A 47,697-nucleotide genomic window follows, 5' to 3' on the forward strand; every position below is an offset into this window, starting at 1 on the left:
ATCAAAATCAGGACCAAGAGCTAGGTGAACTAAAACAAACCTATCAGGAACTGAACCGAGAGTTAGGAGAATCCAGAATGGCGGAACAGAACCAGAGCCAAGAGCTGGAAGAATTACAGCAATCATATGAAGCACTCAATCACCAGCTAGCAGATGCAATAATGAAGGAACAGAGCCAACGACAAGAACTCGAAGAATTAAAGCAGTCTTATCAAAATCAGGACCAAGAGCTAGGTGAACTAAAACAAACCTATCAGGAACTGAACCGAGAGTTAGGAGAATCCAGAATGGCGGAACAGAACCAGATCCAAGAGCTGGAAGAATTACAGCAATCATATGAAGCACTCAATCACCAGCTAGCAGATGCAACAATGAAGGAACAAAGCCAACGCCAAGAACTCGAAGAATTAAAGCAGTCTTATCAAAATCAGGACCAAGAGCTAGGCGAACTAAAACAATCCTATCGAGAAATGAACCAAGAGTTAGTCGAATCCAGATTAGTGGAACAGAATCAGATCCAAAAGTTTGAAGAAGTAAGATATTCCTGTGAAATACAGAAAAATGAGCTAGAAACAACAAAAATGGCTGTACAGATCCAGAAAGAAGTGCTCGATCTATTTAGACAATCTTATGAAGCGAAAAACCAAGAGCTTGCAGACTTCAAATTGGCTAAACGTGTAGAGCAACAAGAACTTGAAGAAGTAAAACAATCTTATCAAAATCTAAAGAAAGAACTCGAAGAAACTAAGTTGACGAAACAGGATCAGCACCAAGAGCTAGAAGGGTTAAGACAATCTTCCAAAAGGCAGAGCCAAGAAATAGAAGAGTTAAAACAATCTTCTCAAAGGAAAAATCAAGAATTGGAAGGAATAAGACAATCTTTTGACATACAGAACCGGGAGCTAGCAACATTCCAGTTGACTGAAGCCAATCAAAAACAAAAAATTACAGAATTACTTCAATCTTATGGAGAACTGAAGCAAAAAAATGAGGCATTAATCGAGGCAAATAAAATCGAAACAGAGAAAATGATACATTGTGATACTACAGAAAATCCAGTTCATACAACAATGAGAACGCCATTGGATTTAATGAGGACGTCTCAGCAGAAAAGTACTCAGCCAAATAATGTTCAGCAGCAGGTTCAACCGAGAAGAATGACTTTTCGGGAAATACAATCGAGTCCTATGCTTCAACAAGAGAGAAACCAATAAGTTTTTAAAATGAAATGAGTAAAACTCGCTATAACAAACCGTTATAGCGAGTTTACTTATTACTTCAAGTTTTCCGGATTTAACTTCTCAAGCTCTGGAATGACAAAGCGACCATCTTGACGGATTAATACGTCATCAAAGTAGATGCTTCCGCCGCCATAATCAGGGCGTTGAATGTTCACTAAATCCCAGTGAATGTTGGAATGATTGCCATTATAAGCATCATCATAGCATTGACCTGGTGTGAAATGGAAGCTGCCGTCAATTTTTTCATCAAATAGGATGTCCTGCATCGGATGAAGGATGAATGGATTCACACCAATCGCGAATTCTCCAACGAACCGAGCCCCTTCATCTGTATCGAAGATTTTGTTGATGCGCTCTGTATCATTCGCTGTTGCTTCAACAATTTTGCCATCTTTGAACGTCAATTTCACATTTTCGAACGTAAATCCTTGATAAGGTGATGGTGTATTGTAGGTAATCGTTCCATTTACTGAATCACGGACAGGAGCCGAATACACTTCACCGTCAGGAATATTTAATTCTCCAGCGCATTTAATCGCTTTGATGTCTTTGATAGAAAACGTTAAGTCTGTACCAGGTCCAGTTAAGCGGACCTTGTCCGTACGATCCATGAGCTCAACAAGACTATCCATGGCCTCGCTCATTTTTCCGTAGTCTAGGTTACACACATTAAAGTAAAAGTCCTCAAATGCCTCCGTACTCATTTTCGCCAATTGAGCCATTGAGTTTGTCGGGTAACGAAGCACAACCCATTTTGTTTTCGGAACGCGGATTTCTCTATGTACTTTTTTACCAACTGCATTACCATGAATTGCCATTTTTTCTGCAGGTACATCTGATTGCTCATTGATATTGTCACCTGCGCGCAGGCCGATATAGGCATCCATATTTTTCATAACATTCGCTTCAAATTCAGCGATCATATCAAATTGTTCTTCTTTTGCGCCCATCAGTAAGGCGCGATCTACTTGATGGTCTTTTAAAGAAACAAATGGGTATCCGCCTGCTGCATATGCTTCTTTAACCAGAGCATTGACGAGTTCACGTTGTAAACCGAAGTTTTCGATCAGGACTTTTTCCCCTTTTTGTAGCTTAACAGAGTAATTGATTAAATTTTTTGCTAGTTGTTCAATTCTAGGATCTTTCATTGTATGGCCTCCATAAAAATAAGATAAAGTGAAACTTCAATCTTCAATCTTTATCCCCCACTGATTGTTAGTCCCGTTCTAGAGTCGCTAATCTTTCCGCTACGCTTCGATAAAGCGACTCTACGAACTCGATTGGTTCAACTAAATCTTTGAAAACCACAAAGGTAAGTTTCACTTTAGCTCACCAATCGGGCTTTTACGGGCAGTTATCCTCCGCCTACGCTTCTTTGATTCCTCTAAGCCTTGAAGTGGGGGACCGTCCGTTAATGCGGGATAAAGAGATAGGAATTCACTCAAATTGTTAGGAAAACGTAGATTTGTTGCGTACCTCCATAACATTATTATTGTAACCGATTTTCTGTATTCTGTTGCATGTAATGGTTTGAGAGGAGAAATAATTTTCACTCGTGAAAAAATTTGTTATTCTAAGACTACGATGAGGAAGGAATATGTATCATAATTGTGGAAAATGTTTAGGGATGATGTTTATCTCAGAACGGAAAGGGTATTGATAAGAACAGACAAAATATGGTGTAAACATAAGTGAGACATTTTTCGGAGGTATTGATATGGAGATCATTTTATACTTGAGTGCTGCCGTTTTCGCAATTGCTTTTTTCATTTTAGTTGTTTTTTTAGCCAAAACGTTAAAATCTCTGCAATTTACACTTGATAGTGTGTCGAAAACACTAACTGGGCTAGAAAGCCAAATGCAAGGTGTGTCACTTGAGACGACGCAATTATTGCATAAAACAAATGCACTCGCAGAAGATTTACAAAAAAAATCAGAAAACTTAAATACCGTGGTAGATGCAGTGAAGGATGTGGGAAGTTCCATCCAAAGCTTTAATACATCTGTTCAAAAAGTTTCAAATAAGGTACAGCGTGAAATCGAGAATAATCAAGATAAGATTTCTCAGATTGTTCAGTGGACAAATGTTGCGATGGAAATCCGCGATAAGTGGAAATCTAAGAAAAAGCAGACTATGTCAGCTAACGAACCATTTTACAGTCAACAAGAGGATTTAGAATCAGACAAAGTAGTAAAAAAGCGTTTCTTACGTTCTAGATAATACGTAAGAAAAAGAAAACAATTAAATACAAAGTTGAGAGGAGAATGAACATGGCACAAAAAGAATTCCCGGTTAAGGATTATACGAAGGATTACGAAAGGGCAAATGAAGAGCGTAATTCTGGTAACTCTTCAGGATTTATCGTTGGGGCTGTGGTTGGAGGCGTTATTGGTGCTTGCTGTGCCTTATTCATGGCTCCTAAAACGGGGAAAGAATTGAGGAGCGACGTCACTGAACAAGCGAAATCAATAAGTCAGAAAACAGAAAAACTTCGTCGTGTTGCGATTGAAAAAGGCAACGGAATTGCCGAAACGGCTAAAGAAAAAAGCAGTTCTGTAACACAGCTTGTTAGTGATAAAGGTTCTGACTTATTGGATAAAGTATCAAGCTTAAAGCCTGGCGTTAAAACAGGAGAAGAATTAAGTAAAAAAGAAGGTATCGAAAGTTTAGCAGATGATAAAGGAAGTTTCGGCCATCGTTCAAAAATCAAAAGTGTTGAAGTGAAACATGTACCAGATGCAGAAAAGTCGACAGCTAAGGATCCTAAAAAGGGTAACAAAAGTGCGGCTCAACTACTTGATGAGACTGAAAAGGCATTTGAAGAAACAGAAACGAAGTATAAACAGTAAATTTGTCAAAACTGGCGTTGAAATGGTAGGCTAATTTCAGCGCCGGTTTTTTGTGATCATACCTAAAAAGGAGTTGCTGAGATGACATTAGTGAAAATTGAAACAGAAGAACAGTTTAATGAATTAGTTAAAGAGGATTCATTCCTTCTCTTTAAGCATAGTTTAACGTGCCCTGTTAGCGCGGAGGCCTTTACAGAGTATCAAAGGTATATTGATGAGCACAATGATGTTAAGACAGCTTATTTAGCTGTTCAGGAAGCACGTCCGCTTTCTGCTTATATTGCGGAAACCTTCGATGTGAAACACCAATCACCACAAGCGATTTATTTTAAAGCTGGCAAGCCTGCTTGGAATGAGTCACATTGGAGAATCACTGTGGATTCGCTGACAGAGGCAGTAAGGGATTAAAGTTAACAAGAAGATATTTTGTAATGAATGGCCAGACCCACATCTCTTATAAATCGTTTATATGACTTAATAAACGGTATATAAAGTGTAAGGTCTGACCTTTTTTTTCTTTATTTCGGTGATGGTGTCGGCCAAAGGATGTTTAGTTCATCTCCAGGAGCAAGCGTTTCGTTGAAGGTTGTTTCTTGATTGTTTTTTAGTAACAGAAATCCTCCAATTGTGTGTTCTGGCATGTCAATGTCAATATGCATGAATACATCCTGAAAAATAAACGGCTCCATTTTATGTTGAACGAGGGTAATCATATCCTCTTGGTTGATGACATCTTCATTCGTTAAGGGCTGTCCATTACGATAAAACTGAGCGAGCTTCTTAGTTAGCTGTAGTTTTTTTCCGTTGAATGCAACCGGGATCGAAAATGTGAGCTGAACTTTCATTGCATATGCCAAGTCAGTAGTAAGTGGCTGGGATGACTGGATCATTTCAATCACATCACCATCTTCGTATGAACTTGCAGGATTTGTTAGAATACCGTTTTTGACAATCTTGCCACCGAATAAAGGGAGGGGAACTTCCTTTTCATTCACATTAACCGTAAATGGCTGTAAACTTCTCAACAGATGTTCTTCATTGGTCTTAGTAAAAAGTTCTTCTAGTGTTCCTGGCATCGTACATGTTATTTTATCATTGTCATGAAGGGATTCCTCTCCTGTAACAATCTGATCATTACGGCGTAGTTCGGCATGAATGATGTGTGAAACGCCATGAATCGTGACCTGTTTACTTGGCAATCCATCTGAAAGGTCAATAATCGCCAATCTAGGTGACCGACCATCTTCCCCTTGCTGGACTGTGATTTCATCGCCATCTTGAACGATGTAATCTAATGATACGTCCTTGTGGTTTATTGTTAGGATCGGTTTTGTCCCATGCTCGCCTGGGATCGTAATTAATTGGCCGTTGAACTCAACCATCATGGCCATGCCAGGTCTTCCATACAATTTATTCAATTTTATCCCCGCAGTTAGCAGACAATCCCCTACTGTCATTTCTTTCATATCAAAGAGACGAATCGTTTGACCGTTCACGTTCACGCCCATATATTGAATCGGACTTTTATGAGCGGCTATAGCAATGCCGATTGGTGTAACGAGCTCAGGACCACGGTGTACATGATCGGCAATTGTGAGCTGTCCAATGGCTTCAATCCCTCGGATCGCGACACGATTTTTCGGAAGATTTAATTTGTCAGCCAGAATTTCAGGAAGCTTGGGGGTTAGACTGCCACCGCCAACTAGCATCACAGCCTTTGGTGACTTATTGTTATTTAAAGAAAAAATTTCCTCGCAAATAGTGTCTGCCAATTTTTCAATGGAAGGCATGATGCTTTCGATTACTTCAGTTCTTGGTATTTCCGTCTCAAACCCTAGAATATCGGTTACAGTGATTATATCCTGATCAATCAACTGCCTCTTAGCGGTTTCTGCTAACGGAAAATCGAGTAGAAATGAGTCACTGATGGCTTCAGTAATTTCATCGCCAGCAATCGGTACCATACCATAGGCAATTACGGTTCCTGAGTCTGTTAAGGCGATGTCAGAAGTCCCGGCTCCGATATCCACGAGCGCGACATTTAGTCTTCTCATCGACTGTGGGATCAGTACATTGATGGCAGCAATTGGCTCAAGCGTCAATGCTTGCATATGTAAATCTGCTCGTTTCAAAGCGGCAAGTAAACTTTCAACAACCACTTTTGGAAGGAAGGTTGCAATAATTTCCACAGAGGCTTGTTCACCACTTTGATCGATTAAGCTTGTGATTTCTTGACCATCAAGTCGATAATATAAAACAGAGTATCCGACACAATAATAATGATGGCTTGAATTGGAGTTGTTTTTTTCAGCCACAACGGCTTGCGCTATTTGAACGGCACTTAATTCAAGATGAAGAATATCATCGTGCTGGAGCATCGGTTTTCCTTTAATATCAATGCTGATTGCGGCACGCTCTGTTTTAAGTGCACGTCCGGCTGCAGCCACCGATACACTGGTAAGTTTGCCGTGTTTCTTTTCCAATGTGTCTTTAATGGCTTGAATGACCTTCGAGACAGCGATCACATCGTGGATTTGCCCGTCGAGCATAGCTCGTTCACGATGTTCCATTGAAACAATATCTGTTACTTCAAATGAATCAGCCGTTTTTTCTAAAATAATTCCTACAACGGAACGAGTACCAATATCAAGCGCGAATAGTTTTTCGTGCACAAAGAACACCTTCTTTAGACTGAAATATACTTTAATGCTTAAAAGCGTTTAATTAATAAAGAAAAAAATAGTGACAATTCAAAAATTTTCATTTATAATAAATGAAATTATATAAAAACAGTAACATATTTTTTCAATTCATAACAGATTCCGGACGTGAATGATAAAAACTTGCCAGCCTCTCATAAATCATGAAGCAGCTCTGTTTTTTTAATTGGTTAACCGGAAAGGAAAGGGTGGATTATTTTGAGTAATAATGATTTGGAACTTTTGCGTGAGAAATTAGATGATGTGAATTTGGAGTTATTACATCTTATTAACAAACGTGCTGAACTTGTACAAGAAATTGGCCAAGTGAAAGAAAAACAAGGGATTAACCGATATGATCCGGTTCGTGAACGAAAAATGTTGGATTCAATTGAGGATCATAACCAAGGGCCACTAGATCTTGCATCACTTAAACATATTTTCAAAGAAATCTTTAAAATGGGTCTAGGTTTACAAGAAGAGAATCAGAAGAAAGCGTTGCTTGTATCTCGCCAGAAAAAAGCGGAAAATACAGTGGTTGACTTGAAGGGCGAGCTAGTTGGAAATGGTATTCCAAGCTTTGTGTTTGGTCCTTGTGCCGTTGAATCGTACGAACAAGTTGCTCAGGTTGCTGAAGTAGTCAAAGCAAAAGGGCTTAAACTACTTCGCGGTGGTGCTTATAAACCTCGTACTTCTCCATATGATTTCCAAGGTCTTGGCCTTGAAGGATTAAAAATATTGAAGCAAGTTGGTGACAAGTACGACTTAGCTGTTATCAGTGAAATTGTCAGCGCCAATGATATTGAAACAGCGCTTGATTATGTTGATGTGATTCAAATCGGTGCACGAAATATGCAAAACTTTGATCTATTAAAAGCTGCTGGAAAGGTGAATAAACCGGTTCTTTTAAAACGCGGACTTGCTGCTACGATTGATGAGTTCATCCATGCAGCTGAATATATCATGGCACAAGGGAATGGCAACATCATTCTTTGTGAGCGTGGAATTCGTACGTATGAAAGAGCAACGAGAAATACATTAGATATTTCAGCTGTTCCAATTTTAAAACAAGAAACGCATTTACCTGTCATGGTTGATGTTACACATTCAACTGGTCGCCGTGATCTATTGCTTCCAACTGCAAAAGCAGCTATAGCAATTGGTGCAGATGGGGTAATGGCAGAAGTTCACCCTGATCCAGCAGTCGCACTATCTGACTCTGCGCAGCAAATGGACTTCAAACAGTTTGATGAGTTTTATAAAGAAATTCAAAAAATGTTGACTAGAGTAACTGTATAAATTGATTTACTAAAGAGAGGTTGTCCCATAATAAAAGAGTTAGACACCACATCTTCTATATATCGTTTACAAGATACAATAAACGGTATATAGAGTGTGAGGTCAGACGCTTTTGGGACAGCCTCTCTTTTTTCTCGTGTCTTGAAAAAAAGGCGAGGACATTCGAACGTATTGTCGTTTTTTTGTTGATTGACAATAAAGTCGTTCAAAACATAATCAAGTTGTTACATTTACAATAAAGCTATTTAAAAATGCCCATTATGTTCTTCCACAATCGGGCCATAGTGGAAAGGACGTAAGCGTAAAATAAATCCTCATCTGTTTTTTTGACAGTTAGGGATTGTTTTACGCTTACTTTTCAATGGAAGAATGCGACTTTACGTCGTTTGAGAAAACAACTTTATTTTCACTGAACACCAGAAAATACCTTGATTTTTACATTTGATTGGTTTGTACTCTATTATAAATGTGACAAAAGACTTAGTTTTTAATATAATTTGGTAGTATAAATTTTCTGAAAAATGATAGAGATAGGTATGTTATTAATAAATGGGGTCTCGCAAACATTTCGTATTTTTGTACGCTAAGAAAATGGACTGTTTTACGTAACTAAGCCCTTCTGAAAAATGGTTTTCAGTCGTTTTAAAGGAACTTTGATTTTGGAGTGAGTTTTGGTTCGTGGTTGGTTTTATTTTGCTGCCTAAAGGGAGGAATAAAATATATTATATGGAAATAATCTCAAGTACCTATCATCTCCCCCTTGTTCTTCTTTCTATTATTATCGCTATTATTGATTCATTTGCTGCACTAGATCTAGGAATTCGAATAAATAAGGCAAAAGGTTTTGCACGATTCATATGGTTATTTGGCGGAGCGTTTGCGATGGGGATGGGCATATGGTCCATGCATTTTATTGCCATGCTTGCATTCCATTTGTCGATCCCAGTCACGTACAATTTAACCTGGGTCATTGTTTCGATTATCCCTGCCATTATTTCATCTGGGGTAGCTTTACATATTGTTAGTAGACCTTCTCTAGGTACAGCATCAGTGATCCTTGGGTCCCTTTTTATAGCGACAGGAATTGTTTCCATGCATTACATAGGAATGGAAGCAATGGAGATGGGGGCGTCTATTGAATATAATCCCTTTTTATGGGTACTTTCCGTCATCATCGCTTTTTTTGCTTCATTAATAGCTCTATATCTATTGTTTGATGTAAGTCAGAACCCCAAAACACCAAGAATATGGTGGAGAAAAGCTGGCAGTGCCCTAATAATGGGGATCGCTATTTCGAGTATGCACTATACCGGAATGGCAGCTGCAAAGTTCAAACCTCATCATCATCAACTTAGCTTGTCAGGACCAACATTCGATAGTACCCTTTTAGCCTATTCTATTGGAATTGGCATGCTAATCATATTAGGATTGGTGTTCATTAGTACTTTTATTGAAAAACGATTTGAGTCTCAATCCATAGAGTCAGAAAGAAAGTTTCGCTCAGTCATAGAGTCTGCTAACGATGCCATTATTTTAGCCGATAGCAAGGGTGCTATTATTTCATGGAACAAGGGAGCCCAATTCATTTTTGGACATCAGGATAAAGAAGTCTTGGGTAAAAAACTACAGATCATTATACCCGAACGATTCAGAGAAGCTCATCAAAAGGGGATGGAACGTTACCTTTCTACAGGTGAACCCCGTGTCATTGGAAAAACGGTCGAATTACAAGGACTCAGGAAAGATGGAGATGAATTTCCGATAGAGCTCTCCCTTGCCACTTGGCAAGAGGAAGGAAATTTCTACTTCAGCAGCATTATTCGAGATATCACCGAACGAAAACAGGCTGAAGAAAAAATCAACCAAATGGTTTATCGTGACCATTTGACAGGACTGCCCAATCGTCATTTGTTAAATGATCGCCTCACTCAAGCACTTGATCAGGCAAATGAAAATAAGCATATTATTGGTATTATGTTTATCGATTTGGATCGTTTTAAGTTCGTTAATGACACATTAGGACATGCTGTAGGTGATCACTTATTGATTGAGGTTGCCAAGCGTATTCAAGCCTGCGTGGGTAAAATGGATACAGTTTGCCGTCAAGGTGGAGATGAGTTTATTGTTCTCCTTCCCAATACTACATCTGAAGACGTTACTAAAAGTGCTCAGAAAATAGTAGATTTATTCAGTCACACAATTGTGCTAAATGAAGATGAGATGTTTGTGACACCATCAATTGGGATTGCTCTATATCCGTCCGATGGTAGGGATATAGAGACTTTGATTAAAAATGCTGATACGGCCATGTACCGTGTAAAGGAGCAAGGGAAAAATAGCTTTCAGTTTTACACACCTGATATGAACGAAATGGTTTCAAAAAAAATGCAGGTAGAGATTGGATTACGGAAAGCGTTGAAACGTGATGAATTTATGATTCATTACCAACCTCAAGTTGATGTAAATTCCGGGGAATTGATTGGTCTGGAAGCTCTTATCCGCTGGCAGCATCCTGAGTGGGGAACGATCTCTCCTGCTGATTTTATCCCTTTAGCGGAGGAAACTGGATTAATCATACCAATAGGCGAGTGGGTACTTTATGAGGCGTGCCTTCAAAATAAATCTTGGCAGAATAAGGGGTTTCCACCTGTGAGAATAGCTGTTAATATTTCTTCCCGTCAATTCCAACAAAGTAATTTAGTTGGAATGGTCAGCAAAACGCTAAAGGAAACGGGACTTGATTCCAAGTATCTTGAGCTTGAGCTTACGGAAAGTATTATCCAAGATTCAAAGCATGCGATTTCCACAATGCATCAATTAAAAGAAATGGGGATTCATTTATCAATAGATGATTTTGGAACGGGTTACTCTTCTCTAAGCTATTTAAAAACTTTCCCCATCGATACTTTAAAGATTGATCAGACTTTCACCTCGAATATTTTTACTGATCTTAAGGATGCTTCCCTTGTTGATACTATTATTAATATGGCTCATAACCTAGATCTAAAAGTGATTGCCGAAGGTGTTGAGACGTTAGAACAACTTCATTTCCTTCAACAAAGACAATGTAACGAAGCCCAAGGATACTTTTTTAGCCGACCTATTTCTGCTGAAGAAATGTCAACTGTATTTAAAGAACAATTCTTATCTAAGATTCAATGATGTATTAAAAATCTGAAAGATCTAGCCCATGTTTACTTCTATAACTGTTGGATTCTTTAATTCAATAAGCGAATAATTTTGTTTTTCAGGAATAGCAGTTAATGTTTCATCATAATAAAGTTGTTTAAGAACGACATCAGTAATAGAGTATATTTGTTTCTACGCTGTTTGAACGGATCTTCTAATATTTATAACAGAATCAATCCTAGCAGAATGGATGGATAGCGTGATATGGAAGCAAGTGATCATTGCCTGGAACAGTAGGAGATTGCATAGCGAGCTACTGAACCCATTCCATTGCCCTGTTTAGGGTTTTGATAGAATTTCGAACATCAGTATTCTGGCGTAATCATTGTTAATGGCAAGATCCTTATATTTATTATAATGTTTTGGATATGATCTAATCTATTGAAAAGGGATTAGGAAAAATAGAGTGTCCAATTTTCTTAGAAAAACAGGGGGATTTGAATGATTGTACAACATGAAGAAGTAAATGACGGATTGGTATTTAAGGCAATAGATTCTAATTTAGCAATTATTCGTTTTGATTTTGATCGCCATGTTGTTTATGTCAACGACATTTTTGCTCGAACTATGGGCTACAAAAAAGAGGAAATGTATGGTTTGCATCACAGGAACTTTTGTTTTCAGGACTTTGTGAATAGTCCACAATATGAATCGTTTTGGCAAGAATTATTATCTGGTAAAAAGTTTCAAGATAAAATTGAGCGAATGGACGCAGAAGGAAACCGAGTGTGGCTGGAAGCAACATATATGCCTATATTAGGTGAAGATGACCGAACTGTTATAGGTATTTTGAAAGTGGCAACGAATATAACAGAAAGGCAAAATATGATTTCGCAATTGGCGGATAGTTTACAGAAAATGGCGGAAGAATTGAGTGATAGTGCTGAAATGGGTATTCAACGTAGCAAAGAACTTCTTATCGGCATCAACAAAATTGCTGAAGTGTCTGTAGAGAACACGAATACTTTAAATGAACTACAAAAGAAGGCAGATTCAATCAGAGGCATCGTAAAAACGATTCGTGATGTTGCGGCGCAGACTAATTTATTAGCGCTCAATGCAGCAATTGAGGCAGCGCATGCTGGTGAGTATGGTCGCGGGTTTGATGTAGTCGCTAAAGAAGTACGTAAGCTTTCCTCAAAAGTAGAACATTCTATAATAGAAGTGCGAGACAGTATTGAGGCGATCATCAAAGAAATCGAAAATATCACTAATGGTATATATCGTGTAGATAAAAATGTTGAAAAAAGCCAAATGAAAATTCAAGTAGCAATGAAGGATTTCACACAAATTTCATCATCAGCCGAAGCGTTGGATGTACAGGCAAAAGAATTCACAAAAATTATTTAATGCAGAACTTAAGATTTAAACGACTTTATTGTTATATTTTTATAAAAAAAATCAATTCATAAGGTTTGTATGCAAATAATAGATAGATACGTTGCAGTAATGCGCTACTTATCGTATGATTAAAGGAATCTTTACTAAACACATCTAGTTATTAACTATTTTCTAGGAATGAATAGAGAGTTTTGTCGAAAAGTATGTTATAATTTGTATGTTTTTCTAATAAGACGTTTATAGTGTACGGCATGAAATCTCATAATGTTTAAAAGATAGGGACAGTGCCTTTTTGACTTGGCATGTATACTTTTAATAAAGTGAAACTACCGCTAGTGGGGTGTAGTTCCACACTGGTTGTTAGTTGAACAGGATAAAGTAAGAAATTATAATTATTTCAATGAATTTAGGTATCTAGAATAAGTAAATGCAAAATGATAGTAGTGAAGGAGTGGTTTGGTGAATAATATTACAATTTATGATGTTGCGCGTGAAGCAAGTGTTTCTATGGCTACCGTATCTCGTGTTGTCAACGGCAACCCAAATGTTAAACCAGCAACAAGGAAGAAAGTATCGGAAGTCATTGATCGATTGGGGTATCGTCCAAACGCTGTTGCTAGAGGACTAGCAAGTAAAAAAACAACAACGGTTGGTGTGATTATACCCGATATTTCAAGCATTTTCTATGCGGAATTGGCACGTGGGATTGAGGATATTGCCACGATGTACAAGTATAATATCATCTTGAGTAACTCTGATGAAAATCAAGATAAAGAGTTACGTTTATTGAATACGATGCTTGGGAAACAAGTGGATGGAATTGTATTCATGGGATCTAACATTACGGAGACTCATATTTCAGAGTTCCAAAAGTCACCTGTTCCGATCGTGCTTGCGGGAACGGTTGAGGATACGAAGCAAATTCCATCTGTTAATATCGACTATGAGGCTGCAGCATTTGATGCAGTATCGACATTTACAGGGAAAGGGCATACTCAAATTGCTTTTGTTGGCGGTAACCTTGAAGATCCAATTACCAAAAAGAAGTTAGATGGCTATAAGCGTGGATTAGAAGCTGCTAATATTTCGTATAACGAAGAATGGATTGTCGAAGGGGATTATACCTATGATTCAGGAATCGAATCATTAGACAAACTACTTGAATCTCAATCTAAACCGACTGCGATTATTGCTGGTACAGATGAGATGGCACTTGGAATTGTTCATGGCGCGCAAGATAAAGGCTACAATGTCCCGGAAGATTTCCAAGTTATCAGTTTTGATAATACACGTCTGACTTTAATGGTGCGTCCGCATGTCACAACTGTTGTCCAGCCACTTTATGATATCGGGGCTGTTTCAATGAGATTGCTGACGAAATTGATGAACAAAGAAACAGTCGAAGGACAAGAGGCTGTTATTCTTCCTCATCGAATTGAAGAAAGACAATCAACAAAATAAGAAGATTTGGGGCTGTCTCAAAAGCTATTGTTAGACCTCGTAATCCACACAGCATACTGGTAAATATGCTGTGTGGATTACGAGGTTAGGGCTTTAATGAGACAGCCTCTTTTTTCTGTGGAAAAGGGGCGGGGCTTCGCAAAATCAGTTCCGCACTGCCACCTTCATAAGGCGATACTGTTTTTAGAACCTGAACCTTTTTGTTGGACTTTAGAGAAGACGCTCATAGGTATTTTGTGCTGTTTAGGCGTATGAATTCCTATGGTGAAGCCGATTTGTTTGCCCGAATGGGATATAATGCTTTTGAAACGGTTTGTGCATTTGTCTCTGTTATTTCCTCTCGTCTAGGTATCGGTTTATAGATACCTTCTGGATCCTCCCAAGTAGCTGGGAGTGTGACAGATGTCTCTGTTTGCCAACGTTTAATCCAATTTTGTGGTAATGGTCCTGAATTTTTACTATTATCGGTCATCTCCAACCAAATAAATGACCAAGCTCTCGGTACGACCCGCCAAATATCATAGCCGCCACCCCCCACAGCAATCCAGCGCCCCCCGCAATATTGATGGGCGAGTTCATGGGCAAGCTTAGGAATTTCTTTGAAAATCCGCATGGTGGCTGATAAATGTGTTAAAGGATCGTAATAATGTGAATCTGCACCATTTTGAGTAAGGATTACATCAGGCCTGAAATACTCAATAATTTCTTTAAAAGAAGTTCGGTAGGCATCAAGCCAAGAATCATCTTCTGTAAACGCATCAACAGGAATATTGAACGTGAAACAATAGCCATTCCCTTGTCCCCGTTCATGAATATTTCCAGTACCGGGAAATAAATAACGCCCTGTTTCATGAATCGATAGCGTACAGACATCTGGATCATCGTAGAAGGCCCATTGCACGCCATCACCATGATGGGCGTCAGTATCAATGTATAAAACGCGCGCATGATATTTTTGCTGCAAATATTTAATGGCTACAGAGCTGTCATTATAGATGCAAAACCCAGCAGCTTTTCCCCGAAAACCGTGATGTAGACCACCACTTAGATTTAAAGCGTGCTTGGCTTGTCCTGTCATGACATAATCACAAGCTTGCAGGGTGCCGCCGACCAATAACGCACTTGCTTCATGCATATGTTTGAAAATAGGCGTGTCCTCGGTGCCAAGGCCAAAATTCTCCGCTTTTTCCAAAGAGAGCTTTCCAAGGCCGGCAAGTTTGACTGCGTTTACATATTTGGGGTCATGAATCAATTGAAGCTCTTCGTCTGTCGCTATTCTTGGTTTAATGATATCTTCCTCAGCTATTGCTTCATGCGCTCGTAATAAATCAAGGGTGAGCTCTAGCCGTTTTTGGTTGAAAGGGTGATGATCATGGAATTTGTATGTTAATAGCTCATCTGAATAAATGAATATGGCATCTTTTTTCATGATTAGCTCCTTTTTGCAGTGGGCCGTAAAACCTGATTACTTTCCCGAAAATGGCTAATACTTCATACAGTACGCCAACATTGTTCAGATCTTTTCCTTCAAATCGAGAACGAGGTAGGCGTATGTGTGATAGCAACAAGTCAGGCCATAGTATGATGAGGATCTTAGTAAGATTGATGATATCCTGTTTCTTGATTTGTGCAATCATCCTTTCAATTCCTCCTAAATGTACGTAAACATTAATACATGAAACGATTCATAAATCTCAGCCGATCAAATTTCTGAACGGACTCAAGGGGAATGTGTTTGCCAATTCGCGCCATTAAGCAATTAGCTGGATGTGAGCTTATTTCAGGATCATCTGTTGCATAATAAACAAGCCCACCAGCGTTCATCATTTTTTCCATCACTTTTCGGTACTCCCACACATTCAAGCCTGTTCCTTTTAAATCCCAATGCCAATAATATTCCGTCGTTATAATGATATAATTTTCCATGCTTTCATCCATCATGGATGCTCGTATTAAATTTTTTCCGACAGAAGCTCCACGGAAATCGGGGATGACTTCAATGGCTCCAAGTTCAAGCAAATCCGGCATTTCAATCTCAGACCATCGCTCCAGCGGGTCTGGATATAAGTAGGTCACATAGCCGACGACTATGTTCTCACTTCGGGCAATGATAATCCGGCCTTCAGGAAGATCCGCAATTTCAATTAAAGCTTGATGTTGCTGTATTGCGGGACGAAATGCAACTAAGTCCTTGTGGAATTCATAAGATTGTAGTTCAGTTGCTGTTATCGGCCCTTCGATAATTAATGTCTGTTGCATTGTTGTAACTTCTATTCTGTGATACGTCTTGTTGTGTTCCACATTTTCACCACCTAAAAAACTGTTACTTTCATTATACATAAAACAATAGAATATTAAAAAAATTGTGAAAAAAGGTTAATTATATTATAATCAGTCTAGAAAGTATGCAAAGGGGGATGAATATTTATGAAATTGGAAGCGTTACCATCAGTAAAAGGGGATTATAATCTAAAAGATTATGAGAATACTTACAAGCATTTCGACTGGTCTGAAGTCGAGAAGGAATTTACTTGGTCTAAAACAGGAAAGGTAAATCTTGCATATGAAGCAATCGATCGCCACGCTGAGTCATTCCGGAAAAATAAAGTGGCCCTCTATTACAAAGATGATCAACGTGCCGAAAAGTATACATTTAAGGAAATGAAAGAATGGTCAAATAAAGCAGCGAACGTAATTAAGGAGTATGGGAATATCAGTAAAGGCGATCGTGTGTTTATTTTTATGCCACGTTCACCAGAGCTTTATTTTGCGGTGCTCGGCGCGATCAAAACAGGTGCAATTGTCGGCCCGCTCTTTGAAGCTTTTATGGAGGGCGCTGTTCGGGATCGTTTGACTGATAGTGGAGCTAAAGTGTTAATTACAACGCAGGCTTTACTATCACGCGTTCCTGTAGATGAGCTTCCCGATTTAAAACATATTTTTATTGTTGGCGAAAATATTGAAGAAACCGAAACGCAGTATGATTTTATGAAAAAAGTAGCAGAAGCAGATAAGAACTTCGCGATTGAATGGGTGGACCGAACGGATGGAGTGATTCTTCATTATACATCTGGTTCGACGGGGAACCCAAAAGGTGTCCTGCACGTACATAATGCCATGATACAGCACTATCAAACTGCTAAATGGGTACTGGATTTGCAAGAAGAGGATGTATATTGGTGCACCGCAGATCCTGGCTGGATAACAGGAACTTCTTATGGCATATTTGGGCCGTGGCTAACGGGAACGTCGAATGTGGTAGTAGGCGGTCGTTTTAAGCCAGAAGCCTGGTATAAAACGATTGAAGATTATGGGGTAACGGTTTGGTATAGTGCTCCAACTGCATTCCGCATGCTGATGGGTGCGGGAGATGCAGCTGTGAAGCAATACGATTTACGTTCATTGCGCCATGTTCTAAGTGTGGGTGAGCCGTTGAATCCTGAGGTTGTCCGGTGGGGGATGAAGGTCTTTAATAAGCGAATTCATGATACCTGGTGGATGACAGAAACAGGCGCACAATTAATTTGTAATTATCCGAGCATGCTCATTAAACCAGGTTCCATGGGTAAACCGATTCCTGGGGTTCAGGCTGCGATTGTCGATGATCAAGGAAATGTGCTACCTTCGCATCGAATGGGGAATCTAGCGATTAAGAAGGGCTGGCCGTCTATGATGCAGACGATTTGGAATAATAAGCAAAAATTTGAATCTTACTTTATGCCGGGAGATTGGTATGTGTCAGGAGATTCTGCGTATATGGATGAAGAAGGATATTTCTGGTTCCAAGGGCGTGTCGATGATGTGATCATGACGTCAGGAGAACGTGTAGGACCATTTGAAGTAGAGAGCAAGCTTGTGGAGCATCCAGCCGTTGCAGAAGCAGGTGTCATCGGTAAGCCAGATCCAGTACGCGGGGAAATTATTAAAGCGTTCATCGCGCTTCGAGATGGATATGAGCCTACACAAGAGTTAATCGAAGAAATTCGAACATTTGTCAAGCAAGGACTAGCAGCTCATGCGGCCCCAAGGGAAATTGAATTCCGTGAAAAATTACCAAAAACACGAAGCGGAAAAATTATGCGCCGTGTGCTTAAAGCATGGGAGCTTGATTTACCAACAGGAGATTTGTCTTCAATGGAAGATTAACAATATGTAAAATAAAAAGATCCTCTAAGGCATTTTGTGAGTGCTTAAGAGGATTTTTTTATCCTGTTTAACAGGCTGTAAAACCCCCACCTCAATTTTTGTGAGAGAATCAAGAAATAAATAGGTGGGGGATGAAAAAAACCCAACTGATGGAAGTTTCACTTTATCTGGTATAACTGACTGTAATACACTAAAGAAATCTACACCACGCTATATTGTCGCACCAATCGCTATCATTTTGAAGTGTATCCTCGCTTAACAAGGTATTAGTGACGGTAGAGTGGGACTAGTGAACAGTGGGGGAAAAACGACTGATGGAAGGTTCACATTATTTCAAAAAATTTATTTAAGCAAAGTACTAGTAATCTAATGTAAATCGTATTATAGTAATGAAAGATCAAAACCAACTTATCTTATACGAATAAGAAACTATAATGGTTCAGGAGGGATATACATGTTAGGATATGTACTATTGAATATTGCTATTATGCTAGTATTAGTAGCTGTTTTATTTTATATGCAAAAGAAGCATATGTCATTTACGGTAAGAGTGTTTACCGGATTAGGTTTGGGGGTTGTATTTGGATTCGTTCTACAACTTTTCTCAAGCCCAGATTCTGAAGTCATTGCTTCTTCGGTTGGCTGGTTCAGCATTATCGGTAGCGGGTATGTGAAATTCCTGCAAATGATTGTTATGCCACTTGTCTTTATTTCGATTATTTCAGCGTTTACAAAGTTAAAGCTTACTAATAATATTGGGAAAGTAAGTACATTAATTTTAGGCATTCTAATCGGTACAACGGCTATTGCGGCAGCAATCGGCATTGGATCTGCTACAGTATTCAATTTAGAAGCTGTACAAATTGAGCAAGGTCAAGCAGAGATGGATCGTGGTCTTCAACTGGAAGAGAAATTTGGCGCTTCACTCGAAGGGAAAACAATGCCACAGCAAATTCTTGAATTTTTCCCTGCTAATCCGTTCCTTGATTTAACGGGTGCTCGCTCGACTTCAACGATCGCGGTTGTTATCTTCGCTGCATTTCTAGGTTTTGCTTTTCTGGGAGTGAAAAGGAAGCAACCAGAGCATGCAGAAATGTTTGCGAAAATCGTGGATGTCTTTTATTCATTAATTATGCGTGTCGTTACTTTAATCCTACGATTAACACCATACGGCATCTTGGCGATTATGACAAACACGGTTGCTACAAGTGATCTTGATGCTATTTACAAGCTTGGTAAATTCGTCATTGCCTCTTATGTTGCGTTAATCATTATGTTCTTGATTCACTTGTTGATGCTATCTTTAAGTGGATTAAGTCCAGTAAAATACTTGAAAAAGGCATTTCCGGTACTAACGTTTGCCTTCACATCTAGATCAAGTGCAGGCGCATTGCCGTTAAATATTAAAACGCAGAAACAATTAGGGGTTTCTGATGGGATCGCAAACTTTGCTGGTTCGTTCGGATTATCGATTGGTCAAAACGGTTGTGCGGGAGTTTATCCGGCGATGCTAGCTGTAATGGTCGCACCTACTGTTGGGATTAATCCATTATCACCTTCGTTTATTGTGACGCTTATTCTTGTTGTTGCCATCAGTTCGTTTGGCGTCGCTGGTGTTGGTGGCGGAGCAACCTTTGCCGCATTGATTGTCTTATCGGCGATGGATCTTCCAGTTGCACTTGCTGGTGTGCTTATTTCAGTTGAACCGTTAATTGATATGGGACGTACAGCACTGAATGTAAGTGGAAGTATGACCGCTGGTGTGCTTACTAGTAAAGTAACTGGTGATTTGGATAACGATGTTTACTTTAATGAGTCTACATCGATTGAAGTAGAGGCGTAAAAAAGGTAGAAGAATGTCGACAGTGTTGTCGGCATTCTTTTTTCTTTTTGAACAATCTCTTGAAGCGTGAATTTACAACAAACCTGAAAAAAACGAGGTTGCCCCTTTTTACGGGACAGCCTCGTTTTTTGTTTATACTCCCTGATTTTCAGGATTGGCTGGTTGCTCTGTAGGTGTCTCTGGGGTAGTACCCCCAGGGATTGTTTCTACTGGTTTTTCTACTGGTTTTTCAACCGGTTTTTCAACCGGTTTTTCTTCTGGCTTCGCTTCTTGATTTGTTTGCTCTTTGCTAGTGTCTACTGTTTCACTTGGAATCTCCTGCTTTTTCACTTCTTGTTTAGTAACTGCGTTAGAAGGAGGTGATTCTTTACCAACGATATCAACTGCTGTCACATAATACGTTCCGTTTTGAATGCTGAATGCTAGGCTTTCGTTGGAACGAATACTGGCTACTCTTTGACCATTACTATAGATTCTGTATCCGACAACATCTCTTTCAGGATGAGAATTCCAATTAATACTGCTTCCGTTTAATGCAAGTGTTGGTGCAGCAGGCGTCTTACCGTTATCAGAAAGTGTTGAACCGGTGACAATCATATTCCCGGTAGTATTATATTTAGATAGTAAATCGTTTATATTTTTAATGTACTTTCCACCGATTTTATCGAGATACTCAGGATTCAGCATGTAGCCGCCACTTGTAAATTCGCTTGGTGTCTGAGAATGTGCCAAGTAGCGACCACCACCAGCATAGACATATTGCCCATTAATAAAGCTATGATCTACTTTTGTTGGGACATATTTTACATTGAATAGATCCGTTTCGACCAATCCGGCATTTGAACAAGCATCAGATGGAAGTAAACCTGATATTGAACAGAAGGAACGAGTCACAACACCTGCTGGTTTTTCAAATTTACCTTTAGGTCCAATGAGATCAGGATTTACACTGTAAGCTGAGTTGACTAAACTTGCCCATAGCTTAATATTTCGTTGGCTATACGTAAGTCCTTTATATTTATTATCAATTCTCTTTGGTGTATCATAACCAATCCATGTTCCAAATGTTACGTTCGGGTTTGTAGCAACGAACCAAGCATCTTCTGTATTGTTCGTCGTTCCTGTTTTTCCAGCCCAGTCAGATGAGAAAGATAACCTTCCATTTAAGTACCGTGCTGTTCCATTTGATATGACATCTCGCATAATATCTAGTGTAAGATAAGCGGTTTGCGGTGAAAAGACTTCTACCGGAGCCGCTTCGTGTTGATAAATGACTGTGCCATCTTTCGCTTCGATTTTGTCGATCATGTAGGCGTCGATGAATTGTCCGTCATTAGCAAATGTTGTAAATGCATTCACATTTTCTTCAACCGTTACCCCATTTGTAGGTGTTCCTAACGCTAAGGAAGGGATTGAATAGTCGATATCAATTAACGAGGTAAAGCCCATTTTATCAAGATAGGTTGCCGGGCGTTGATTTAAGATGCCCATATAATAGCTTACTGCAGGAATATTGTAGGAGTTAACGAGTGCCTGCCGGGCGTTTGTTAATCCAGTATACCCTTCTCCGGCATTTTTCGGTTGCCAGCCACCAATTGAAATAGGTACATTAATTCCGACAGATCCAGGTGAGATATATCCTAGTTCAAATGCAGGTGCATATACTAGAAGCGGCTTCATCGTCGATCCATTTGGTCTTTTGGCTGATGTTGCATGGTTGGTCTGCTCTCGATCAAAATTGCGACCGCCGACGAAAGAAAGAATCTTTCCTGTTTTGTTTTCAATGAGAATGGCTCCTGTTTCGACTGGTTCCTGAACAGTAACTTTTTCACCCGATTCAGGGTCGGTCACTTCTTGGGGCTTATCTCTGCCATAATATTCATAGTTTCTAACGACTTTTTGCATCTTATCATACATATCTTTGTTGATGGTTGAATGGACTTTGTAATTATTCTGTTTCAGTTCTCTTCTTGCTAGTGTTGTATATTGTTCTTTTAAATCATTATCTTTTTCTAAATCCGCTTTTTCATATCCGGATTGCTCTGCAAGAATATTCGAAAGAACCTCGATTGCTCGTTCTTCAAGTTCTACGACCAGCCAAGGGTATACTTTGGAAGGTGCTGTTTTCGGTCCGATAAAGTCTTTCGTAATATCATAATTCAGGGCATCGTTGTATTCTTGTTCCGTAAGATAATTTCCATCACGCATTCTTTTAAGTACAGTTTTCAATCTAACTAATCCTGGCTCAATACCTTCTGGACTTTTCAACTCAGCTTTTTGCGTATAAGGCGTATAACGAAAAGGACTTTGAGCTAGACCGGCGATAAATGCTGCCTGTGGAATGGAAAGGTCTTTTGCGTCGATTCCAAATATACCTTTAGCTGCCGATTGGACACCCGCGATATTCTGGCCGGAGGAATTCCTGCCAAAGGTTGATACGTTTAGGTATGCTTGCAGAATTTCATCTTTTTCTAAGAAATTTTCCACTCGAAGTGCGAGTAAGATTTCTTTCGCTTTCCTATCAAAGGATACTTCATTCGTTAATATTTGGTTTTTGATCAATTGCTGTGTTAATGTACTTCCACCGGATTGAACGGGTGCATTTGTCATTTCTTGAAAAATGGCGCGCATAACGGCTTTAGGTACGACACCTTCATGCTCATTAAAGTATTCATCCTCTGTTGCAATGATGGCGTTTAGCAAGTGCGGTGACATTTCATCAATGGTTATTTCTTCGCGCTCAAGATCGGACTTTAACTTCCCGAGAAAAATGTTATCAGCAAAATATAAGTCTGATGCTTCTTCATAATTATAAATATCTTTTTTGAGTTCATCTTTTGTGCGAATCGGCTCATCTTTGACTAAAGCGGCAAAATAACCTGCACCTACACCGCCAGCAAAGGAAAATCCTAAAACAAGGACTATAATAAACAAAAGCAGGATATTCCAAGCTACATGATATGTAACTCTGGAGTATTTTTGCGTTGTTTTACTACGGAAGAAATTGGTGAATTTCAACCAAAATGATATAGGCTCATTTTCATTATTTTTCATCTATCATACCCCCTGAAATCAGATACATTATAGCATATATCCGTATTTAGAAGGGGGATTTTCAAGTATTTCTATAGGTTGTTGAACTTGACATAGCATTTAATATATGATAAAAAATCATTAACTAGAATTTTATTAGGAAAGCAATGAGAGGACTAAAGTAGTCAAACTATCCCTGTTTTAGAGAGCCGGTGGAAGGTGTGAATCGGTACACATAGTTTTGATGAATTACTTCCTTGAGCATTTGCTGTGAACGTTAAGTAGCAGTAAACGGTAGACCGCCGTTAACGGTTTTAAGACGGAGGATGAAGTATGTCCTCAAGTTGGGTGGTACCGCGAATATATTCGTCCCTTCATTTATGAAGGGGCGTTTTTTATTTGTCATATTTTAAAAAAACAGGAGGAAATCACATGGAATTGCTTAAAGATTTAGAATGGCGAGGGATTATTTATCAGCAAACAGATGAAGTGGGAATGAAAGAACTTTTAGAAAAAGAAAAAATTGCGTTATATTGTGGCGTGGATCCGACAGCAGATAGTATGCATATTGGTCATTTATTGCCATTCTTAACATTACGACGTTTTCAACAGCATGGCCATCGTCCGCTTGTTTTAGTGGGTGGAGCAACGGGGTTAATTGGTGATCCGAGTGGAAAAAAAGAAGAGCGTTCCCTGCAAACATTGGAGACGGTTCTGTATAATGCCGATTGCCTAAAGGGTCAATTAACGAAGATTTTCGATTTTGATGGTGATAATGGCGCAATCATGTTAAATAATTATGATTGGATTGGCAAGATTGATATGGTTACTTTCCTGCGTGATTACGGGAAGTATATTGGCATTAATTACATGCTAGCGAAGGATACGATTGCTTCACGATTGGAAACGGGAATTTCATTTACAGAATTCACCTACACGATTTTACAGGGAATCGATTTCAATCATTTATACGACAATCATAATTGTAAACTGCAAATTGGTGGAAGTGATCAGTGGGGCAATATTACAACGGGTCTGGAAATGATTCGTAAATCTCACGACGAAGCTGTTAAAGCATTCGGGATGACCATTCCACTTGTGACAAAAGCGGATGGCACAAAGTTCGGGAAAACAGAAGGTGGAGCAATCTGGCTTGACCCGGAGAAAACGACGCCTTATGAGTTTTACCAGTTCTGGATTAATGCGGCAGATGCGGATGTAGTGAAATACATGAAATTCTTCACATTCTTATCACATGAAGAGATTGAAGCGTTAGCTCAATCCGTAGAAAGCGAACCACATTTGCGTAAAGCACAAAAAACGTTGGCAGAGGAAATGACACGTCTGATCCACGGCCAAGATGCTTTGGACCAAGCGATAAAGATTTCCGCAGCTTTATTCAGTGGAGACGTGAAAAACTTAAGTGCTTCAGAGATTCAAGTTGGATTCAAAGACGTGCCAAGTTTCAGCCGAAACAATACGGATGACATTAACGTAGTTGAACTAATTGTTGAAGCAAATATTTCACCATCTAAACGTCAAGCAAGAGAAGACATCCAAAATGGTGCGATCTCTATTAATGGAGAAAAAGTGACAGACTTAGCATATATCGTAACAGAAGCGGATAAGATTGAAGGGCAATTCATGCTTGTTCGTCGCGGTAAAAAGAAATATACGCTAATTAAATAATAGATAAAGGGTCAGGCCTCACACTCTATACACCGTTATTCTGGTTTAATAGTAGATGTAGGGTTCTGACCTTTTTGTTAGGAGGCACAGTCATATTAGATCGATCGAGTAGGATTCCGGTTTGGCTTAAAAATTAGAAAATTGGCTTGAAAAGTGCACATGTTGGATTAAAAATTAGAAAAGCGTCTCGTAAAGTCCACATTTTAGTCCGCCAATTTCAGGTTCCAGCTCGGAATAAAACTTTCTAAGACAGATGTTTCAATGCCTCACGCTTGCTCAGCGGTTTTAATTGGTTTTGAGCGACAAATAATTGAACACTAGAAGCGTTCGTTTTGGCGTATTCCCGTAATACCCAGCCGATCGCTTTTTGTACAAAAAATTCATTGCTGTGTGCTTGGCGTAGAATGTAGTTATGCAGCCGTTTTTCATTCATATTCTCTTTATAGTAGAGTTGATAAAGAATCGCAGATCTTTGTAACCAAATATAATCATCGTCAATCCATTGATCAGGGTATGAGGAAACAAGTTCGGGGTATTGTAAAAACATATAGCCAAAGATATGAGGGGATAGGACATCGATCGTATCCCACCAAGATTTACTTTTGAGTAAACTGACTAGCCACGGCATGTCAGCGGGAGTAAGGTCTTTTTTAGTTTTTTCCAAGATATCAAGGGCTGCTTTTTGGTATTCTCGTTCTGGTTTTTCCCATAACATAAGAATAACCGTTTCAAGGTTCTCTTTTGACGGTAATCCGTATTCTTGCAAAAATTGCTTAGTTAATTTTCTTCGAATGGGCGTTCGAATCCCTAAAAAATCAAATTGATTTCTCATATATTTTTTAGACCGCATTGCATATTCTGTCTCGGCGTGTTCAGAATATAATTTTTCTAATTTTTGAATATAAAAATCCATAAGCTCCTCCATGATATGTCAGATTAGACTAATGACGTTTCTACTAAAACAGGAATGATGTATAAAAAAACCCCCATCCAAGGATGAGGGCCGAAAACAAAATCGATTAACGAGAGTAGAACTCAACGATAAGTGCTTCGTTAATTTCAGCAGGAACTTCAGAACGTTCTGGTAAACGAGTGAAAGTACCTTCTAATTTGTCAGCATCAAAAGTCAAGAAATCAGGAACGAAGTTATTTACTTCGATTGATTCTTTGATTGTGCTTAGGTTACGTGATTTTTCACGAACAGAGATTGTTTGTCCAGGTAACACTTTGAATGATGGAATATCAACGCGTTTTCCATTAACAAGGATGTGACCATGGTTTACAAGTTGGCGTGATCCACGACGAGTACGAGCTAAACCAAGACGATAAACAACGTTATCAAGGCGAGATTCAAGAAGAATCATGAAGTTTTCACCGTGTACACCTTGTAGTTTACCTGCACGGTCGAATAATGAGCGGAATTGACGCTCAGTAACTCCGTACATGTGGCGAAGTTTTTGTTTTTCTTGTAATTGCAATCCGTATTCGGAAAGTTTTTTGCGTTGGTTTGGACCATGTTGTCCAGGAGCGTAAGGACGCTTCTCTAATTCTTTACCAGTACCTGTAAGGGAAATTCCAAGACGACGGGATAATTTCCAGCTTGGGCCAGTATAACGAGCCATAGTATGACTCCTCCTTCAAATGTTTTTATTTGGGTAAAATAAAAACCGTTGCGATTCACGATTATGGTCATTTTGTTTTCATGTATCTTCGCCCTAGCAGCTGAGGGTTACGGGGTACACCTCTATAAAAGAGGAACAAAATGAGACCGTAAAAGCACTCACATAGGCTGCACTATTTTACACAAGTAATAGTATATAATTTAAAAGAAATATAGTCAAGTGTATTTCCGTGTAGTTAGTGATGTACAAAATAAATCATCATGGTAAAATTACTTTAAAATAAGAATGTTTTAGCGTGAACAATTTACCCCGCATTAATGGGTAGTAAACCCCCACTGATTGAAGTTTCACTTTATAGGCATAATGAATCAGGTCTAAAAACATGCGCTTTACGTTTAGTTAATAGAAATTTCTAAAAAATTATAAAGATATTTTATACATACAAGTATATAATGAATAATATAGAAAAAAACGGAAAACTAGTAGTTCTATTTTACTGTTTGTTAGTGAGGTTTTAAAGCTTCAGCATTACTTGTATAGGGATGAGATAAAGATGAGAAGTATGACTCAGTTACTATATGAATTAAAATCGTTATTAATTAATCAAATGGATGATTCAAAGGGAAGAATGGAAGACACTTCTTTTCTTGAAAAATTTGTGCTTGAGATATGCGACGCTTTTTACGCTGAAGAAGTTACCTACTTTAAGCTAGACTATAGTCTCAAGTATTTACATATTGAGGCTTCTACCGAGCGTGATCAGGAGCGAAAGTATATCCCAATAGGAAGCATTGAAGTATTTAATAACTGTGAACCGTATTCTTATAAAGATTTTCAAATAGAAGCATTAAAGGGTTTCCATCTGTATTTACCACTAAAACGCGAAAATGGATTAGTGGGACTGCTTGCATTAAAAGAAAGGGTTCCTGGTTCTTTTGAAAAGATCACTTCCGAAGAAGGCGAGGCGTTTTTAAGAGAAGTGATGAAAATCTTAAATACGGCGATACATATTTCAGAGATTACGAGTGAAAGAAGGCGTTATAAACAGCTGTTTCGCGTGACTGAAAAATTTCATTCATCCATGAGTATGGATGCGGTACTCGGCGAAATTATCTCAACACTACAAGAAATGTATCCGTCTTTCACCTATTTTCTTCTGCTTTCCCATGATAATGCAAACCACGAAAACCTTCCGATAAAGGATCTCGGCTATGATGGTGAGAATGTGGCAGTTATGCAAGCGTATGTTACAGGAACTGTTCAAATCGAAGACGAGCTGGCTGCACGAAAAACAAATCTATATGCACCGCTGAAAGGAAAACAAGGCGTGTATGGAATTCTTCAGGTCATTGCTCCAAATGCTCGTATGTTTCCAGAGGAGGACGTCGAATTTATTTCTTTATTAGCCAATACCGCTGGTGGCGCTCTTGAGAATGCGCAGCTGTACCAGCAATCTCGCCGTTTAATATCTGATTTGCAGCTTATTAATGAAACATCCCATAGATTGAATTTAAATCTGCGTCTAAGTGAAACGATGGAGTTTATGAAAAATCAAATTACCAATTCCTTCCATGCGGATGAAGTGGGGTTTGTGTATATTCTACCCGATGGAACGGCTAATTTCTTGACGGGCAGCACAGAATTTTTTCATTCTGATCAAATGGGATTATACGTCGATTTCTTGAAGGAAAAGATTTGTTCCACTACGGAATCCCTGTTCATTAGCGATTTACAGCTGAAAATCCCTAACAAAGATGTGAAGTATCATTCGATGATGGCTGTTCCGATGATGGAAAATGATCAAGTACACGGATTCGCACTTGTTTTACATAAAGATCCCTATTATTTTTCTTTTGAAACATTCAAACTGCTGCAATCATTGATTCACCATACGAGCCTTGCCTTGGCTAATTCGATGCTGCGCGAAGAACTGGAGAAAATGGTCATTACCGATCATTTAACAGGTTTGTATTCACGGAGTTATTTAGATGAGAAAATGTTGGAGTCGATGGAAAAAGATCAAAGAGGAACATTTATTTTGGTGGATATCGATGATTTTAAAAAAGTGAATGATACCCACGGTCACCAAATAGGTGATGATATTCTCATTCAGGTTTCCGTAATCATCCAATCGAGCATACGAGAAACGGATATTGGGGCAAGATGGGGTGGCGAGGAGTTGGCAATCTATCTGCCAAATGTCTCCATACACGTCGGACAAGGGATTGCACAGCGAATTCAGGAGAAGGTAAGCGAACAAACGGACCCGAAAGTGACCATATCATGTGGGGTCTCCTATTGGACGAATGGACACAACGATCACGTCAAAGCCCTGTTTAAGCGTGCGGATGATGCTTTGTATGTTGCTAAGAATACAGGAAAAAATAAAGTGCTCGTTCAAGACTAGTCCTTATAATAATACCCGCTTTTGGATGTCCAAAAGGGTCTGGTCTCACACTTTTTACAGTGTGAGGCTAGACCCTTTTGTTTTGAGATAATCTCAGATATTTTTCAATAGTCTTGCAATTTTCAAATTACAAATACTTCACTAATGTATGCGTGAATTTCTCTAGCAATTCTTCGTCTATAGCATCGAAGCGATTCGTAATCGGACTATCTATATCAAGGACGCCGATTAATTCGTCTCCTTTTATGAGTGGGATGACAATTTCTGAACGGGAAGCGGCATCACATGCAATATGCCCTGGGAATTGATGAACATCTTCTACACGATACGTTTTACGTTCAGCAGCAGCAGACCCACAAACACCTCTACCAAATGGTATGCGAATACAGGCTGGTAAACCTTGGAAAGGTCCGAGTACTAATCCATCATTTTCCGCTAAATAGAAACCGACCCAATTTACTTCATCTAAAAGCTGGTTAAGAAGAGCGCAAGCGTTACTAAGGTTCGCGATTCGATTGGGCTCCCCTTCAACAAGTGCGATTAGTTGTTTCTCGGCAAGCAAGTAATTCTCTTGCTTACTCCCTGTATATTGTTCGACATTAAACATAAACATTCCCCCTGCTTCATGATAAAAATACAACCTTCAACATTATTGCAAGATACCCTGTGGAAGTTGTCGAGAAGTTCTAACAGGATATTGCAAGTATTTCGAGAATAACTTATTTTAAGACTTGAAATTAGAGGAGGACTTCAAAATGAACCGCCAAACTCAAACGAAGGAAGCAATTCTTGAATCCGCTCTATATTTATTTCACTTGAAAGGCTATCATGCGACCTCCATACGGGACATTGCACATAAAGCCAAGGTTAATTCCGCTAATATTGCTTATTATTTCAAAAACAAACAAGGATTGCTAGAATATTGTTTTACTACATATTTAGAAGACTATATTCAGCTGTTAGAGAAAAAACTTGTCCAGCTTGACCGAATTGGCACCCAAAACGGCTTACTGGCCCTTCTTACAGATGTCTTTGAATTTCAACGTAAAAACTTCTTAGCTGCGAGCTTTATTTATGGAGAATCAGCACTAGACTCTAATCTTAATCGAGAAGTTTTATCAACTTATTACATGAAAGAAAACTCTTATTTTCAATTCGTTTTAGAAAAAGGCGTACAAGAAGGCGTGTTCCGTAAAATTCCGCCAGCTATTTTTACGTTGCAAATAAAAGGACTCCTTTCAGCCCCAATTATACATGCCCACTATGCAAGAGAGGTCCTGCATGTATATACGCAGGAAAAATATTATACCGATAAATATCGTGATGAAGTCTGCTTGTTTTTAGTACAAAGCCTGTTTGTCAAACGCGAAATGCCAGTAGAATTACTAGTTTAACGTTTCTATTTAGAAAAAGCTTCTGCCAAGCAAGAGTTGAACCCTTGACCTAGATCTTTGGCTTGATGGGCATCAGACCCGAAACGTAAAGGAATGCCTAGCTGCAGGGCATATTTTACAAATCGCTCTGGCGGATAAGGCTCTAGACAAAGCGGTTTAATAGCACCAGCACCGTTATAATCCAGTTCATACCCTTGCCTACTTATTTTGTCTAGAATGGAATATAATTTCTGATCATAATTTTCTTTCGGTGAAAAACGCTGCTGAAACTTATGAACAAGTGTAATATGTCCAATACGCTTGGGCTTGAAGTTCCCTAAATCAGCAGCAATACTTTTCTCTAATGTATCGTAATAAGATGAATAAACGGCATCTACAGACCCTACTCTTTTGGCGATACTATTAAACATTTCGTCACTAAAGTCGATGCAATGCCACTCATTTTCATCACGAATAAAATGAACCGATAGGATACTATCATCTAAATATTTACCAACTTTATTAAGGAATTTCTTAGTTTCTGCCTCAAATCCTTCGATATAATCTACTTCTAGCCCTGTCTTAATCCTGATTTTTTCCTTGTATCTCTCTTTTAATAAACCGAGTTCTCGAAAATAGTCTAGTAAATGACCACGTTCCATCCCACTATCACGGTCTGGTGTAGGATCAATGAACCCTTCTGGCAAAGGAGCATGCTCTGTGAATGTCAAATCCTCGATTCCTAGCGTTATAGCTCGTTCGATATAATCTTCAAAAGAGTCGCTTGAACCGTGAGGACAGTACGGACTGTGAACATGACTGTCAATTTTCATCAAAATCCCCCCATAAATTCAATTTCAAGCACAATTCTGTAAAAAAAATATATTTATTAGTCAAAAATTATTGCTAACATGGTATCATAAAAGCATTGAATTGAACATGTAAACATTTATATAGATTGTTGCTGACTTGTGAGGTTTAGAATTGGGGGGCATATGATGGAGTACATACTAGGCATAATTATACTAGTTATTACGTTAATAATATGGGGATATTTTTTGAAAAAGAAGCATTTTAAAGAAATTGACCAGCTTGAGGCTTGGAAAATGGAAATTATGAACCGCCCAATATTGGATGAGCTTTCTAAAGTAAAGCAATTAAATATGACTGGTGAAACAGAAGAAATGTTTGAACGATGGCGTAATGAATGGGACGCCATTATCACAGTCTACATGCCGGATGTTGAAGAATTATTGTTCGATGCAGATGATTATGTCGACAAATATCGTCTCGGTAAATCCAAAGAAGTTCAGCAAATGATCTCGACTAAGCTTACGAACATTGAAACGGCGATCGAAAAGATTCTTCGTGAGCTAAATGAATTGGTCGGTAGTGAAGAGAAAAACAGGATTGAGATTGAAGAGATTAAAGAAGGCTACCGTACTATTAAGAAAAACTTGCTGGTTCATCGCCATACATTTGCCAAAGCGGCAGATCCACTTGAGAGTACGCTCGATGAAATAGTGGTGGTTCTTAAGCAATATGAAGAAGCGACAGAAAATGGAAATTATTTAAATGCGCGAGAACTTGTTTTATCGATAAAAAATCAACTTGTTACCATTCAAACAAAAATGGAAATCATTCCTCAATTGCTATTAGATGGTCATTCTTCACTTCCAACATCCCTTTTGGAGTTGAAAGATGGCTTCACGGAGATGAGGGAACAGGGATATTCTTTAGAGCATATTGAATTTGAGACAGAGATTTTGAGGCTTGAAACCGAGCTTGAACATTATAATAATCAACTTGATCTTGCGGAAACTGAGACTGCTGAAAAAGGAATCAATGAAATTTATGATAGTGTGAACCTTCTGTATGATTTACTTGAAAAAGAAGTGCTTTCCAAACAGTATCTAATAAAAAATGAGGATCTTTTGAAGGATAACCTTGAAGCATTTGCATATGAGAATGATAAATTAAAAGCTGAGACAGTCGTTGTACGGCATAGCTATCATGTAACGGAAAGTGAACTAAGTGCTCAGAAGAAATTAGAAAAGCAAATTGATAAATTGGTAAAAAGGTTCCAATTACTTTCCTTGGAAATTGCAGATAATACGATGATCAGTTCTGTTTTAAGTGAAGAAATGCAGGGAATTGAAGCGATTCTAAACGAGCTGAAGGTGGAGCATGAAGCCTTTGCTGAGAAACTTCATGCATTGAGAAAAGATGAATTGCAAGCACGTGGGGTATTACAAGACCTGAGAAAGAAAATGGGAGATACTAGCAGGACGATCTCGCAAAGTAATATTCCAGGTCTGCCTGAAAAGTATCGGAATTTGTTAGCGGAAGCAAAAGAAAGCATTGAAGATGTTCAGAGTAAACTAGAGGAAAAGCCTCTGGATATGGGCTCTGTACACATTTTTCTTGAAAAAGCGATTGCTTCTGTCACAAGTTTATACGAAAACACAGAAGTGCTGATAGAGGAAATGCTTTTTGCAGAGAAAGTGATCCAATACGGAAACCGATATCGCAGTAGATACCCTGCTGTTGCTGAGGCTTTAAGAACTGCTGAACACTACTTTATGGAATATGAATATGAGCGGGCATTAGAAGTTGCAGCATCAGCCATTGAAAAAGTCGAACCAGGATACTTAGATAAAATCGAGGCGGATATGGAAGAAGTACTTTCATAATACGAAAAAATGAATGAAGAGGATGTCCTAAAGGGGTCTGACTCAGCACTCACCATACAGTTGATCGTGTTACTGACACTTCATTTAAACTGTATGTAGTAGCTACAGTCTGACCCTTCACTTATGGGACAGCCTCTTTTTGCGTAATCCAAAAGTAAAAGAGGCTGTTCAAAAAGTCCGGTGAAAAAGCTTGCGAATTGCACCAAAGCTCATGAAAGACCTTCTGTTAAAATCACGCATGTCATGACGAGCAACACAGAAGTCAGCACATCCTGTGCAAGTCCGGTTACTGTATACGCGAAAGGTTGAGACATTCGCTCCTCGAACTTCTCGGCTCTTTTTATCCTCCTTTTTGAACTCGTACTAAAAGACTGATTTTGGCAAAATGAATCTTTTTCAATAATCGTGATTTATGGTAAAATGATGTGTTGTTAATAATCAAATGAAAGAACAAGAAGCTACACGATGCTTTTATATAAATGAAATCTTGAACAAAATTTAGTGCCAAAAGAAAGTAGCCTATAGCCCTTCTGAGTCTTACGATAGGTCAGGATGGTGTTCCCACATGATGTGGCTCTCTCCTCTTTCAAGGTGCTCGCGCTTTTGTTCTTTGGAGGGAAACATATGATTTATTTTGATAATAGCGCTACGACAAAGCCATATCCGGAAGTCCTCGATTCCTTTATAAAGGTGTCTACAGAATACTTCGGCAACCCTTCTTCCTTACATGGTCTAGGTGCTAAAGCTGAAAGCCTGTTAACGCAAGCAAGGAGGCAGGTGGCTGACCTTCTTCACGTGAAAAGCGTGGAGATTTATTTTACCTCTGGGGGAACGGAAGGAAATAACTTAGCAGTTAAAGGGATAGCACATGCTTATTCTAAAAGAGGTAAGCATATTATCACGACTGTTATGGAGCATGCTTCCATTAAAGAAACGTGTCAATTACTTGAAGAAGAAGGGTTTGATATCACCTATTTACAAGTCGATTCAAATGGGTTTGTTTCTGTGGAAGACTTGAAAAATGCTTTACGAACGGATACGATTTTAGTGTCCGTCATGTCCGTTAACAATGAGGTCGGTTCAATCCAGCCGATCGTAGAAATGGGTCACTTATTAAAAGAATATCCACAAGTGCTCTTTCATGTCGATCATGTGCAAGGTATTGGGAAGGTTCCATTAGATATAGCTACTGCTGGGATTGATTTATGTACGATTTCTGGTCATAAATTTCATGGCTTAAAAGGTACAGGTGTATTATACGTTAGAGATGGCATTAGGGTTTCACCGCTCTTCACTGGCGGCAATCAGGAGGCGAAGCTAAGGAGTGGCACGGAAAACGTTGCTGGGTTCGTAGCCTTAGCTAGAGCATTACGACTCACTTTACAAAAAAGCGCGCAGGATTATGGGAAGCTAATAGAAATTAGAGATATGTTATTGAATGGATTGAACGAAATAACGGGTGTGAAAATAAACAGTCCATTACATGGTGCACCCCATATCATCAATTTTTCCATTCCGGGCATTAAATCGGAAGTATTTATCCATGCGCTTGAAGAGAAAGAAATATATGTTTCAACGACAAGTGCTTGTTCGTCTAAGAAAAAGTCAATCAGTGATACGGTATTGGCCATGTTTCATGATCAGAAAAGAGCGGATAGTGTTATTAGAATTAGCACTTCATATGAAAACGAACTTTATGAAGTGGAGTTCGTACTTCAGGAAATTAAGAACACACTTTTAAAACTACAAAAGGTAATGAGGTAAAATAAATGAAATTTGATCATATTATCATTCGTTATGGTGAGATTTCAACAAAGAAACGTAATCGAAAAAGCTTTGTTGATAAACTCAAAAATCATATTCGTTGGGCATTAAGAGATTTTAAAGCGGCCAAACTGACCGCAAGTCGGGAACGGATGTACATTATATTAAATGGCGAAGATCATCAGAAGATCATTGACCAAATAAAAGGGGTATATGGCATTCAGTCATTAAGCCCAGCTTTAAAAATAGGCCGTGATATCGAAGAAATTAAAACGGCTGCTTTATATTATATCGACCAGTTATCGGGAGAAATTGAAACGTTTAAAGTTTCGACAAAGCGTTCGGATAAAGATTTTCCATATGATACGAATGAAATGAACCATCTTCTTGGTGGACATTTGTTACGGAATAAAGATGGAATTTTAAAGGTGGATGTGAAAAATCCAGATTTAGATTTACGTGTAGAAGTACGCAAGGAAGCAGTCTATTTATCAGGCGAGAATATTCATGGTGCAGGTGGTCTTCCATTTGGCTCAAGCGGAAAGGCGATGCTCATGCTTTCAGGCGGAATAGATAGCCCGGTTGCAGGCTTCCTTTCCATGAAGCGTGGTCTTGAAATTGAATGTATTCATTTCTATAGCCCGCCATTCACGAGTGAACGTTCCAAACAGAAGGTCATGGACTTAGCTGAAAAACTCGCATTAGTAAACGGAAGCATGAAAGTTCATATTGTTCCGTTTACAGAAATTCAAATGCTGATCCAAAAACAAATACCAGAGAACTATACAATGACGAGCACACGTCGTTTAATGCTGCGCATAGCTGATGCGATCAGAGAAAAAGAAGAAGCGCTGGCAATTATAACCGGGGAAAGTCTTGGTCAGGTAGCAAGTCAGACGATGAATAGCATGTTTGCGATCAATGAAGTAATCTCAACGCCTGTATTGCGTCCACTTATCGCCATGGACAAATTAGAAATTATTGAGCTTGCGAAGCAATATGATACATTTGAGATATCGAATCAACCATACGAAGATTGCTGTACGGTATTTACACCGGCAAGTCCTAAGACAAAGCCAAAGCTCGAAAAGGTTCAGTATTATGAAAGCTTTGTTGACTTTGATAAGCTGATTGCAGATGCTGTGGAACAGACTGAAATCCAAAAAATTCGCTTTGGTGAAAAAGCTACTGGAGAAGGGCAATTAGAAGACTTGTTCTAGACTGGAAACTCTGACTATAATTACCAAGAAATCAACGAATGAAGCCATGTGTTTTTACACATTCTATACTTACAAGGAGGTGAAAAACACATGGCAAACAACAACTCAAATCAACTTGTCGTACCTGGTGTACAACAAGCTCTAGATCAAATGAAATTTGAAATCGCATCTGAATTCGGTGTGCAGCTTGGCGGTGAAACAACTTCACGTGCTAACGGTTCAGTTGGCGGTGAAATCACAAAACGTCTAGTTCAAATGGCTGAACAACAATTAGGCGGGTACCAAAAATAATTTCATAACAATGGCTGCAGAAAGCGGGCGATTTCGCCCGCTTTCTTTCATTTGTTTTCATTCCATCTTATTTTCTGATAAGATAAGAAAAATATTTATTATTTTACATACTTATAAAACTGTATAATGTATCTTGAGGTTTTGTATAAAGATAAAAGGGACAAAACTTTGTTAACTTGAACAGGATTACCAATGATAATGAGAATTAAACTAAATTTTGTGCGAAAATCTATAAAATTGTGCCGCAACATAAGGAAGTTGGTTTCCATGTTTTAAATAGTTAATGTTGTTTCTTGTAAAAAGGAAGGAGAAATACAATGAGAAGAGAAGATTTGATTGCTCCAGAGAAGTATAATCTTGTTAGTGAAATGGAAAGATTCGCAAAAGACAAGAACCGTTTAGCCTTAAAATGGGAATCTGAGGATGGAGTAAAGAAAGAAGTTACATACGATGCTTTAATGAAACGAGTTAACAAAATCGGTCATGTTTTAAAAGATGCAGGGTTGGAAAAAGGAGATATTGCTCTCATCATCATTCCAAGGCTAATTGAGGCATATGAAGTATATCTAGCAGCACTTAAGATTGGGATCGTGGTTATCCCATGTTCAGAAATGTTAAGGCCAAAGGATATTGAATACCGAGTAAGGCATGCTGAGGTGAAGGGAGTCATTTGCTATCATCAATTTTGCGATCAGGTAAATGCAGTTAAAGACACAGAGCAGCTTGTGAAATTATCGGTTGGTCAGGAAGTCCCAGGATGGCTCTATTTGGAGGAGAAAATACAATCATCCAGTGATACGCTTGCACTAGCTGATACGAAAAGTTCAGACATGGCTTTTCTTTCCTATACATCTGGTACGACCAGCAATCCTAAAGGTGTAGTACATACTCATGGCTGGGCATATGCACATTTAAAAACAGCAGCCGCAAACTGGCTAGGTGTTCGTGAAGGTGATACAGTGTGGGCGACTGCGGCCCCTGGTTGGCAAAAGTGGATTTGGAGTCCTTTTCTTGCTGTACTAGGATCTGGTGCTACTGGCCTTGTGTATCATGGCAAATTTGAAGCAAAGAAATACTTGCAACTACTTGAGGATTACAAAGTGAATGCTCTATGTTGTACGCCAACGGAATATCGATTAATGGCAAAAGTGGATAATTTGGCAGACTATAGTCTTACTGAACTACACAGTGCGGTATCGGCAGGCGAGCCATTGAATCGGGAAGTAATTGATATATTCGAAAAGTACTTCAATATTCAAGTACGAGATGGATACGGCCAGACAGAAAATACGCTGTTAGTCGGGATTTCCATAGGAATGGAACTGAAGCCTGGCTCAATGGGGAAACCGACACCTGGTAATCGAGTGGAAATCATTGATGAAGATGGAGTACCTTGTCAAGTAGGTCAAGTCGGAGATATTGCTGTACATATCGAAACCCCAGCTTTGTTCAAAAGTTATTATCGCGACCCTGAACGTACCGCTATGCAATTTCGTGGCGAGTATTATGTAACGGGGGATAAAGCAAGAAAAGATGAAGACGGCTATTTTTGGTTTGAGGGGCGCGGGGATGATATGATTATCAGCTCTGGCTATACGATTGGACCGTTTGAAGTTGAAGATGCACTCATTAAGCATGCTTATGTGAAAGAATGTGCTGTAGTAGCAAGTCCGGATGAAGTAAGAGGACATGTCGTCAAGGCATATATCGTGCTTCAGGAACATGTCGATGAAAATGAACCACAGTTGGTGAAAACACTTCAAGAGCATGTGAAAAAAGTGACAGCACCTTATAAATATCCGCGGAAAATTGAATTTATTAAAGAACTGCCAAAAACGACTTCGGGGAAAATCCGCCGAGTAGATTTGCGCAATTTGGATGAGAATCATACGGGTTAAATAAAGAGAGGTTGTTTCACAAACGAATTAGCCCCTACATCTACTATCATGGTTTATACGTGTACAGGACATATCGGATAAACGGTGTATAGGGTGTGAGGACCAGTTCTTTTGTTTAGACAACCTCTTTTATTAAATGTTTGCTGATTATCTTTTTAAAGAAAATAACTTTAACAATGGATGCTTTTTCTTATCCACAATCTTTAACTCATTCATGACAAGATGATCTTCGTGTTCGGCTATCCATTTCTTAAGCGCTTCTTTATCCTGACAATGGGTTAAGTATGTCTGACCGCCTTTACCAACGGCGTTAATTACATATCTGTTAGAAATATTCCCCATATTTACTCTCCTACATATTCATAATGAAATTCCAAATCACAACAAGGTCTTGTGATCATATACAGTATACAATCTATTAATCTAAATAAATGCATTTCTTTTAGTTAATTAATTACAAATTTCGACAATGTAAAGATTACTAGCATTGTAGTCTGAATTACTCCATCTTAAAGGCTCTTCTCTAAGTCTTTATCCATAATAAAAACCTCGATTCTCTCCCCAGTTTTTGTACTAATATCACTATGAGAGGAAAGAACTTTACAGCCAGTATAATGTTCGACAATTTTTTCATAATCTTCGCTGTACATTTCACGAAGCAGCTCCCGCATTTGTTTGACAAGTTTTTTCCCAGAATTTCGATTGACAAGATGCTTTTCTTCTACCGTTAGAACACCTTTGAATCGGGTAATCAACATGTCATTAATGATATATGTTTTGGCTTCCTGTGGACCTCTACCGATCAACTCACGCTGGAATTTGATAAATGCGGCACTAATTTCAGCCTCTAGTTTCTTTTTGGAATTTGACATAATGCCTCCAATTACCTTTCTGAGATTTATTGGGTTATCATAATGTCCAAAGTAAGGTCTTGTCAATGCAAAAATAAAATCTTTATAAAACTTTAAAATCAGGTGAAATACGTAGAATTACTACGTGAAATAGAGTTATTGTGTGAATATTCGATTAATTTTCTTGTATTTGGATGAATTTGAACATATTTAGTACTTTTAATGAGTTTACAATGATTACGCAGCGGGCGTAGAATAATTCTCATAAATAACAAATTTGATATCGGCCCAATCTTAATTAATTGAGAACGGAGGACCCACTAATTTGGGATTAATTCTGCTTTTGCAGAAAGGATGAGATACTCTTTCGCCATCCTACCCGAAAGCTTTCTTCGCAGGCTTAGTGAAGGAGTTCATAAGACTACCTAATTTAAGGGGGCTTTTTTGTTATGAGTGAAGCAAGAAAGCAGCCTAATGAACAATCTGTAGGTCTTTTTAATATATGTAAATATGAAAAAGTTTCTTGGATGATAGAACGCAAAGAGAGTGGATAACTTGCTGGGCGTTAAGTAGACCAATGAGTACTTTTTCTCCAATCAACATGTTGTTTTGGCAAGCATTCAATACCATTGTGTGAATCGTTTGGTTTACCGCTGGAATCTTGAATGATAGTGCATGACTGCATTATGGAGAAAAGTACCATTGGTCTTTTTGGTGTTTAATCTGCTTTTCCCTTTTTGATAAAGTGAAACTTCATTCAGTGGGCGATTTGACTCTCCGTTAATGCGGGATAAATAATTTTATGACGCTGCAGAATGGAATGATGCTCGATTCAATATTTTAATAAGTGGGAGATCATTATGACAAAAATAACAGATTTTCTAAACCCGCCAAAAATTCTTGTATTGGGCTTTGCGGCTGTAATTTTAATAGGTGCATTCTTACTCACACTTCCCTTCTCAACAGAAGATGGAGTCGGTCTCTCGTTCTTGAATGCTTTATTTACCGCAACATCTGCTACATGTGTGACAGGGCTTGTCGTTGTAGATACAGGAAGCACATTTAGCAGTTTTGGCGAGATTGTCATATTACTGCTCATTCAAATCGGCGGATTAGGGTTTATGATAGTTGCAACTTTTTTCTTTTTTCTCTTAGGCAAAAGAATATCACTGAAAGAAAGATTATTACTTCGAGAAGCGTTAAACCAATTATCGATGGAGGGCATTGTCAGGTTAGTAAAAAGAGTGTTGATTTTTACAGGAGCGATCGAGCTTGTCGGTGCTATTATTTTATCGATCCGTTTTTCTTTTGATATGCCGATTGGTCGAGCGATTTACTTTGGCATTTTTCATTCAATCTCCAATTTTAATAATGCAGGTTTTGATTTACTGGGAGGATTTCGGAGTTTGACCCCGTACGCAGAAGATCCAACGGTCGTGCTAACCGTTTGTGCGCTTATCACATTAGGGGGAATTGGTTTTATCGTAATGAATGAACTTTATGAATATCATGATACAAAACGCTTATCTGTGCATACGAAATTGGTATTACTGACTAGTCTAATTTTAACTGTAGGTGGGGCCATCATAATCTTCATTTTTGAATATGGCAATGATAAAACATTAGAGCCTTTATCCTATCTTGGAAAAGGATTAGCAGCCTTGTTTCAATCGGTGACAGCGAGAACAGATGGAGCTAATACATTGAATATTTCAGACTTAACACAACCAACATTATTTCTGACGATTATCCTGATGTTTATTGGCGCTTCTCCGGGTTCAACAGGTGGCGGAATTAAAACGACTACCTTTGCTACTTTACTTGGAACCGTCTTTTCACAAATTAAAGGAAAAGAAGATGTCGTCTTCTTTCATAAACGCATTGTTTTTGACACGATATTTAAAGCGCTTACTGTAACGGTAAGTGGATTATTCCTTGTTATTACCATGACCATGCTACTGAGTATCACGGAAAAAGGCCATGATTTTATGATGTATCTATTTGAAACGACTTCAGCGTTCGGCACAGTAGGTCTATCGATGGGATTAACCCCAGAACTATCACCTATTGGTCGTGTACTCATTATATTGACGATGTTCGCAGGAAGATTAGGTCCTTTAACGATTGCTTTTGCCATTGCTATGAGGCGTAAACCGGATGCATTTCGTCATCCAAAGGGGAAAATAATGATCGGTTAATGAAAAATAGGGAGTGTAAATAAGATATGGTCAAACGACAATATGCGGTTATTGGTTTGGGGAGATTTGGCATGAGTGTAGCTCGAAAATTACATGAGGCTGGGCAGGATGTCTTGGGAATTGATTGTAATGAGGAACGAGTCGAAGATGCTGAATTAGCCGTTACTCATGCAGTCGTGGCAGATACTACAGAGGAAAAGGCGCTTATTTCAATCGGGATTCGTAATTTTGATTGTGTAATTGTCGCAATTGGGAATGACATGCAGTCGAGTATTTTAACCGTTATGCTTTTAAAAGAATTTGGAGTGAAAAAAGTCATAGCGAAAGCTCTAGGCAAGCACCATGGCCGGGTTTTAGAGAAAATAGGGGCTGATTGGATCATTTATCCTGAAAGAGACATGGGGGAACGAGTTGCCAATCAGCTCCTATCACCGAATATGTTGAACTACATTGAACTGTCAAAAGAATTCAATATCGAGGAAATCATCATTCCACTTAGAATGGCGGAAAAAAGTTTACGAGATCTTGATATTCGTGCCAAATACAATGTAAGTGTCATTGCCATTGTTAGAGAAGGAGAAATAATCGTATCTCCACCCTCAGATCAGATTATTCATACAGGAGATTTATTAGTGGTAATTGGGAACAGAGAGGACTTAGCTAAATTTTCAAATATAGAATCATCATTGTAGCTAAAATGCGACTATGAACAACAGCTACTTCTAAGCGGATGCACAAGACTGACCAGACTTGGATTATTAGAATATGCTATTTTGATAAAGTCTCGTGGGGGTGCCTCGAAAAGAAGCGTCAGACCTTTTGAGGCCTACTCTATGCCCCTAATACGTTTTCTTGTGGAATACTCTGGGTTTGGTGATACACTTTAGGAAGAAAGCAATGTGGTTAAATAGAGCAAGTGTGTGGGGGGCAAACAATGGGGACGCTTTGGTATAACGGAAGCATTTATACGATGCAAACAGAATATGATCAAGTAGAGGCGATTTTTACTGAAAATGGCTCAATCATTGAGGTTGGCGAGGCTTCAGCACTTCGAGACACATATCGAGACACCATTACGAATGAAGTCGATTTGCAAGGTCAAATGCTTATTCCAGGACTTGTGGATAGCCATCTGCACTTGATTGGACATGGTGAAAAGCTAATGAGGCTGGATCTTTCGATGATGAAGAGCAGAGATGAAATCCTACAGGCCTTACTTAACAAATGTGCACAAACACCTGCTGGAGAATGGATTATTGCAGAAGGTTGGAATGAAAATGAATGGCCAGATTCTACACTTATATTGCGAGATGACTTGGATCAACTATCCAATGAACATCCGCTCGTTTTAAAAAGGGCTTGCCGTCATGCTGTCGTTGTGAATTCCTCGGCTTTGACAGGTAGTGGCATCGAGGAAAATATCGAGCAGCCGTTTGGTGGAGTGATTGGGCGGTATAAGGATGCCCGTTTAAACGGTATGTTTAAAGAAGCCCCTGCTTTGGAACTGATCATGAATCATGTACCGGGAATTACGGAGGAATATGTGAGGCGTGCGTTGTCTGCTTCGATTCGTGCTTGCCATAGACTTGGTTTAACTGGGGGGCATTCGGAAGATTTACATTATTACAATGGATTTTTGCCAACTTATCAAGCATTTGTTTCAGTTATTGAGGAAGCGAAATTGCCATTCCGTGTCAACCTGCTCGTTCATAATGAAGTGGTTGATGACATGAAAGAGGCTGGGTATGGATACCGCAGTAAACAAGGGTTGATTGAATTAGATGCGATGAAACTATTTGCAGACGGATCACTTGGCGGCAATACGGCATTATTAAGCCATCCGTATCGTGACCGTCCGGATACGCAAGGTGTGGCGATTTATACAGAAAAGGAACTGCATGATCTTGTTCAAAAAGCAAGGAATTATGAGATGCCAATCGCTGTACATGCAATTGGTGATCTTGCATTCGAAATGGTACTGGATGCCATTTGCGCTTACCCACCGAAGCCTGGCTGGAGAGATCGGCTTATTCATGCACAAATTATGAGAAGAGATTTATTAGATCGTGCCAAAGATTTACCGGTGATTTTCGATATTCAACCTGGCTTTGTCCCTTCTGATTTTCCATGGGTTATTGATAAAATAGGAAAAGAGCATATGGAATATAACTATGCATGGAAAACATTCATTGAAGAAGGCATTCATTGTGCAGGCGGTTCAGATGCGCCGATTGAACCGGTCGATCCGTTGCTAGGTATTCATGCTGCTGTGACAAGAAGAAAGCCGTTTGGTCCAGACCAAACGATTTATAATGAAAAGGAATGTCTATCGCTATTTGAGGCGCTCTCCTTATATACGACTGGGAGTGCTTATGCGATTGGGCAAGAAGAATCGCGTGGCAAGATTGCTCCGGGATATGTGGCTGATTTCACAGTTTTTGAAAAAGATTTGTACACCGTCCAGCCCGATGAATGGCTTGAAATACAAGCAGGCATGACAGTTGTCAACGAACAGATTGTCTATGCGAAAAAATAATCATAGAAGAAGTAGAAACTTGCATGTATAATAAATATATTTCGTAATCTGAAATAGTATAGTAGAAAGAAGGCATGCAGGTCATGAAATTGGAAAGTCAAAGAGAAGGTGCCTTTTTTGCGGCATTATCTTATTTAATATGGGGCATCATTCCGATGTATTGGAAGATGATACAAGATGTGTCTGCTGGAGAAATCCTTGCTCATCGGATTATTTGGTCGTTTGCTTTTATGGTCGTTCTTTTATTGGTTTCGAGAAAATGGAAGAACTTTGTCAGTTTTCTAAAAGAGATTGTTCAGAATCGAAAAATCCTGTTCTCGCTTTTTCTTGCTTCGATTTTGGTCAGCATTAACTGGGGAACGTTCATCTGGGCTGTGAATGCAGGGAGGATTATGGAAACTAGCCTTGGTTATTATATCAATCCACTAGTTAGTGTGCTGCTTGGGGTCATTGTCTTAAAAGAAAAACTAAGTAAGCAACAGGTCTTTGCCTTTTCGCTTGCAGGTGCAGGTGTACTTATTCTTGGTATTTACTTTGGCTCAATCCCATGGATTTCACTCATTTTGGCTGTAACATTTGGACTGTATGGTCTAGCAAAAAAAATGATAAAGGCCGACTCAGCTATGGGGCTCACATTAGAAACCTTAATGGTTACTCCATTTGCGTTAGGATATATCATTTATATTCTGTCTACATCAGGTTCAGCGTTCTTTACAACATCTCATACAGCTTTACTATTAATGGGAGGGGGCGTTGTCACAGCGCTACCACTATTGTTTTTTGCAAAAGGAGCACAAAAAGTTCCGCTATCTATGCTCGGGATTTTGCAATACATTGGTCCAACCTTATCATTGATACTTAGCGTATTTGTCTACCATGAGTCATTTACGAAAGTCCACTTACTTGCATTCATCTTTATCTGGAGCGCACTAGTCATCTATACTCTCTCGATTACAAAAAATAGAGTCATAGGTAGCAATAACGTGAAAAAACAAGTAAGACGTGGTGCTTGATCTTTATCCCGCATTAACGGGCAGTAAGACCCCCACCTCAAGCTTATGAAGTACAAAGAAGGTAGGTGGGGGACAAACTGCCCGTAAAAGCCCGATTGGTTCAACTAACCATCAGTGGGGGATAAAAGAACCCCCCACTGATGGAAGTTTCACTTTATTAAAACCAGAGGATGTCCCAAAAGCAAAGGGTCAGACCCCGCAACAACTAAATACAGTATAGGATAAGTGAATGAACCACTACATACTGATTTAGAGTGCGAGGTCAGACCCTTTTGGGACATCCTCTTTATTTAATTATCCCGCATTAACGGGCAGTAAAACGGGACTAACAATCAGTAGGGGATGAAGAAAACCCCTACTGATTGAAGGTTCACTTTATAAAAATGTTCTTTTTACTTTTTCCCAAAATGAGTTGTCTTTTAGTTTGATCGTTTTAATCGATTTTCCGCTTAGATTTACTTGAATTTTCTCAATATCGCGGATGCTTAGTGCTTCATTGTCGAGACCAATCGTTGGGTAATCGTTTTCATTTTGTGGCATTCTGACGGATAATGTTCGTTCAGGTCCAAGAATAAAAGAGGATCCGAGCGTTCGATAAGTATTGTTGTTGATCGAAGCAAGCTCGCTCACTTGAAAGCATGGTAAAGTTGGGTCCACAACCGCGCCTTTCACTGATTTGTTGTAGGCAGTACTTCCAGTTGGCGTAGCAATCACGATTCCATCGCCTCGGAACGTTTCAAAATGGATTGAATCAATAAAGAGATCCAGCACGAATGTTTTTATAATCGCAGAACGGATGCTTAGTTCATTGAGCGCAAAGAAAGAGGGCTGATTATCCAATTTAATTTCAATCGTTGGATAGCGCCGTACTTCAATTTGATCTGTTTCTGTTGATTCAATCATTTTGTTGGTATCTTCTAAATGAAAATCACAATACATATTTAAGTTCCCGGTTGTAGAAATCCCCGCATATAAGCAATCTTCTCGGAAACCCGTTTTTCTGACTGCTTGAAGAAATGTCCCATCATCCCCAATACTAACGATAATGTTCGCGTGTTTAAAATCAGGTACGATATTATACCCATTGCGTTGTGCTAAATCCCGTAATGGCTGTACTTTAGCAAGAGTATCTTCAGATTGTGCATGAAAGAAATACAAATTACGACGATTATCCATAGTAAAAACCTCCAACAGTATTGAAATTATTTTCCAAAAAAGTAGATTGTTTGTTACAATATTAGGGTGTTTCCTTAGTTTATCATGAGATGAAACATTTTGAAAATTCAAACGCATAAACTAGTAGTGCGTGTCCAAAAAGGAGGATAAAAGATCCGAGAAGTTCTGCGAGCGCATCTCGAGAGAACCGGACTTTTTGAACAACCTCTATTAAGTAAAGAGTAGAGAGAGGATGAAGATAATGAATGGAAAGCGTTGGGCTGCTTTGGGAATTGCAGTAGTGTTATTTGGTTTCTCAATCGGTTTCAATTTCTTGACCACAGCCATGTTCGTTGATGTTGATAAGCTGTTTAATGATTTTCTTGGATCAGATGGTGAATTTATGACAGAAGTGATTGAACAAGGTACAGGCTTTGACGAAATTGCTGTACTTGATATCGAAGGAGTTATTCAAGATACAGGAAATTCCGGCTCATTGTTAGGTACAACCGGTTACAATCACAGAGCCTTTATGGACAAATTGGATATGGTGAATGAAACCCCAGCAATAAAAGGAATGATTTTGCGTGTCAATTCACCAGGCGGCGGTGTTGTTGAAAGTGCCGAGATCCGTGACAAAATTTTAGAGATCCAAAAAAGTGGAGTGAAAGTTTACGTTTCAATGGGATCTATGGCCGCATCTGGCGGATATTATGTGTCAGCGCCAGCGGATAAGATTTTTGCAAGTCCTGAAACATTAACGGGTTCATTAGGCGTTATTATGCAAAGTGTGAACTACGGAAAATTGGCAGAGAAATATGGCGTTGATTTCGTAACGATTAAAAGTGGACCATACAAAGATATTATGAGCCCAACACGAGAGATGACAAATGAGGAAAGAAATATCCTACAAACATTAATTGATAATTCATATAATCAATTTGTGAAAATTATTTCTGAAGGCCGGAGTATATCAGATGCCCAAGTCCGAAAATTAGCGGACGGCCGAATCTATGATGGTCGCCAGGCACTGGATGCAAAGTTAATTGATGGTCTCGGCACATTAGATGATACAATTTCAGCGATGCAAAAAGATTTGAAATTGAAAAATGCCTCGGTGATTAGGTACACAGATCAAGCAGGCTTTGGAACTCTTTTCAATATGGGCGCAAGAAAGCTAATGGGGAATGACCTTGAGAAAGAGGGTCTGGTTGAATTGCTTTCGAGAACGAATTCTCCGCGATTGATGTACCTATATTCACAATGAGGAGGCGAGAAGAATGAATGAGGATAAACAGACAAATAATGATGTAAATCTTGATAAAGAGTACGAATCAAATTCTCGCCAACTTGATTTAGATGAAACGTTACGGGAGAAAGAGTTGATTTTGACAAATCAAGTAGCAGGTTTCGATCAGGAAGGCCGCCCTTTAGTGGCCTATGCTGGATTTTGGATGAGGTTTTGGGCCTATTTAGCCGATTTATTAGTCATTGGTAGTTTAAATCGAATTCTGATTAGCCCTCTTTCCATGGCCATTACTGGGAATGTTTTTGACAGCTCCTTCTTTTCTATTCAAGCAATTGGAACAACAATCGTTTTCTATTTGTATTTCGTGCTGATGACTCGATTCTTTGGAAAAACATTAGGGAAAATGATATTCGGCTTGAGAGTTGTTAGTCTAAAAGAAGAAAGGATCTCTTGGGGGACATTGTTTTTTAGAGAATTCATTGGCCGATTCATTGCCAAGTTTCTTTTTGCAGGCTATATCATTGTCGGATTCCTCCCTAAAAAGCAAGGACTTCATGACATCTTTGCCGACACAACAGTCATATTAGATCGAAAGTAACGAGAAAAGCGGAAGGCGCCCGTTAATCGGCGACAAGC

At 39.0% G+C, this 47,697-nt stretch carries 37 protein-coding genes, 1 riboswitch and 1 other annotated feature; of the genes, 24 read left to right on the top strand and 13 right to left on the bottom strand.

Annotated features, from left to right (window positions below; genetic code table 11):
• Window positions 1–1,214: coiled-coil domain-containing protein (locus tag ACIQZI_RS02455; protein ID WP_403068954.1), on the top strand; the 1,214-nt coding region annotated here is incomplete at its 5' end.
• 59 nt (window positions 1,215–1,273) lie between these two features.
• Here ACIQZI_RS02455 and ACIQZI_RS02460 read toward each other — a convergent pair.
• Window positions 1,274–2,389: an aminopeptidase gene (locus ACIQZI_RS02460; protein ID WP_403068957.1), complete on the bottom strand. Its 1,116-nt coding sequence runs from the start codon at window positions 2,387–2,389 to the stop codon at window positions 1,274–1,276.
• 569 nt (window positions 2,390–2,958) lie between these two features.
• On the opposite strand from ACIQZI_RS02460, the gene ACIQZI_RS02465 reads away from it, so the two are divergent.
• The 3 genes from ACIQZI_RS02465 to ytxJ all read left to right on the top strand — a co-directional run bounded on the left by ACIQZI_RS02465 (window position 2,959) and on the right by ytxJ (window position 4,499).
• On the top strand, window positions 2,959–3,462 hold the full coding sequence (locus ACIQZI_RS02465) for a DUF948 domain-containing protein (RefSeq protein ID WP_403068960.1): 504 nt from the start codon (window positions 2,959–2,961) through the stop codon (window positions 3,460–3,462).
• Window positions 3,463–3,512: 50 nt separating this feature from the next.
• On the top strand, window positions 3,513–4,091 hold the full coding sequence (locus ACIQZI_RS02470; RefSeq protein WP_403068965.1) for a YtxH domain-containing protein: 579 nt from the start codon (window positions 3,513–3,515) through the stop codon (window positions 4,089–4,091).
• An 81-nt stretch (window positions 4,092–4,172) separates the two neighbouring features.
• Complete coding sequence (gene ytxJ / locus ACIQZI_RS02475; RefSeq protein WP_403068968.1) at window positions 4,173–4,499, top strand: bacillithiol system redox-active protein YtxJ; 327 nt, start codon at window positions 4,173–4,175, stop codon at window positions 4,497–4,499.
• 110 nt (window positions 4,500–4,609) lie between these two features.
• Here ytxJ and ACIQZI_RS02480 read toward each other — a convergent pair whose 3' ends face one another.
• Window positions 4,610–6,763 (bottom strand): cell division protein FtsA, encoded by a 2,154-nt coding sequence (locus ACIQZI_RS02480; RefSeq protein ID WP_403068971.1) that lies wholly within the window; start codon window positions 6,761–6,763, stop codon window positions 4,610–4,612.
• A gap of 246 nt (window positions 6,764–7,009) precedes the next feature.
• Between ACIQZI_RS02480 and ACIQZI_RS02485 the strand changes: the two genes are divergently transcribed.
• The 4 genes from ACIQZI_RS02485 (at window position 7,010) to ccpA (ending at window position 14,080) form a co-directional block, all read left to right on the top strand.
• Window positions 7,010–8,089 (top strand): bifunctional 3-deoxy-7-phosphoheptulonate synthase/chorismate mutase, encoded by a 1,080-nt coding sequence (locus ACIQZI_RS02485; protein WP_062176684.1) that lies wholly within the window; start codon window positions 7,010–7,012, stop codon window positions 8,087–8,089.
• 726 nt (window positions 8,090–8,815) lie between these two features.
• The gene (locus tag ACIQZI_RS02490) at window positions 8,816–11,251 is read left to right on the top strand and encodes an EAL domain-containing protein (protein WP_403068976.1); all 2,436 of its coding nucleotides are present in this window, start codon (window positions 8,816–8,818) and stop codon (window positions 11,249–11,251) included.
• A 468-nt stretch (window positions 11,252–11,719) separates the two neighbouring features.
• Window positions 11,720–12,628 (top strand): methyl-accepting chemotaxis protein, encoded by a 909-nt coding sequence (locus tag ACIQZI_RS02495; RefSeq protein WP_403068979.1) that lies wholly within the window; start codon window positions 11,720–11,722, stop codon window positions 12,626–12,628.
• Between the two features lie 450 nt (window positions 12,629–13,078).
• Window positions 13,079–14,080, top strand: coding sequence for a catabolite control protein A (gene ccpA / locus ACIQZI_RS02500; protein ID WP_082674948.1), 1,002 nt, complete (start codon window positions 13,079–13,081; stop codon window positions 14,078–14,080).
• Window positions 14,081–14,339: 259 nt separating this feature from the next.
• Here the strand turns inward: ccpA and ACIQZI_RS02505 are convergent, their stop codons facing one another.
• Genes ACIQZI_RS02505 through ACIQZI_RS02515 form a run of 3 tightly spaced genes read right to left on the bottom strand, consistent with a single transcriptional unit; the run spans window position 14,340 to window position 16,381 of the window.
• On the bottom strand, window positions 14,340–15,509 hold the full coding sequence (locus ACIQZI_RS02505; RefSeq protein ID WP_403068984.1) for an acetoin utilization protein AcuC: 1,170 nt from the start codon (window positions 15,507–15,509) through the stop codon (window positions 14,340–14,342).
• Window positions 15,475–15,717 (bottom strand): hypothetical protein, encoded by a 243-nt coding sequence (locus ACIQZI_RS02510; RefSeq protein WP_062176694.1) that lies wholly within the window; start codon window positions 15,715–15,717, stop codon window positions 15,475–15,477. The genes ACIQZI_RS02505 and ACIQZI_RS02510 overlap by 35 nt, the downstream gene beginning before the upstream one ends.
• Before the next feature lie 31 nt (window positions 15,718–15,748).
• Window positions 15,749–16,381: a GNAT family N-acetyltransferase gene (locus ACIQZI_RS02515; protein WP_403068988.1), complete on the bottom strand. Its 633-nt coding sequence runs from the start codon at window positions 16,379–16,381 to the stop codon at window positions 15,749–15,751.
• A 126-nt stretch (window positions 16,382–16,507) separates the two neighbouring features.
• On the opposite strand from ACIQZI_RS02515, the gene acsA reads away from it, so the two are divergent.
• Window positions 16,508–18,226 (top strand): acetate--CoA ligase, encoded by a 1,719-nt coding sequence (gene acsA, locus ACIQZI_RS02520; RefSeq protein ID WP_403068991.1) that lies wholly within the window; start codon window positions 16,508–16,510, stop codon window positions 18,224–18,226.
• Window positions 18,227–18,680: 454 nt separating this feature from the next.
• Window positions 18,681–20,069 carry an L-cystine transporter gene (locus ACIQZI_RS02525; protein ID WP_403068994.1) on the top strand — a complete coding sequence of 463 codons (1,389 nt, stop codon included), beginning with the start codon at window positions 18,681–18,683 and terminating at the stop codon, window positions 20,067–20,069.
• Between the two features lie 132 nt (window positions 20,070–20,201).
• On the opposite strand, the gene ACIQZI_RS02530 is transcribed toward ACIQZI_RS02525, so the two are convergent.
• Entirely contained in the window at window positions 20,202–23,123 is a 2,922-nt protein-coding gene (locus tag ACIQZI_RS02530; protein ID WP_403068997.1) for a transglycosylase domain-containing protein, read from the bottom strand.
• A 137-nt stretch (window positions 23,124–23,260) separates the two neighbouring features.
• Window positions 23,261–23,479, top strand: a binding site (T-box leader).
• 55 nt (window positions 23,480–23,534) lie between these two features.
• Between ACIQZI_RS02530 and tyrS the strand changes: the two genes are divergently transcribed.
• Window positions 23,535–24,791: a tyrosine--tRNA ligase gene (gene tyrS, locus ACIQZI_RS02535; protein WP_403069000.1), complete on the top strand. Its 1,257-nt coding sequence runs from the start codon at window positions 23,535–23,537 to the stop codon at window positions 24,789–24,791.
• 244 nt (window positions 24,792–25,035) lie between these two features.
• Here tyrS and ACIQZI_RS02540 read toward each other — a convergent pair whose 3' ends face one another.
• Both ACIQZI_RS02540 and rpsD read right to left on the bottom strand, forming a co-directional pair.
• On the bottom strand, window positions 25,036–25,704 hold the full coding sequence (locus ACIQZI_RS02540; protein WP_403069003.1) for a DNA alkylation repair protein: 669 nt from the start codon (window positions 25,702–25,704) through the stop codon (window positions 25,036–25,038).
• A gap of 106 nt (window positions 25,705–25,810) precedes the next feature.
• The gene (gene rpsD, locus ACIQZI_RS02545) at window positions 25,811–26,413 is read right to left on the bottom strand and encodes a 30S ribosomal protein S4 (protein ID WP_403069006.1); all 603 of its coding nucleotides are present in this window, start codon (window positions 26,411–26,413) and stop codon (window positions 25,811–25,813) included.
• A gap of 553 nt (window positions 26,414–26,966) precedes the next feature.
• On the opposite strand from rpsD, the gene ACIQZI_RS02550 reads away from it, so the two are divergent.
• Window positions 26,967–28,820: a sensor domain-containing diguanylate cyclase gene (locus tag ACIQZI_RS02550; RefSeq protein WP_403069009.1), complete on the top strand. Its 1,854-nt coding sequence runs from the start codon at window positions 26,967–26,969 to the stop codon at window positions 28,818–28,820.
• Window positions 28,821–28,947: 127 nt separating this feature from the next.
• Here ACIQZI_RS02550 and ACIQZI_RS02555 read toward each other — a convergent pair whose 3' ends face one another.
• Complete coding sequence (locus ACIQZI_RS02555) at window positions 28,948–29,427, bottom strand: GAF domain-containing protein (RefSeq protein ID WP_062176717.1); 480 nt, start codon at window positions 29,425–29,427, stop codon at window positions 28,948–28,950.
• Window positions 29,428–29,575: 148 nt separating this feature from the next.
• On the opposite strand from ACIQZI_RS02555, the gene refZ reads away from it, so the two are divergent.
• Window positions 29,576–30,214, top strand: coding sequence for a forespore capture DNA-binding protein RefZ (refZ, locus tag ACIQZI_RS02560; protein WP_062176721.1), 639 nt, complete (start codon window positions 29,576–29,578; stop codon window positions 30,212–30,214).
• 5 nt (window positions 30,215–30,219) lie between these two features.
• On the opposite strand, the gene hisJ is transcribed toward refZ, so the two are convergent.
• On the bottom strand, window positions 30,220–31,026 hold the full coding sequence (gene hisJ, locus ACIQZI_RS02565; protein ID WP_403069014.1) for a histidinol-phosphatase HisJ: 807 nt from the start codon (window positions 31,024–31,026) through the stop codon (window positions 30,220–30,222).
• 165 nt (window positions 31,027–31,191) lie between these two features.
• On the opposite strand from hisJ, the gene ezrA reads away from it, so the two are divergent.
• From ezrA to mbcS, 5 genes are all read left to right on the top strand, one after another.
• On the top strand, window positions 31,192–32,886 hold the full coding sequence (gene ezrA, locus ACIQZI_RS02570) for a septation ring formation regulator EzrA (RefSeq protein WP_403071998.1): 1,695 nt from the start codon (window positions 31,192–31,194) through the stop codon (window positions 32,884–32,886).
• A gap of 624 nt (window positions 32,887–33,510) precedes the next feature.
• Complete coding sequence (locus ACIQZI_RS02575) at window positions 33,511–34,650, top strand: cysteine desulfurase family protein (protein ID WP_403069018.1); 1,140 nt, start codon at window positions 33,511–33,513, stop codon at window positions 34,648–34,650.
• A gap of 5 nt (window positions 34,651–34,655) precedes the next feature.
• On the top strand, window positions 34,656–35,870 hold the full coding sequence (gene thiI, locus ACIQZI_RS02580; protein WP_403069021.1) for a tRNA uracil 4-sulfurtransferase ThiI: 1,215 nt from the start codon (window positions 34,656–34,658) through the stop codon (window positions 35,868–35,870).
• A gap of 90 nt (window positions 35,871–35,960) precedes the next feature.
• Window positions 35,961–36,161: an alpha/beta-type small acid-soluble spore protein gene (locus tag ACIQZI_RS02585; protein WP_062176735.1), complete on the top strand. Its 201-nt coding sequence runs from the start codon at window positions 35,961–35,963 to the stop codon at window positions 36,159–36,161.
• A 317-nt stretch (window positions 36,162–36,478) separates the two neighbouring features.
• Complete coding sequence (mbcS, locus tag ACIQZI_RS02590) at window positions 36,479–38,059, top strand: acyl-CoA synthetase MbcS (RefSeq protein ID WP_403069026.1); 1,581 nt, start codon at window positions 36,479–36,481, stop codon at window positions 38,057–38,059.
• 147 nt (window positions 38,060–38,206) lie between these two features.
• Here mbcS and ACIQZI_RS02595 read toward each other — a convergent pair whose 3' ends face one another.
• Both ACIQZI_RS02595 and ACIQZI_RS02600 read right to left on the bottom strand, forming a co-directional pair.
• Window positions 38,207–38,401 (bottom strand): hypothetical protein, encoded by a 195-nt coding sequence (locus ACIQZI_RS02595; RefSeq protein WP_062176741.1) that lies wholly within the window; start codon window positions 38,399–38,401, stop codon window positions 38,207–38,209.
• Window positions 38,402–38,568: 167 nt separating this feature from the next.
• On the bottom strand, window positions 38,569–38,931 hold the full coding sequence (locus tag ACIQZI_RS02600) for a Na-translocating system protein MpsC family protein (RefSeq protein ID WP_062176744.1): 363 nt from the start codon (window positions 38,929–38,931) through the stop codon (window positions 38,569–38,571).
• 254 nt (window positions 38,932–39,185) lie between these two features.
• Window positions 39,186–39,326: riboswitch (cyclic di-AMP (ydaO/yuaA leader) on the top strand.
• A gap of 444 nt (window positions 39,327–39,770) precedes the next feature.
• Between ACIQZI_RS02600 and ACIQZI_RS02605 the strand changes: the two genes are divergently transcribed.
• The 4 genes from ACIQZI_RS02605 to rarD all read left to right on the top strand — a co-directional run bounded on the left by ACIQZI_RS02605 (window position 39,771) and on the right by rarD (window position 44,657).
• Window positions 39,771–41,108 (top strand): TrkH family potassium uptake protein, encoded by a 1,338-nt coding sequence (locus tag ACIQZI_RS02605; protein ID WP_403069031.1) that lies wholly within the window; start codon window positions 39,771–39,773, stop codon window positions 41,106–41,108.
• 26 nt (window positions 41,109–41,134) lie between these two features.
• On the top strand, window positions 41,135–41,800 hold the full coding sequence (locus tag ACIQZI_RS02610; RefSeq protein ID WP_062176751.1) for a potassium channel family protein: 666 nt from the start codon (window positions 41,135–41,137) through the stop codon (window positions 41,798–41,800).
• A 242-nt stretch (window positions 41,801–42,042) separates the two neighbouring features.
• Window positions 42,043–43,644: an amidohydrolase gene (locus ACIQZI_RS02615; RefSeq protein WP_403069034.1), complete on the top strand. Its 1,602-nt coding sequence runs from the start codon at window positions 42,043–42,045 to the stop codon at window positions 43,642–43,644.
• An 83-nt stretch (window positions 43,645–43,727) separates the two neighbouring features.
• Complete coding sequence (gene rarD / locus ACIQZI_RS02620; protein ID WP_062176757.1) at window positions 43,728–44,657, top strand: EamA family transporter RarD; 930 nt, start codon at window positions 43,728–43,730, stop codon at window positions 44,655–44,657.
• Between the two features lie 375 nt (window positions 44,658–45,032).
• Here the strand turns inward: rarD and ACIQZI_RS02625 are convergent, their stop codons facing one another.
• Entirely contained in the window at window positions 45,033–45,833 is an 801-nt protein-coding gene (locus ACIQZI_RS02625; protein WP_062176760.1) for an NAD kinase, read from the bottom strand.
• A 241-nt stretch (window positions 45,834–46,074) separates the two neighbouring features.
• Here ACIQZI_RS02625 and sppA point away from each other — a divergent pair, with 241 nt between their 5' ends.
• Both sppA and ACIQZI_RS02635 read left to right on the top strand, forming a co-directional pair.
• Window positions 46,075–47,079: a signal peptide peptidase SppA gene (sppA, locus tag ACIQZI_RS02630; protein ID WP_403069039.1), complete on the top strand. Its 1,005-nt coding sequence runs from the start codon at window positions 46,075–46,077 to the stop codon at window positions 47,077–47,079.
• 13 nt (window positions 47,080–47,092) lie between these two features.
• Window positions 47,093–47,659, top strand: coding sequence for an RDD family protein (locus ACIQZI_RS02635; RefSeq protein WP_403069042.1), 567 nt, complete (start codon window positions 47,093–47,095; stop codon window positions 47,657–47,659).
• Window positions 47,660–47,697: the final 38 nt, after the last annotated feature.

Source organism: Peribacillus sp. NPDC096379, assembly GCF_044762875.1.
In the GTDB taxonomy this organism is placed as follows: Bacteria; Bacillota; Bacilli; order Bacillales; family DSM-1321; genus Peribacillus.

Coding starts and splice junctions, on each gene's coding strand:
- ACIQZI_RS02470 (WP_403068965.1), top strand. CDS start 3,513: ATGGCACAAAAAGAATTCCCGGTTAAGGATTATACGAAGGATTACGAA.
- rpsD (WP_403069006.1), bottom strand. CDS start 26,413: ATGGCTCGTTATACTGGCCCAAGCTGGAAATTATCCCGTCGTCTTGGA.
- rarD (WP_062176757.1), top strand. CDS start 43,728: ATGAAATTGGAAAGTCAAAGAGAAGGTGCCTTTTTTGCGGCATTATCT.
- ACIQZI_RS02575 (WP_403069018.1), top strand. CDS start 33,511: ATGATTTATTTTGATAATAGCGCTACGACAAAGCCATATCCGGAAGTC.
- acsA (WP_403068991.1), top strand. CDS start 16,508: ATGAAATTGGAAGCGTTACCATCAGTAAAAGGGGATTATAATCTAAAA.
- mbcS (WP_403069026.1), top strand. CDS start 36,479: ATGAGAAGAGAAGATTTGATTGCTCCAGAGAAGTATAATCTTGTTAGT.
- hisJ (WP_403069014.1), bottom strand. CDS start 31,026: ATGAAAATTGACAGTCATGTTCACAGTCCGTACTGTCCTCACGGTTCA.
- ACIQZI_RS02540 (WP_403069003.1), bottom strand. CDS start 25,704: ATGGATTTTTATATTCAAAAATTAGAAAAATTATATTCTGAACACGCC.
- ACIQZI_RS02550 (WP_403069009.1), top strand. CDS start 26,967: ATGAGAAGTATGACTCAGTTACTATATGAATTAAAATCGTTATTAATT.
- tyrS (WP_403069000.1), top strand. CDS start 23,535: ATGGAATTGCTTAAAGATTTAGAATGGCGAGGGATTATTTATCAGCAA.
- thiI (WP_403069021.1), top strand. CDS start 34,656: ATGAAATTTGATCATATTATCATTCGTTATGGTGAGATTTCAACAAAG.
- ACIQZI_RS02610 (WP_062176751.1), top strand. CDS start 41,135: ATGGTCAAACGACAATATGCGGTTATTGGTTTGGGGAGATTTGGCATG.
- ACIQZI_RS02605 (WP_403069031.1), top strand. CDS start 39,771: ATGACAAAAATAACAGATTTTCTAAACCCGCCAAAAATTCTTGTATTG.
- ezrA (WP_403071998.1), top strand. CDS start 31,192: ATGGAGTACATACTAGGCATAATTATACTAGTTATTACGTTAATAATA.
- ACIQZI_RS02635 (WP_403069042.1), top strand. CDS start 47,093: ATGAATGAGGATAAACAGACAAATAATGATGTAAATCTTGATAAAGAG.
- ACIQZI_RS02555 (WP_062176717.1), bottom strand. CDS start 29,427: ATGTTTAATGTCGAACAATATACAGGGAGTAAGCAAGAGAATTACTTG.
- ytxJ (WP_403068968.1), top strand. CDS start 4,173: ATGACATTAGTGAAAATTGAAACAGAAGAACAGTTTAATGAATTAGTT.
- ACIQZI_RS02600 (WP_062176744.1), bottom strand. CDS start 38,931: ATGTCAAATTCCAAAAAGAAACTAGAGGCTGAAATTAGTGCCGCATTT.
- ACIQZI_RS02625 (WP_062176760.1), bottom strand. CDS start 45,833: ATGGATAATCGTCGTAATTTGTATTTCTTTCATGCACAATCTGAAGAT.
- refZ (WP_062176721.1), top strand. CDS start 29,576: ATGAACCGCCAAACTCAAACGAAGGAAGCAATTCTTGAATCCGCTCTA.
- ACIQZI_RS02510 (WP_062176694.1), bottom strand. CDS start 15,717: ATGATTGCACAAATCAAGAAACAGGATATCATCAATCTTACTAAGATC.
- ACIQZI_RS02615 (WP_403069034.1), top strand. CDS start 42,043: ATGGGGACGCTTTGGTATAACGGAAGCATTTATACGATGCAAACAGAA.
- ACIQZI_RS02490 (WP_403068976.1), top strand. CDS start 8,816: ATGGAAATAATCTCAAGTACCTATCATCTCCCCCTTGTTCTTCTTTCT.
- ACIQZI_RS02525 (WP_403068994.1), top strand. CDS start 18,681: ATGTTAGGATATGTACTATTGAATATTGCTATTATGCTAGTATTAGTA.
- ACIQZI_RS02530 (WP_403068997.1), bottom strand. CDS start 23,123: ATGAAAAATAATGAAAATGAGCCTATATCATTTTGGTTGAAATTCACC.
- ACIQZI_RS02460 (WP_403068957.1), bottom strand. CDS start 2,389: ATGAAAGATCCTAGAATTGAACAACTAGCAAAAAATTTAATCAATTAC.
- ACIQZI_RS02495 (WP_403068979.1), top strand. CDS start 11,720: ATGATTGTACAACATGAAGAAGTAAATGACGGATTGGTATTTAAGGCA.
- ACIQZI_RS02505 (WP_403068984.1), bottom strand. CDS start 15,509: ATGAAAAAAGATGCCATATTCATTTATTCAGATGAGCTATTAACATAC.
- ACIQZI_RS02465 (WP_403068960.1), top strand. CDS start 2,959: ATGGAGATCATTTTATACTTGAGTGCTGCCGTTTTCGCAATTGCTTTT.
- ACIQZI_RS02595 (WP_062176741.1), bottom strand. CDS start 38,401: ATGGGGAATATTTCTAACAGATATGTAATTAACGCCGTTGGTAAAGGC.
- sppA (WP_403069039.1), top strand. CDS start 46,075: ATGAATGGAAAGCGTTGGGCTGCTTTGGGAATTGCAGTAGTGTTATTT.
- ACIQZI_RS02585 (WP_062176735.1), top strand. CDS start 35,961: ATGGCAAACAACAACTCAAATCAACTTGTCGTACCTGGTGTACAACAA.